Annotated in this window: 49 protein-coding genes (1 of these 49 running past the window's edge); 31 read left to right on the top strand and 18 right to left on the bottom strand. The window is 50.2% G+C overall.

Going from position 1 to position 57,671, the window contains the following annotated elements:
• Positions 1 to 1,746 carry the 3' portion of a potassium transporter TrkG gene (locus tag AACZ40_RS03470; protein WP_291166282.1) on the top strand. It extends 78 nt beyond the left edge of the window, so 1,746 of the gene's 1,824 nt are visible here — the last part of the coding sequence; its start codon lies off the left edge, out of view; it ends in the stop codon at positions 1,744 to 1,746.
• Between the two features lie 76 nt (positions 1,747 to 1,822).
• On the top strand, positions 1,823 to 2,512 hold the full coding sequence (locus AACZ40_RS03465; RefSeq protein WP_291166284.1) for a TrkA family potassium uptake protein: 690 nt from the start codon (positions 1,823 to 1,825) through the stop codon (positions 2,510 to 2,512).
• A 21-nt stretch (positions 2,513 to 2,533) separates the two neighbouring features.
• On the opposite strand, the gene glpK is transcribed toward AACZ40_RS03465, so the two are convergent.
• Both glpK and amt read right to left on the bottom strand, forming a co-directional pair.
• Positions 2,534 to 4,021: a glycerol kinase GlpK gene (gene glpK / locus AACZ40_RS03460; RefSeq protein ID WP_291166286.1), complete on the bottom strand. Its 1,488-nt coding sequence runs from the start codon at positions 4,019 to 4,021 to the stop codon at positions 2,534 to 2,536.
• Between the two features lie 277 nt (positions 4,022 to 4,298).
• Positions 4,299 to 5,672 (bottom strand): ammonium transporter, encoded by a 1,374-nt coding sequence (gene amt / locus AACZ40_RS03455; RefSeq protein WP_291166288.1) that lies wholly within the window; start codon positions 5,670 to 5,672, stop codon positions 4,299 to 4,301.
• Between the two features lie 729 nt (positions 5,673 to 6,401).
• Between amt and groL (AACZ40_RS03450) the strand changes: the two genes are divergently transcribed.
• The 12 genes from groL (AACZ40_RS03450) to AACZ40_RS03395 all read left to right on the top strand — a co-directional run bounded on the left by groL (AACZ40_RS03450) (position 6,402) and on the right by AACZ40_RS03395 (position 18,542).
• Positions 6,402 to 8,111 carry a chaperonin GroEL gene (gene groL / locus AACZ40_RS03450; RefSeq protein WP_291166290.1) on the top strand — a complete coding sequence of 570 codons (1,710 nt, stop codon included), beginning with the start codon at positions 6,402 to 6,404 and terminating at the stop codon, positions 8,109 to 8,111.
• Between the two features lie 152 nt (positions 8,112 to 8,263).
• Positions 8,264 to 8,554 (top strand): co-chaperone GroES, encoded by a 291-nt coding sequence (locus AACZ40_RS03445; RefSeq protein ID WP_002647162.1) that lies wholly within the window; start codon positions 8,264 to 8,266, stop codon positions 8,552 to 8,554.
• Between the two features lie 160 nt (positions 8,555 to 8,714).
• Positions 8,715 to 10,334 (top strand): chaperonin GroEL, encoded by a 1,620-nt coding sequence (gene groL, locus AACZ40_RS03440; RefSeq protein WP_291166297.1) that lies wholly within the window; start codon positions 8,715 to 8,717, stop codon positions 10,332 to 10,334.
• Between the two features lie 181 nt (positions 10,335 to 10,515).
• Positions 10,516 to 11,643 carry a molecular chaperone DnaJ gene (gene dnaJ, locus AACZ40_RS03435; RefSeq protein WP_291166299.1) on the top strand — a complete coding sequence of 376 codons (1,128 nt, stop codon included), beginning with the start codon at positions 10,516 to 10,518 and terminating at the stop codon, positions 11,641 to 11,643.
• 80 nt (positions 11,644 to 11,723) lie between these two features.
• A complete protein-coding gene (grpE, locus tag AACZ40_RS03430; protein ID WP_291166301.1) occupies positions 11,724 to 12,281 on the top strand; it encodes a nucleotide exchange factor GrpE in 558 nt (185 codons plus the stop codon).
• A 38-nt stretch (positions 12,282 to 12,319) separates the two neighbouring features.
• Positions 12,320 to 12,616, top strand: a complete 297-nt coding sequence (locus AACZ40_RS03425; RefSeq protein ID WP_291166302.1) for an FmdB family zinc ribbon protein — start codon at positions 12,320 to 12,322, stop codon at positions 12,614 to 12,616.
• Positions 12,617 to 12,695: 79 nt separating this feature from the next.
• Positions 12,696 to 12,902, top strand: coding sequence for a DNA gyrase inhibitor YacG (yacG, locus tag AACZ40_RS03420; RefSeq protein WP_291166305.1), 207 nt, complete (start codon positions 12,696 to 12,698; stop codon positions 12,900 to 12,902).
• Positions 12,889 to 13,977 carry a DMT family transporter gene (locus AACZ40_RS03415; protein WP_291166307.1) on the top strand — a complete coding sequence of 363 codons (1,089 nt, stop codon included), beginning with the start codon at positions 12,889 to 12,891 and terminating at the stop codon, positions 13,975 to 13,977. The genes yacG and AACZ40_RS03415 overlap by 14 nt, the downstream gene beginning before the upstream one ends.
• Positions 13,967 to 14,599 carry a gamma carbonic anhydrase family protein gene (locus AACZ40_RS03410; RefSeq protein ID WP_291166309.1) on the top strand — a complete coding sequence of 211 codons (633 nt, stop codon included), beginning with the start codon at positions 13,967 to 13,969 and terminating at the stop codon, positions 14,597 to 14,599. Before AACZ40_RS03415 ends, AACZ40_RS03410 begins: the two co-directional genes overlap by 11 nt.
• Positions 14,600 to 14,742: 143 nt before the next feature.
• Positions 14,743 to 16,074, top strand: a complete 1,332-nt coding sequence (locus tag AACZ40_RS03405; RefSeq protein ID WP_291166312.1) for a Gfo/Idh/MocA family oxidoreductase — start codon at positions 14,743 to 14,745, stop codon at positions 16,072 to 16,074.
• A 352-nt stretch (positions 16,075 to 16,426) separates the two neighbouring features.
• Complete coding sequence (locus tag AACZ40_RS03400; RefSeq protein WP_291166314.1) at positions 16,427 to 17,116, top strand: hypothetical protein; 690 nt, start codon at positions 16,427 to 16,429, stop codon at positions 17,114 to 17,116.
• Positions 17,117 to 17,183: 67 nt separating this feature from the next.
• Entirely contained in the window at positions 17,184 to 18,542 is a 1,359-nt protein-coding gene (locus AACZ40_RS03395; protein ID WP_291166316.1) for a PQQ-binding-like beta-propeller repeat protein, read from the top strand.
• 26 nt (positions 18,543 to 18,568) lie between these two features.
• Here AACZ40_RS03395 and AACZ40_RS03390 read toward each other — a convergent pair whose 3' ends face one another.
• Both AACZ40_RS03390 and aroC read right to left on the bottom strand, forming a co-directional pair.
• Positions 18,569 to 18,988: a secondary thiamine-phosphate synthase enzyme YjbQ gene (locus AACZ40_RS03390; protein WP_291166318.1), complete on the bottom strand. Its 420-nt coding sequence runs from the start codon at positions 18,986 to 18,988 to the stop codon at positions 18,569 to 18,571.
• A 14-nt stretch (positions 18,989 to 19,002) separates the two neighbouring features.
• Positions 19,003 to 20,151 (bottom strand): chorismate synthase, encoded by a 1,149-nt coding sequence (gene aroC / locus AACZ40_RS03385; RefSeq protein ID WP_291166320.1) that lies wholly within the window; start codon positions 20,149 to 20,151, stop codon positions 19,003 to 19,005.
• Positions 20,152 to 20,378: 227 nt separating this feature from the next.
• On the opposite strand from aroC, the gene AACZ40_RS03380 reads away from it, so the two are divergent.
• Entirely contained in the window at positions 20,379 to 21,131 is a 753-nt protein-coding gene (locus AACZ40_RS03380; protein WP_339673289.1) for a DUF1614 domain-containing protein, read from the top strand.
• Here AACZ40_RS03380 and AACZ40_RS03375 read toward each other — a convergent pair.
• Positions 21,121 to 21,759, bottom strand: coding sequence for a TlpA disulfide reductase family protein (locus AACZ40_RS03375; protein WP_291166323.1), 639 nt, complete (start codon positions 21,757 to 21,759; stop codon positions 21,121 to 21,123). The two genes, AACZ40_RS03380 and AACZ40_RS03375, sit on opposite strands and share 11 nt — an antisense overlap.
• Before the next feature lie 201 nt (positions 21,760 to 21,960).
• Here AACZ40_RS03375 and AACZ40_RS03370 point away from each other — a divergent pair, with 201 nt between their 5' ends.
• From AACZ40_RS03370 to AACZ40_RS03350, 5 genes are all read left to right on the top strand, one after another.
• The gene (locus tag AACZ40_RS03370; protein WP_291166325.1) at positions 21,961 to 22,764 is read left to right on the top strand and encodes a sulfite exporter TauE/SafE family protein; all 804 of its coding nucleotides are present in this window, start codon (positions 21,961 to 21,963) and stop codon (positions 22,762 to 22,764) included.
• A gap of 97 nt (positions 22,765 to 22,861) precedes the next feature.
• Positions 22,862 to 23,788, top strand: a complete 927-nt coding sequence (locus AACZ40_RS03365) for a M28 family peptidase (RefSeq protein ID WP_291166327.1) — start codon at positions 22,862 to 22,864, stop codon at positions 23,786 to 23,788.
• Between the two features lie 66 nt (positions 23,789 to 23,854).
• The gene (locus tag AACZ40_RS03360) at positions 23,855 to 25,210 is read left to right on the top strand and encodes a cytochrome ubiquinol oxidase subunit I (RefSeq protein WP_291166328.1); all 1,356 of its coding nucleotides are present in this window, start codon (positions 23,855 to 23,857) and stop codon (positions 25,208 to 25,210) included.
• 1 nt (position 25,211) lies between these two features.
• Complete coding sequence (gene cydB, locus AACZ40_RS03355; RefSeq protein WP_291166330.1) at positions 25,212 to 26,252, top strand: cytochrome d ubiquinol oxidase subunit II; 1,041 nt, start codon at positions 25,212 to 25,214, stop codon at positions 26,250 to 26,252.
• Between the two features lie 201 nt (positions 26,253 to 26,453).
• A complete protein-coding gene (locus AACZ40_RS03350) occupies positions 26,454 to 26,978 on the top strand; it encodes a hypothetical protein (protein ID WP_291166332.1) in 525 nt (174 codons plus the stop codon).
• 21 nt (positions 26,979 to 26,999) lie between these two features.
• Here AACZ40_RS03350 and AACZ40_RS03345 read toward each other — a convergent pair whose 3' ends face one another.
• From AACZ40_RS03345 to AACZ40_RS03325, 5 genes are all read right to left on the bottom strand, one after another.
• The gene (locus AACZ40_RS03345) at positions 27,000 to 28,163 is read right to left on the bottom strand and encodes a sulfotransferase (protein ID WP_291166334.1); all 1,164 of its coding nucleotides are present in this window, start codon (positions 28,161 to 28,163) and stop codon (positions 27,000 to 27,002) included.
• A 461-nt stretch (positions 28,164 to 28,624) separates the two neighbouring features.
• On the bottom strand, positions 28,625 to 30,157 hold the full coding sequence (gene xylB / locus AACZ40_RS03340) for a xylulokinase (protein ID WP_291166336.1): 1,533 nt from the start codon (positions 30,155 to 30,157) through the stop codon (positions 28,625 to 28,627).
• A 79-nt stretch (positions 30,158 to 30,236) separates the two neighbouring features.
• The gene (locus AACZ40_RS03335; RefSeq protein ID WP_291166338.1) at positions 30,237 to 30,998 is read right to left on the bottom strand and encodes a DUF1080 domain-containing protein; all 762 of its coding nucleotides are present in this window, start codon (positions 30,996 to 30,998) and stop codon (positions 30,237 to 30,239) included.
• Positions 30,999 to 31,073: 75 nt separating this feature from the next.
• Complete coding sequence (locus AACZ40_RS03330) at positions 31,074 to 31,841, bottom strand: glucose 1-dehydrogenase (RefSeq protein ID WP_291166340.1); 768 nt, start codon at positions 31,839 to 31,841, stop codon at positions 31,074 to 31,076.
• 286 nt (positions 31,842 to 32,127) lie between these two features.
• Positions 32,128 to 33,108 carry a threonine/serine dehydratase gene (locus tag AACZ40_RS03325; protein ID WP_291166342.1) on the bottom strand — a complete coding sequence of 327 codons (981 nt, stop codon included), beginning with the start codon at positions 33,106 to 33,108 and terminating at the stop codon, positions 32,128 to 32,130.
• A 382-nt stretch (positions 33,109 to 33,490) separates the two neighbouring features.
• Between AACZ40_RS03325 and AACZ40_RS03320 the strand changes: the two genes are divergently transcribed.
• Positions 33,491 to 35,872 carry a PSD1 and planctomycete cytochrome C domain-containing protein gene (locus AACZ40_RS03320; RefSeq protein WP_291166344.1) on the top strand — a complete coding sequence of 794 codons (2,382 nt, stop codon included), beginning with the start codon at positions 33,491 to 33,493 and terminating at the stop codon, positions 35,870 to 35,872.
• A gap of 4 nt (positions 35,873 to 35,876) precedes the next feature.
• Entirely contained in the window at positions 35,877 to 37,316 is a 1,440-nt protein-coding gene (locus AACZ40_RS03315) for a DUF1501 domain-containing protein (RefSeq protein ID WP_291166346.1), read from the top strand.
• 93 nt (positions 37,317 to 37,409) lie between these two features.
• Here the strand turns inward: AACZ40_RS03315 and purB are convergent, their stop codons facing one another.
• Positions 37,410 to 38,840 (bottom strand): adenylosuccinate lyase, encoded by a 1,431-nt coding sequence (gene purB / locus AACZ40_RS03310; protein ID WP_291166348.1) that lies wholly within the window; start codon positions 38,838 to 38,840, stop codon positions 37,410 to 37,412.
• Between the two features lie 77 nt (positions 38,841 to 38,917).
• Complete coding sequence (locus AACZ40_RS03305; RefSeq protein ID WP_291166351.1) at positions 38,918 to 39,598, bottom strand: metal-dependent transcriptional regulator; 681 nt, start codon at positions 39,596 to 39,598, stop codon at positions 38,918 to 38,920.
• A 489-nt stretch (positions 39,599 to 40,087) separates the two neighbouring features.
• Between AACZ40_RS03305 and AACZ40_RS03300 the strand changes: the two genes are divergently transcribed.
• On the top strand, positions 40,088 to 41,857 hold the full coding sequence (locus tag AACZ40_RS03300; RefSeq protein ID WP_291166353.1) for a hypothetical protein: 1,770 nt from the start codon (positions 40,088 to 40,090) through the stop codon (positions 41,855 to 41,857).
• On the top strand, positions 41,854 to 42,876 hold the full coding sequence (locus tag AACZ40_RS03295; RefSeq protein ID WP_291166355.1) for a hypothetical protein: 1,023 nt from the start codon (positions 41,854 to 41,856) through the stop codon (positions 42,874 to 42,876). The genes AACZ40_RS03300 and AACZ40_RS03295 overlap by 4 nt, the downstream gene beginning before the upstream one ends.
• Here the strand turns inward: AACZ40_RS03295 and AACZ40_RS03290 are convergent.
• Positions 42,873 to 44,051: a DUF1570 domain-containing protein gene (locus tag AACZ40_RS03290; protein WP_291166357.1), complete on the bottom strand. Its 1,179-nt coding sequence runs from the start codon at positions 44,049 to 44,051 to the stop codon at positions 42,873 to 42,875. The genes AACZ40_RS03295 and AACZ40_RS03290 overlap by 4 nt on opposite strands.
• Before the next feature lie 273 nt (positions 44,052 to 44,324).
• On the opposite strand from AACZ40_RS03290, the gene AACZ40_RS03285 reads away from it, so the two are divergent.
• On the top strand, positions 44,325 to 45,680 hold the full coding sequence (locus AACZ40_RS03285; protein ID WP_291166359.1) for a hypothetical protein: 1,356 nt from the start codon (positions 44,325 to 44,327) through the stop codon (positions 45,678 to 45,680).
• 25 nt (positions 45,681 to 45,705) lie between these two features.
• Here the strand turns inward: AACZ40_RS03285 and AACZ40_RS03280 are convergent, their stop codons facing one another.
• From AACZ40_RS03280 to AACZ40_RS03270, 3 genes are all read right to left on the bottom strand, one after another.
• Positions 45,706 to 46,176, bottom strand: a complete 471-nt coding sequence (locus AACZ40_RS03280) for a SufE family protein (protein WP_291166361.1) — start codon at positions 46,174 to 46,176, stop codon at positions 45,706 to 45,708.
• 70 nt (positions 46,177 to 46,246) lie between these two features.
• Positions 46,247 to 47,329 (bottom strand): Mrp/NBP35 family ATP-binding protein, encoded by a 1,083-nt coding sequence (locus AACZ40_RS03275; RefSeq protein ID WP_291166363.1) that lies wholly within the window; start codon positions 47,327 to 47,329, stop codon positions 46,247 to 46,249.
• A 136-nt stretch (positions 47,330 to 47,465) separates the two neighbouring features.
• Positions 47,466 to 47,873, bottom strand: a complete 408-nt coding sequence (locus AACZ40_RS03270; protein ID WP_291166365.1) for a hypothetical protein — start codon at positions 47,871 to 47,873, stop codon at positions 47,466 to 47,468.
• Positions 47,874 to 48,428: 555 nt separating this feature from the next.
• On the opposite strand from AACZ40_RS03270, the gene AACZ40_RS03265 reads away from it, so the two are divergent.
• From AACZ40_RS03265 to AACZ40_RS03255, 3 genes are all read left to right on the top strand, one after another.
• Positions 48,429 to 48,752, top strand: coding sequence for a hypothetical protein (locus AACZ40_RS03265; protein ID WP_291166367.1), 324 nt, complete (start codon positions 48,429 to 48,431; stop codon positions 48,750 to 48,752).
• 587 nt (positions 48,753 to 49,339) lie between these two features.
• Positions 49,340 to 49,675, top strand: coding sequence for a hypothetical protein (locus tag AACZ40_RS03260; RefSeq protein WP_291166369.1), 336 nt, complete (start codon positions 49,340 to 49,342; stop codon positions 49,673 to 49,675).
• A gap of 202 nt (positions 49,676 to 49,877) precedes the next feature.
• Complete coding sequence (locus AACZ40_RS03255) at positions 49,878 to 50,168, top strand: DUF427 domain-containing protein (protein WP_291166370.1); 291 nt, start codon at positions 49,878 to 49,880, stop codon at positions 50,166 to 50,168.
• Positions 50,169 to 50,190: 22 nt separating this feature from the next.
• On the opposite strand, the gene AACZ40_RS03250 is transcribed toward AACZ40_RS03255, so the two are convergent.
• Positions 50,191 to 51,465 carry a YkgJ family cysteine cluster protein gene (locus tag AACZ40_RS03250; protein ID WP_291166371.1) on the bottom strand — a complete coding sequence of 425 codons (1,275 nt, stop codon included), beginning with the start codon at positions 51,463 to 51,465 and terminating at the stop codon, positions 50,191 to 50,193.
• A gap of 367 nt (positions 51,466 to 51,832) precedes the next feature.
• Between AACZ40_RS03250 and AACZ40_RS03245 the strand changes: the two genes are divergently transcribed.
• Both AACZ40_RS03245 and AACZ40_RS03240 read left to right on the top strand, forming a co-directional pair.
• A complete protein-coding gene (locus tag AACZ40_RS03245; protein ID WP_291166373.1) occupies positions 51,833 to 53,221 on the top strand; it encodes a hypothetical protein in 1,389 nt (462 codons plus the stop codon).
• An 896-nt stretch (positions 53,222 to 54,117) separates the two neighbouring features.
• Complete coding sequence (locus tag AACZ40_RS03240) at positions 54,118 to 55,353, top strand: cysteine desulfurase (protein WP_291166375.1); 1,236 nt, start codon at positions 54,118 to 54,120, stop codon at positions 55,351 to 55,353.
• A gap of 115 nt (positions 55,354 to 55,468) precedes the next feature.
• On the opposite strand, the gene AACZ40_RS03235 is transcribed toward AACZ40_RS03240, so the two are convergent.
• On the bottom strand, positions 55,469 to 55,666 hold the full coding sequence (locus AACZ40_RS03235; RefSeq protein ID WP_002647116.1) for a cold shock domain-containing protein: 198 nt from the start codon (positions 55,664 to 55,666) through the stop codon (positions 55,469 to 55,471).
• 489 nt (positions 55,667 to 56,155) lie between these two features.
• Here AACZ40_RS03235 and AACZ40_RS03230 point away from each other — a divergent pair, with 489 nt between their 5' ends.
• Positions 56,156 to 57,463: a hypothetical protein gene (locus AACZ40_RS03230; RefSeq protein WP_339673261.1), complete on the top strand. Its 1,308-nt coding sequence runs from the start codon at positions 56,156 to 56,158 to the stop codon at positions 57,461 to 57,463.
• Positions 57,464 to 57,671: the final 208 nt, after the last annotated feature.

Below are 57,671 nucleotides of genomic sequence, written 5' to 3'. Positions count from 1 at the left end.
GAAATCATCGCCTTAATTGTGGCTCTGATAGCCACCATTATTCTACATGGCCTGCTGAAGATTACCACCATCGTGCATTGGGAGCTAGGGGTGATCATCTTCGGTACGATGTTGTACTTCACTTTGAGCCTGGCGTTTCGCTACTACTGGCACCTGTCGCGCAATGAGTTTCTTCGCAATCATGTCATCTATGTCTTTTTATCAGGTCTGTGGATCTGCAGCGTGGTGCTGATCGTTATTTTTCAGGACCTGCTGCCGGACTCTGCTCCGGATCGACTGCTCCTCATTCTGGGTGCCTCCGAACTCTGCGTGATCCTGCGAAGCCTGTACGAAGCGATTCTCCTGATCCGCCGCGTCTCCTCGCGCGGCTGGAACCCGGCTTTAATTGTTGTCTCTTCGTTTCTGGTTCTGATTTCCGTAGGAACGGCTCTGCTGATGTTTCCGACGGCCCGGGTCCAGGATCCCACTACTGTGAATACAGAGGGTGCTCCCTTTCTGACGGCCCTGTTCACCTCAACCAGCGCCAGTTGTGTGACAGGCCTGATCATTGTCCCCACGGGAACTTACTGGAGCCAGACCGGACAGACAATCATCCTGTTTCTATTCCAGATTGGTGGCCTGGGAATCCTGACCTTTGGGGCCTTCTTCGCCGCCGCTTTTGGACGGTCAATGCAAATTCGCGAGAGCGTCACGTTCGGTGAAATGCTGGAATCTCACCAGCGGGGCGACGTGAGGCGACTGCTGCTGGCGATTCTGGGTATTACGATTTTTACCGAACTGGCGGGGGCCGTCTGTCTTTCAGGATTATGGCCGGAACTCTCATGGGAAGATCGTATCTTCCACAGCCTGTTCCATTCGGTCAGTGCCTACTGTAATGCAGGTTTCAGCCTGATGGATGACAATCTGCTCGGCATGGGCCATCACTGGCAGGTCTGGGCCGTCATGCCGGCGCTGATCATCATTGGGGGACTGGGTTTTGCCGTCAACTATAATTTCATGCTGTATGGCATCACCCATTTTTCCAATCTGCGGGTTCGCAAACCTCTGTTCCACCACCCCACTCAGAAAGTCAGGCTGACAATTTCATCACGCCTGGTACTCTTTACCACTCTCTTTCTACTCGTGGGAGGAACCATCGGAATCTACTTCTTAGAGTCGGTTCATGGAAACTATGAAACCCCTTTCCGGGAACAGCTGAACCAGGCCTGGTTTCAGTCGGTGACAATGAGGACAGCCGGCTTTAATACTGTTGACCTGGGGGAATTCCAGCCGCAGTCCAAACTGTTTTCAGTACTGTTGATGTTTGTCGGTGCCTCCCCCGGTTCTACGGGAGGCGGAGTTAAAACAACGGTATTCGCTTTGGCGATTCTCTCTGTCTGGGCTTTACTGAAAGGCAGGGACCGTGTTGAAATTATGGGGCGCACCATCCCTCCAGCCCTGATTCACAGGTCACTTACCATCATTTCACTGGGAATCCTGGTGCTGATGACTTCCACGCTGCTGGTGGTATTATTTGAAAATCGTGAAGATATCTTTCTGGATCATCTGTTCGAAACGACCAGTGCCTTTGCAACAGTAGGCGTTTCGACCGGGATTACAGCCGAATTAACCACCCCCTCACACTGGGTGATTATTTTTACGATGCTGATTGGCAGAGTCGGACCGCTGACGGCGCTGATCGCTTTGTCAAATCGCGGCCCCTCCAACCGGTACCAATACCCGGAAGAAAGTGTGAACCTGGGTTAATCCCTGCTACAAAAACCGTTAGAATATAGATTCATCCCGCATCCAATAATTACCTCTCCCGGGGAGCATTGATCCTGTGATAAAAGTAGCCGTCATCGGTTTAGGACGATTCGGAACGGAACTGGCAAAACGTCTGGGGGCCAGCCACGTCGAAGTGATTGCCATCGATACATCCGACAAGCTGGTCAATGAAGTCAAAGACGACGTGGCGATCGCCGTCCGGCTGAATGCGACCGATGAGCAGGCATTAAAAAGCCAGGATATAGACAAAGTGGATGTCTGTGTGATCTCCATCGGCGAAAACTTTGAAGCGGCTCTGCTGACGACCGTCATACTCAAAAAACTGGGTGTACCTAAAATTATCTGTCGCGCACAAACCAGGTTCCACGCGGAGATTTTTACACAGGTCGGCGCGACAGATGTCATTCAGCCTGAGGTTCAGGCCGGCGCACACCTGGCACGCCTGCTCGCCAATCCTCACCTGGAAGACTACATTCAGGTGGGCGATGGTTACACCATGATCGAATTGATCACCCCTAAAGAATTCATTGGGAAAAACCTGACGGAACTTTCCCTGCGCTCTACCTACTCGGTGAACGTCGTCGCGATTCGCAAGCGGAACTCAGCTGAAGTGGAACAGAAAACAGGTAAGATCTACACCACCGACTGTGTTCCCCACCCGGATTACCAGATACAGGAATCAGATATCCTGTTAATCATCGGAACGGATCAGAACCTGCTCCGCCTGCCCACCAGCAATACGTGACAGACTCCCGCGTTTCACGGATCAGGCCCAGTCCCGGGATCGTTCAATGGCTTTTTTCCAGCGTTGATACAGATGCGTTCTCCGCTCTGCGTCCATCGCAGGCTGAAACTCCACGTCCAGTGCCCAGTTTTTTGTCACTTCATTCTGATCATGCCAGAATCCGACCGCGAGCCCTGCCAGATAGGCGGCTCCCAGTGCAGTCGTCTCGTGTACGACTGGTCGCTGCGCAGGAACATCCAGCATGTCCGCCTGGAACTGCATTAACAGCTGATTGGCGGCCGCGCCCCCATCCACCTTGAGGTTTTTCAGTTTGATTCCGGAATCCTGTTCCATGGCATGCAGTACATCACAACTCTGATAAGCCAGCGACTCCAGAACGGCACGCGCCACATGGGCTTTCGTAGAACCACGCGTAAGACCGATTAACGTTCCCCGCGCGTTCTGATTCCAGTAGGGAGCCCCCAGTCCCACAAAGGCAGGCACAAAGAAAACGTCTCCGGAATCTTCCACCTGTGCGGCCAGACCTTCTACTTCTTCTGATGATTTAATGATCTGCAGACCATCGCGCAGCCACTGAATCGCAGCGCCGGCAATAAAGACGGATCCTTCCAGGCAGTAAGTCACTTTACCATTAATGCTCCAGCCAATCGTGGTCAACAGGCCGGTGGTGGAGGGGACCGGCTTGTCTCCCGTATTCATCAGCATGAAGCAGCCTGTGCCATATGTATTCTTGGCAGAACCGGTTTCAAAACAGCCCTGCCCAAATGTGGCCGCCTGCTGATCGCCGGCGATTCCAGCTATTTTAAGCGGTGCGCCAAACAGTTCAGGCGACGTTTCACCATAGACTTCACTGGAACTTTTCACTTCGGGCAGCATCGCACGTGGAATGTCAAAAATCTTCAGCAGTTCCTCATCCCATTCATGGGTATGAATATTATACAGCAGGGTTCGACACGCATTCGTGGGATCAGTCACATGAACCTTGCCTCCTGTCAGCCGCCAGATCAGAAAGGAATCGATCGTACCGAACAGGACTTCCCCCTTCTCAGCCCTCTCCCTGAGTCCTTCAATCTCATTCAGCAGATATTCAATTTTTGTGCCGGAGAAATAAGCATCAAGGACCAGCCCTGTTTTCTCACGAAACAGTTTTTCGTATCCCTCCGCTTTCAGCTGATCACAGCGTGCGGCGGTTAAACGACTCTGCCAGACGATGGCATTCGAGACCGGTTTTCCGGTATCACGATCCCAGATTACGATTGTTTCCCGCTGGTTGGTAATACCGATGGCAGCGATCTCTGAAAGATCCACGCGCGACTGCTCGATCACACGCTGCGCAGTAGCCAGTTGCGAATCCCAGATGGCCTCCGGATCATGTTCTACCAGCCCGGGTGAAGGAAAGATCTGTTCAAATTCCTGCTGGGCCGTCGCCTCAATTTTTCCCTGATGATTAAATAATATAGAGCGACTGGACGTCGTTCCCTGATCTAATGCCAGAATATATTTAGCCATTACCATACTCCTTGAGGCGAACACAGACTTCAAAGCGAAAGACTTGAATGCTTACATTCTGTTTACATTAAGTAAGCCGAGCCGGGTTCACAAGGAATTCCTGAGAATTCTTGAAGAGAGCGATTCGGATCATCTGCTGAAACTGGTCAGAACCGACGATCTTGTCTGGCAGTGCGCGCATAAAAAAACTGATGGCGAGAGAATTCATTTCTCAAGCCATCAGTCAGTCACACTTAATAGTACCTCCTGCAAAGTACCAGTGTTTCAACAGTCTGTCCTAGTGGTATGCTTGCATTCCGTGCTCAGACAGGTCCAGACCTTTCAATTCATCTTCTTCGGAAACTCTCAATTGTCCGATCACTTTCAAGACAATGAAGAGAATGAACATTGTGACAAAGGCATAGACAGGAATCACAACTGATCCCAGAATCTGAACACCCAGGTCATAATCGCCAAAGATACCCGTAGCCACCCCACCCCAGATACCACACAGTCCGTGGACAGGGAAAGCACCGACGGGATCGTCGATTCTCAGTTTTTCCAGTGCGAGGATGCCGAAGACAACCAGGAGACCAGCAATTCCGCCGATAGCAAGCGACTCGAGATTGGTCACGCTGTCACAGTTGGCAGTGATACCAACCAGACCAGCCAGCACACCGTTCAGAGCCATGGAAATATCAGGCTTACCATACATAACCCAACCCAGGATCATGGCGGCGACACCACCGGTGGCTGCTGCCAGAGTTGTGTTGGTTGCAATTAACATCACAGCGTTCGTGTTACCAGTTCCAGCGAAAGCCAGCTGACTACCGGGATTGAACCCGTACCAGCCGACCCACAGAATGAAGACACCCAGTGTCGCTTGAGCAATATTATGCCCTGGAATGGGAACAGATTTGCCATCTTTGAAGCGACCGATACGGGGTCCGAGCACCAGAGCTCCAGCCAGGCCAGCAAAACCACCGACAGCGTGCACAACAATCGAACCGGCAAAGTCATAGAATCCCATGGCGTCTAACCAGCCACCGCCCCACTTCCAGTAACCACTGATAGGATAAATAAATCCAGTCAGGATCACGCTGTAGATCAGGTAAGAGCTGAATTTGAGACGACCGGCAACAGCACCAGATACGATGGTGGCAGCTGTCGCGGCGAATGCAACCTGGAACAGAAAGTCCACTTGAGGATGCAGTACAGCAGGACCGGCTTCTCCCGCTTCTCCGATTCCAAAACCAGCGTAGCCGAAGTAGCCATTTCCTGCATCACCCGGATACATGAGTCCGTAACCGACGGCGAAATAGATCAGAACGCCAACACAGACATCCATCAGGTTCTTAAAGAGAATATTGATTGTGTTTTTGGATGAGTTGAATCCTGACTCGACCATGGCGAAACCGGCCTGCATAAACAGAACCAGCACAGCACACAGCATTAACATGCTGTTATCGAGTGCGTAGTAAACTTCAGATAATGAAAGTGGGGGAGCTTCTTCAGCGGGAGCTTCCTCAGCAGGAGCCTGTGTCTCCATCGTTGCTTCCGCTGCGGGCTTTTCTGTCGGTTCAGCTTCATCAAAAGCCAACGTGGGTTGAGAGAACGCTAATACTACGACAAGGCTTGCCGTTAAGCCTGTGAGCGCATGTTTCCAATTCATTTTGTCGCAAACCTTTCCCGGAGTCTAATCAGTCGTTGTTTCTTCTACTGTCTGGACAATCGTTGAATCTGATTATGGCCCCTAAATACCAATCAATAATTTGAGCACTTTCTTTGGTAGAGGGGCGTAATGCAAACAGTGTGCCTCTAAGAAATTCCGGAAGTGGTTCTACGACCATATCGCTTTATCAACATGAGACTTACAGACGATCATAATAAATTCATATTTCCTGATTTTTACATTTTGTAACATTTTCAATGCGGGTAAATCGGGCATCGACTCGCGATGCTGCCCGCTGTTTAAGCAGAGCATCTGCAATCTGTCGGCTCAATTCGAACTCATCAGTTTTGACTGGACACTCTGACTGGTCTGCTGAGATCAACAAAGTCACTCTACCAGCGGTCGCGGAACTGGCGTTTCACAATTGCAGCTCTGCTGCCAACTTGGCAGTCTGAGAATAAAACCTGAATTCCACAATAGTCATAATCTACTATGCAGTATTGTCTTATAACTCATAATTCTGATTGGCATGATGATTGCATTTACTGTTTGCCATGGTCGGGGTCTACATGAATCCCTGCCAACTTTGTTTGTATTACACCTGGAACGTACTCACGCGTTCAAGACGGCATGACTACCAAGTCCGCTTATCTTTAACATTACGCGTGAGAGATCATCGTGGTCATGGACACATATTTATTGGCCATTATTGCTGGTTGAGGAGAGACTGTGGCAAAACTTTTAAGCTTTGACGAAGAGGCCAGGAAGAGTTTATTGGCAGGAGTCGCTAAATTGTCGCGGGCCGTTAAGAGTACGCTCGGGCCGCGAGGGCGAAATGCTGTCTTGGACAAAGGCTGGGGAACACCAAAAGTTACTAAGGACGGTGTCACTGTTGCAGAAGACATCGAACTGGAAGATCCCTTTGAAAACATGGGAGTCCAGCTGGTAAAAGAAGCAGCATCGAAAACTAACGATGTTGCGGGAGACGGAACTACGACGGCTACGGTTCTGGCAGAAGCCATTTTCCGGGAAGGCCTGAAGTATATTGCTTCAGGAGCAGACCCGATGGCACTGAGCCGTGGTGTCCAGAAAGCCGTAGAGGCAGTCGTTGAGCAGATCGGAAAGATCTCCAAGGAAGTCAAAGGGAAAGACAAAAAAGCGATCGAAACCGTGGCAACGATCGCCGGAAATAACGATCCGGAAATCGGTAAGATCCTGGCAGACGCACTCCTGAAAGTCGGCGCTGATGGCGTGATTACAGTTGAAGAAGGCCGCGGCGTTTCAACTGAAGTCGACCTGGTGGAAGGGATGCAGTTCGAACGCGGATTCCTGTCTCCTCACTTTGTCACCGATGAAGACAATCAGACCTGTGATATGGAACGGGCTCATATTCTGATCTACGAAGAAAAAATCAGCTCTGCCCAGACCCTGGTACCACTGCTGGAACAGGTTTCCAAAGATGGTTCACCGCTGTTGATCATCGCGGAAGATATTGAAGGGGAAGCACTGGCGACTCTGGTTGTCAACAAATTACGTGGCATCCTCAAGGTCTGTGCTGTCAAAGCTCCCGGTTACGGTGATCGTCGTAAAGCAATGCTGGAAGACCTCGCTGTACTCACCGGCGGCAAAGCCATTTTCAAAGACCTCGGCGTCAAACTGGAATCAGTCGAGCTGAAAGATCTGGGCCAGGCCAAGAAAATTCACATCAGTTCTGATAATACCACGATCGTCAGCGGCGGTGGAAACAAAGCTGCTGTTAACGGTCGTGCCGATCAGATTCGGGCTGAAATCGAAGTGACTGACAGCGAATACGATCGCGAGAAACTTCAGGAACGTCTGGCCAAACTGGCAGGCGGAGTAGCCCAGATCAATGTGGGTGCTGCCACCGAAACGGAAATGAAGGAACGGAAAGACCTGATCGACGATGCCCTCGCTGCAACGCGTGCTGCCATTGAAGAAGGTATCGTTCCCGGCGGTGGAATCGCGCTGCTGCGATCCAGCAAATCTCTCGACAGCCTCAAGCTGTCTGGCGACCAGGCACTGGGAGTTGCATTGATTCAGAAAATTCTGGAAATGCCTCTACGGGCTATTGCCGAGAATGCTGGCCAGGACGGATCAGTGGTTGCCAATCGCGTGAAAAAAGACAAGAGCACTTCCTTCGGTTACGATGCCCTGAACGATCGTTATGGCGATATGTTTGATTTTGGCGTTGTTGACCCGGCTAAAGTTGTTCGCTCCACCCTGCAGAATGCATCCAGCGTCGCTTGCCTGCTGATGACAACAGATTCCATTGTTGTCGAAGAACCCAAAGATGAAGAAGATGACCATCATCATGATGACCACCACGACATGGGTGGTATGGGCGGCATGGGAGGCATGCCCGGAATGGGTGGCGGAATGCCTGGAATGGGCGGCATGCCCGGCATGGGCGGCTTCTAAGCCATGATCGCCATCCGCTTCTGATAGAAGAGGATGGCAACAGGATCCCCAGCGGATCCTGGCTGTGACAACATGAGACATATTACTTCCGGGAAATGCTCCCGGATTCATACATACAACCAGATTAATTGGAATACTTGGGAGTTAACATAATGGAACTGAATCCTCTTGATGACCGTATCGTGATTGAACCCAATGTTGCAGAAGAAACAACTGCTGGTGGGATCGTTCTGCCTGACACAGCTCAGGAAAAACCACAGAGCGGTACTGTAATCGCTGTGGGTCCTGGCCGTCTTCTGGAAAGCGGTGAGCGTTGCCCGGTTGCCGTTGAAGTCGGTGATGAAGTTCTCTACGGTAAATACGGTGGAACTGATATCGAAGTCAGCGGTAAAGATGTCAAGATCCTGCGGGAAAGTGACATTCTTGCCAAAATCATCAAGTAAAGAACGTACTGAATCGGACCATTCGGGCAGAGATATGAATTGCAATACACAATTCCTTCTCTGCCTGCTTCGAGAATCTTAATCAATCACAAATCACGCAGGGGAGAACGGAGCAATCCGATCGAATGTTCGTTCCTGTTAAACAGAGGAGTTTATAAGCGTGGCAAAACAACTATTGTTTGAAGATCGCGCACGTGCCAAGCTGCAAAAAGGCGTGCAAACCATCAGCGACGCTGTAGCCATCACCATGGGTCCCACGGGGCGCAACGTGATCATCGACAAAAATTTTGGTAACCCCCTGGTGACCAAAGACGGTGTTACAGTCAGTAAAGAAGTTGAGCTCGAAGACCCGTTCGAAAACATGGGAGCGAAACTGGTTAATGAAGTCGCCACCAAAACCAGCGATATCGCCGGCGATGGAACAACAACGGCAACCGTTTTAGCCCGTTCGATTTACCAGGAAGGTCTGCGTGGCCTGTCCCTGGGAGCTAATCCCATGATGGTTCGTCGGGGCATCGACAAAGCTGTGGAAGCCGCTGTCGTTGCGATTGAGGCACTCGCGAAACCGGTCACCGAAAAATCAGAAATTGCCCAGGTTGGGGCGATCTCTGCGAACAACGACAATGTCATCGGAAACCTGATTGCCGACGCTGTTGAAAAAGTGGGCCGTGACGGCGTCATCACCGTGGAAGAAGGTAAGGGTAACGAAACGACCCTGACTTTCGCAGACGGGATGCAGTTCGACAAAGGTTATATTTCACCTTACTTTGTCACTGACACTGAAGGTATGAAATGCATTCTGGAAGACTGTTATATCCTGATTCACGAATCCAAAATCTCCGCTCTGCGAGATCTGGTACCTCTGCTGGAAAAAGTTTCGCAGACAGGGAAGCCACTGTTGATTATTGCCGAAGACGTTGAAGGCGAGCCCCTGACGGCTCTGGTCGTCAACAAACTGCGCGGCGTCCTCAACATTGCAGCTGTCAAAGCTCCCGGCTTTGGCGATCGCCGCAAAGCCATGCTGGCTGACATCGCTGTGCTGACAGGTGGTACTGTGATTTCTGAAGACCTGGGAATTAAACTGGAATCGGTCGAACTGGCCCAACTGGGTCAGGCCAAGCAGATTGAAATCACCAAAGATTCCTGTACGCTGATCGAAGGTGCCGGTAAAACAGATGCGTTGCAGGCACGTGTTGCTCAGATTCGCGGTCAACTTGAAAAAACAGACAGCGAATATGATCGTGAAAAATACCAGGAACGTCTGGCAAAACTGACGGGTGGTGTTGCCATTATTTCTGTCGGTGCAGCAACCGAAACAGAAATGAAGCAGACCAAAGCCCGCATGGAAGATGCCCTGCATGCCACGCGTGCTGCTGTGGAAGAAGGTATTCTCCCCGGCGGTGGCGTTGCCCTGCTGCGATCCATTGAAGCGGTCGAAAAGGTCAAAGGGAAAAATGACGACGAGAAGATCGGTATCAATATCGTCGCCCGTGCTCTCGAAGGTCCAATTCGTCAGATCGCAGAAAACTGTGGAACCGATGGTGCCGTTGTCGCTGATGAAGTCAAACAGCTGACAGGCTCCCAAGGTTATAATGCCAACAGTGGCGAATACGTCGACATGTTCAAAGCAGGAATTATTGATCCGGCCAAGGTTGTGAAAAACGCCCTGAAAAATGCCGCTTCGATTGCCGGCCTGATGCTGACCACCCAGGTACTTGTCACCCGCAGTGACAGCACCGAAGGCAAAAAGCTGGCTAACGTCGAAGGTAGCGTTCGATAGTTTCTGATACCAACTGTTTTCCATCACTGGAATTCAGCAGAAACATTGTGATAACAGACGGGCCGCCGTAAAATGGTGGCCCGTTTTTTTCAGTTCTGAATGGAATGACAATCGCGAGAACTTCACCAGGGCGAACAGGGTCAGGTTCTAAATTATTTAGATATACGACGAGTTGTGATTTATGGCATCGAAACGCGATTATTATGAAATTCTTGGCGTATCGCGCGAAGTGACCACTGTAGAAATCAAAAAAGCGTACAAGAAACTGGCGCTGGCAAATCATCCTGACCGGAATCCAGGCGATGAAGAAGCGGTCAAGCGCTTCAAGGAAGCTGCTGAAGCTTTCGAAGTTCTGGGTGATGATCAGAAACGTGCCCACTATGATCGCTATGGACACGCCGATTTTGGCGCAGGAGCCAGCCAGTTCCATGATGTTTCTGATATCTTCAGTGCGTTTGGCGATCTGTTTGAAGGCTTCGGTTTTCGAAATTCCTCGCAGCGAGGCGGTAATCGTCCGCGGCAGGGGGAAAGCCTGAGAACCAGCCTGCAAATCGATCTGCTGGATGCGGCAGCGGGCTGCGAACGTGAAATCCACATCAATCGCCAGGAAGTATGCGAGACCTGCCACGGATCGGGTGCCAGACCGGGAACGGAACCGGATGAGTGTGATTACTGTGGCGGTGCCGGTCAGGTTGTGCAATCCCAGGGATTCTTCCGGGTACAAACGACCTGCCCCCGTTGCCGTGGTGCGGGAAAAGTGATCGTCGATAAATGTTCGGACTGTCGTGGAGAAGGTCGCGTAGCCCGGGAAACCACACTGGAAATCAAAGTCCCTGCCGGCATCGACAACGGCATGCAGCTTTGTTTGAGAGGCGAAGGAAATCCGGGTGCCAATGGGGGACCACGGGGGGACCTGTACGTTGTCATCGGCGTGGATGAGCATCCGCTGTTCCGACGCCAGGAACAGGAACTGAGTTGCCATGTTCCGATTACCTACACACAGGCTGCCCTGGGTGCCAATATCGAAATCCCGACACTGGAAGGGCGACACGATCTGAAAATTCCTTCGGGAACGCAACCAGGTGAAGTCTTTCGATTGAAGGGGCTGGGTATGCCCAATCCGCATGGGGGCCGACGTGGTGACCTGCATGTGGTTGTCCAGATTGATGTTCCCAAGAAAATATCCGAGCGGGAAGAAGAGTTGCTGCGTGAACTGGCAGAAATTGAGCACGCGGAAGTCTCCTCCCACCGCAGTCCAAACCGTAATTCGTTTTTTGACAAATTGAAGGAATACTTCACACAGCTCTGATGAGAGCATGCATGTGTGAGCCCGTCGATTTGTTTCGTTTTTATACAGAACAGTTTGAGAGAGCGTAGCAGGTCAGAATCATGACAGACATGGAACAACCAGAAGAGATTCAAAACCAGACCGAAGAGGTTCCGGTTGAGGAGAATAAAGTGGCAGAGGAAACGCCGAGCGTCGAAGAACAGCTGCAGACCGCGATTTCTGAACGCGATGAAAATCAGGATCGCTTTCTGCGTTCCCAGGCAGAACTGGACAATGTCCGGAAACGCCATCAGAAAGAAATGGAACTGCTTCGCCAGTATGCGGCAGCTCCCTTTATCCAGGATCTGTTACCGGCTCTGGATAACTTGAAGCGGGCCGTCGATGCCGCGGAAAACGCCGATCAGGTCGCTGACCTCAAACAGGGCGTCGAAATGGTGGCCAAACAGCTGCTCGACGTTCTCTCCAAACATAATGTGACGCCCATTGATGCCCTCGGGAAACCCTTCGATCCGAATCTGCACGAAGCACTGCAGCAAATGCCTTCCGAAGAGCATCCGCCGATGACAGTCATCCACGAACTGGAACAGGGTTTTATTCTGAATGACCGGGTTGTCCGCCCGACGAAAGTGATTGTTTCATCTGGTCCCGCAGAAAGTTAATTACTTCTCATTGCCTTTTTAATTGTGAGTCTCGATCGATGCCAACTTATGATTATGAATGTTCCCAGTGTGGTCATAAATGGGAAGAATTTCAGTCCATTACTGCAAAACCCCTGAGAAAATGCCCCGAGTGCGGAAGGCTGAAAGCCAAACGCGTGATTGGAGCAGGTGGCGGAATCATCTTCAAAGGTTCTGGTTTTTACCAAACTGATTACCGAAGCAGCTCTTACAAAAAAGATGCCGCCGCTGATTCCAAAGCACAGACACCCAGTTCTGATACCAAAAGCAGCGGCGATTCCAGTACTTCCAGCAAGAGTGGCGCTTCCGATTCCTGATTACCTTTGATATTTCCACCGGAATGATCTATAAGTGAATCAGACTCCAATTTCGCCCCCCTTTTTGTCTGAGGATCCGATGATCCAACCACAAACATGCCCCATATGTCGAAAGGTCGTCACCTCCCAGGCGAGTGATAGCCAGTCACCTTTTCCATTCTGCAGCCAGAAGTGTCGCGACGTTGACTTCTTTCGCTGGTCAGAGGGCCGCTATGCGATTGTAGAAGAACTCGATCCGCGTATCATCGAGTTGCAGCAACTGGAGCAAGAAGGTGAAGAAGATTAAAGAGACTTCACCGGATGCTCCCGCTTTGCCTGAAAACGTTGACAGCCCACACTCTGCTGGCTTATCCCCGATCACCAAAGGCACAATATACGGCCTGATATCGGCGCTGGCGTACACCGCTGCCAATATCTCTTTGCGCGAAGCGGCTGTCGATAACAATGCAGACTGGGCCATCTGGATTTCTGCTTTAAAATCGGTGCCTGCCACCATCGTGGGCTGGGCACTGGTTGCTTACCGCGGATCCCAGGGACTACCTGCACTGCCCCCACGCCGACTGGTTCTCCCCTTGATTCTAACGGGGCTGGTAATGCAGTTTGGTGGTAACGTCATGTTTCAATGGTCGCTCAGTCTGGGAGGACTGGCTTTTACGGTGCCCCTCTGTTTTGCGACCCTGCTGACGACAGGCGCCCTGCTGGGAAGAATTTTCCTGGAAGAAGCTATTACCCCGCGCATGTTTGCTTCCATGGTTATTCTCACAGCGGCGATTGTTCTGCTCAGCCTGGGGGCTAATCAGGCGGAGGAATCCGTTTTTGAAAGCATGGAACATCATTCCAACGCCATGGCGACCGTGGCACTGACCATTTTTGTTGCTGGATTTGCCGGTTGCTCTTATGGCGCTGGAGGTGCCGTCATCCGTGGAACGGTTCGCGGAGAAACGTCCATCTCTGCCACCCTGGTTTTGATCAGTACCACAGGGCTGATCTGCCTGACTGGTGTCGCCGTTTATCGACTGGGAATCTCTATTTTCTGGATCACAACTCCCTGGCAATATCTGGTCATGCTGGTAGGCGGCATTATGAATGCGATTGCGTTTTTCGCCATTGGTGCCTCCATGAAATACCTGACGGTCACCCGGGTCAACCTGCTGAATGCATCTCAAACGGCAATGGCGGCTTTCGCGGGCGTACTCTGCTTTGGCGAAGACCTTACCGTCTGGCTGTTAAGCGGGACCGCACTGACAATCGGTGGTTTATTTCTGATGGAAAGGAAACGTCCCACCATTCCCAACAGCAGCCTGACTCAGGCAACCAGCATCCCACCCGAGCAGGAAAAAGGTCCTTCTGATGAATCATGATCCTACCTCACCCGACTGGCCACGCGTGCAAGCGGAGATACCCGCGCCTCCGGAATTACCCTATCCGGAAGTGGACTGCGACTGGCAGGCACTTCATTCTTCACCGATCATTGATCCTACAGCCTGGATCACACCGGACGCGATTGTGACCGGACGCGTTCGCCTCAAAGCAAGAAGCACGGTCTGGCATCAGTGTGTCCTGCGCGGGGATCTGGAATATATCGAAGTGGGAGAAGAGACCAACGTGCAGGATGGATCGATCCTGCATACCGATTACCAGCATCCCTGTATTCTCGGTGATCGCGTCACACTGGGACACGCTGCCATCGTGCATGGTTCGATTGTGGAAGATGACGCCATGATCGCCATCGGTGCCACCGTACTCAGCCGATGTGTGATTGGAAAAGGAGCGTTGATCGCAGCCGGGGCTCTGGTACGGGAAGGCATCCACGTTCCCCCGGGTACGCTCTGGGCCGGCTGCCCCGCGCGGCAGATCAAAGTGCTTACCGAACAGCAGCAGGAACGACTCAAGGCCACCTGGCAACACTATGTCAATCTGGGCGCAGCCAGTCTGCAGCGATTTGGTAGAGATCACATCGACGCGATAATTACAGGCAGATAGCAGACAAACAACCTGTTCACAGGTCCAATCACTCTTGTAAAAACCTGTTATCAGAATTGCTTTTTGCCTCGAAAACCCTATGTGGTGTATGGTATCCTGAGATTTCAGTTTTTCAACGAAACTAATTAATTCAGGATTATCTAATGAATGCCAAGCAACCTCAGACTACCCCCGCAACGACGCGGCGTGAATTTATCAAAAACGGTACAGCAGCAGTGGCAGCCGCCTCTACGTTTTCCAGTGCCGCATTCGCTGGTTCAAATCAGTTGACTGCCTTGCAAACCAGTCTGTTTGCCGGCGGCAGCGATGTGATTCGTGTGGGTCTGGTGGGATGTGGCGGACGGGGTACCGGTGCTGCAGCGCAGGCACTCGCAGCTGACCCCAATGCAAAACTGGTTGCCATGGGTGATACTTTCTACGACCATCTGGATAAGAGTTTTCAGAACCTGAAAAAAAATCCGGTAGCGGAACAGGTTCAGGTCGACGCCGATCATAAGTTTGTCGGCTTTGATTCCTATCAGAAAGTGATTGACTGTGTCGACGTCGTTCTGCTGACGACACCACCTCACTTCCGCCCCATGCAGCTGCGGGCTGCCATCGAAGCAGGCAAACATGTATTCGCAGAAAAGCCTGTTGCCGTAGATGCGCCCGGCGTACGATCCGTTCTGGAAACCTGTAAGCTGGCAAAACAAAAGAATCTCTCAATCGTCTCCGGCCTCTGCTGGCGCTATCATGAAGGCATGCGGGAAACGTTCAAGCAGATCCACGAAGGAGCGGTCGGCGATGTCATGGCCATTCAATGCAGTTACAACACTCGTGGATTATGGATGTTTGAACGGCAACCCGAATGGAGTGATATGGAATGGCAGATGCGTAACTGGCTGTATTTCACCTGGCTTTCCGGAGATTTCAATACTGAGCAACATGTCCATAGCCTTGATAAAATGGCGTGGGCCATGAAGGATCAAACTCCACTGGAGTGCAGTGGAACCGGCGGTCGACAGACAAGAACCGGAAAAGAGTACGGTAATATCTTCGACCACTTTGCCGTCGTTTATGAATACCCGAATGGCGTCAAAGGTTTCAGCCGTTGTCGCCAGCAGGATGGATGTGCCGTCGACGTCTCGGATCATGTCTTTGGAACGAAAGGACGTGTGGATGTCTTTAAACATCGCATTTACGATCCTAAAGGCGAAAAGACCTGGCAGTTCCGAGGTAAAAGCAAAAACATGTATCAGGTCGAGCATGATGAATTCTTCGAAAGCATTCGCTCAGGCGAACCAATCAATAATGGCGATTACATGACGAAGAGCACCATGCTGGCCATTATGGGGCGGATGGCTGCTTATACGGGGAAATCAATCACCTGGGACGAAGCCATGAATTCCAAAGAAGACCTCACACCTGCCAGTTACGAGTGGGGGCCCATACCGGTTCCTCCCGTCGCGATGCCCGGCATCACTGCATTCAAATAATAAGTATTTGATCGTAGTGATCCATCAACTAATCTCCAAACGTCTGCAGTTTACCTGCAGGCGTTTTTTTTCGGACAAACTGTCGCTACATCAATTTTTCATGTTCTTAGAAATTCTGGGAGTTTATTGAGTTTTCCGAAACATTTTCTCGTCACCCGGGTTTGATTTTTGTAGCTTAAATATGATCGAGGAACACGGCCACTTTCCGGAACACATCCATACTTCCTAAGTGATGTCGATTCCAGTGAAAACGGACTTTGAAACCTCATTTCAGTTTAACAGACAGCCAGTGCTGTAAACCCACTGGTTTAAGACACTTAACATTTCTAAATACATTTCTGGAGATCTTCAAATGCGTATGTCACGTTTATTCTCAACTGGTGCTGCTTTGCTTGCGATCAGCGCCACCACACTCGTATCAGCACAACCTCCGGAAGGCGGGGATCGTCCCGAAAAAGGCGATCGTCCTGAAAGACGCGAACGCGGTGAACGCGACCGTGGTCCCCGGGAGGGAGGCCCGCGTGATGGCAGAGGAGGTCCTGGTGGCCGTCCTAATTTTATGTTGATGTTACCCATCTTCATTACACTCGATGTCAACAAAGATGGCGAACTCTCCAAAGAAGAGATCGAAAACGCTACCGTAGCGCTTCAGAAACTGGACAAAGACAAAAACGGTAAACTGACCGAAGAAGAACTGCGTCCTGATTTTGGCAGCTTTGGTCGTCGTGGACCTGGAGGACCTGGTGGATTTGGTCGTGGTGATGGAGATCGTGGCGACCGAGGCGGTGACTTTGTCGAACGCATGCTGCAAAATGATAAAAATAAAGACGGCAAACTCACCAAGGAAGAACTGCCGGAAAGAATGCAGGGACTGTTTGATCGAATCGATACCAACAAAGACAAGGAAATCGATAAAGCCGAACTGACAAAAATGTCAGAACAGTTCAATTCACGCAACCGGTCAGGTGGCCGGGATCGTGGTGACCGCGGTGATCGTGATTCAGACGGGGATCGCCCCAAGCGTCCAGAATCAGATAACTAATCGGCATCCTGAATAACCACTGTTATCCGTTTGGTTCATTAACATACCCAGCCCCAGGGAACATGCCATGCAGCCCCAAATTGCTGTCTTCGCTTTGTTGATACTTTTTTCCTCGAGCGTTCAGGCAGACTGGATGCGGTTTCGGGGACCAAACGGGTCAGGGGTTTCAGATGAAAAACAGGCGACGCCTGAAAAATGGAGTCCTCAGCAGAACCTCAAGTGGAAAGTCGCTCTGCCAGGACACGGCTCATCCAGTCCGATCATTGCAGGTGATAAAGTTTTTATCACCTGCTGGTCGGGCTACGGGTTGTCCCGTAATGATCCCGGCGATCAAAAAGACCTGCGCAGGCACCTGGTCTGTCTGGATCGAAAAACGGGAAAGATCCTCTGGGACAGAACCATAGAACCGGTACTGCCGGAAGACGTGTATACCGGCATGTTCGCTGAGCACGGATATGCATCACATACTCCCGTTTCTGATGGTAAAAATGTCTATGCTTATTTTGGTAAATCGGGAGCGGTTGCCTACGACCTGGATGGAAACAAGCTTTGGCAGACCATCGTCGGGGATGAGTTGGATCCTCGCCGGTGGGGTTCTTCATCGAGTCCGATTCTCTATAAAGACCTGTTGATTGTCACTGCGACTGCGGAAAGCGAAGCCCTGGTCGGTCTCGATAAAAAGACCGGCAAAGAAGTCTGGCGTCAGGAATCATCAGGTTTTAACGCAACCTGGGGCACTCCCGTGCTGGTCAAGGGGAGTGAAGATGAAACCGATCTGGTTCTGGGTGTCCCGTATGAGATCTGGGGAATGAATCCAGAAAATGGGAAACTGCGCTGGTATTGCGAAGCCATGGACACCGACACTTATTGTTCCAGCGTGATTACAGAGAACGGCGTTGTCTACGGGATCGAAGGTCGGGGCGGCGGCTCCATTGCCGTCAAAGCAGGGGGCAAAGGAGACGTTACCAAAACAAATATTCTCTGGACGGGACGTGATGCCAACCGGATTGAAACACCAGTGATGTACCAGGGACGAATTTATTTCTTCTCGCGCGGCATCGTCAACTGTATTGACGCCAAAACCGGAGAACGGATCTTCCGTGGTCGACTGGACTCAGGAGATTCAGTCGCCACGGATGACCGGGACGAGGAAGCAGACGGCAATCGCTCTGGTGGACGATCTGGTCGAGGCGGCGGCGGTGGCTTTCGAGGCAGCGATTATTCTTCACCGGTCATCGCAGACGGCAAAGTCTATTTCACATCCCGTTCGGGTGAAACCTATGTCATCAAGGCCAGCGATCAACTGGAACAGATCTCTGTGAATCGTCTGACGAATGACAATGAAGACTTCAGTGCTTCACCTGCGATCAGCAATGGTGATCTCTTTATCCGTTCGGACAAGCATTTATACTGCGTGGGTAAATAGAGAACGTGCAAGCAGAAATACGCAGACTATTCCCCTTGAATCGTCACGATCAATCTGCGACTGCCACCTTGGTTACGATGCTCACATAGATAAATCCCCTGCCACGTTCCCAGGCAGAGGCGTCCTTCGCTGATCGGAATCGACAGCGAATTTCCGATCAGAGACGCTTTGACGTGCGCGGGCATGTCATCAGGTCCCTCGCAGGTATGCACGTAGGGAAATGATTCCGGTGCGATCCTGTTGAACGACATTTCCAGATCGACGGGGACATCCGGATCCGCATTTTCGTTGATCGAAAGTGAAGCGGAAGTATGCATAATAAAGACATGCATCAGCCCGACCTTGATACTCGAGAGTTCCGGGATTTCACTGAGAACTTCTTGAGTAATGATATGAAACCCACGTCGAAACGCAGGCAGACGAATCTGCTTTTGTATCCAGGCCATGATGGATTTCTCTTTCAACCGTGATGAGTTCGATCCGGCGCCGCCGCACACTGAGCGCGCCAGCGTAGCCAGTGGTCGGCCAGCGTGATGGCAATCATTGCTTCCGCGATCGGCACGAAGCGAGGCAGCAGACAGGGATCATGCCGCCCTTTTGTGCGGATCGTTGTTGCCTCTCCCTGACTGGTGACCGTGGGTTGTTCGATCAACAGACTGCTCGTCGGTTTAACGGCTGCACGAAAAACAAGGGGTTGCCCTGTCGAGATTCCACCCAGGTTGCCTCCATGGCGATTCGTATCTGTGGAAATCACAGGCGATTCATTATCATCGCTCTCTTCAGCAACAAAGTGATCGTTATTTTCACTGCCACGCATGGTCGCACATCCGAATCCGGAGCCATATTCCACTCCCAGGACGGCAGGAATGCTGAACAGGGCTTTGGCAATGTCTGCTTTCAGTTTGTCAAACACAGGCTCACCCAGGCCGGCAGGAACATTGATCGCGGCGATTTCGGCAACGCCTCCAATTGAATCTCCGTCTTTTCTGACTGTATCGATGAAGTCAAACATCTGCCGCGCCAGCTCATGATCGGGACAGCGGACCGGATTCAGAGTTCCATCCGGAAACGTCTCGACCTGCTCTGCGGTGATCGATGTCGGATCGGAGATTTTCGCTTTGAGATGCCCGACCTGTGTTACATACCCGATGATGCGTCCGCCGAAGGCAGCGTCCAGAATTTTTTTGGCAACAACACCTGCAGCGACACGGACATTCGTTTCCCGTGCACTGGAACGCCCGCCACCCCGATAATCACGGAAGCCGTATTTTGCATCGTAAGTGTAGTCGGCATGGCCGGGACGATATTTGTCCTTGATATCGCTGTAGTCTTTGCTGCGCTGGTCTTCATTGCGGATGAGAATTGCCAGGCTGGTTCCTGTCGTAATTCCCTCAAAGACACCTGAGAGTATTTCAGGATGATCGGCTTCTTTACGCTGGGTGACAATCTTGCTTTGCCCCGGCTTGCGCCGATTGAGATCAATCAGCAGATCTTCCACGCTGATCGGAATTCCCGGCGGAACGCCATCAATAATCACTACGTTGCCCGGACCGTGGCTTTCGCCCGCTGTTGTGATCCGAAACGCTTGTCCAAAACTGTTTCCTGCCATACCCTGATTGTAACGGGACGTCGGGGAATTTCATCCTTCCCGGCTGTCTCCACCGTATGAATTCAATGAGAAGGTAGGAATTGTTCCGAATATTCCCGCTTCCAACCTGCAGGAATCGGGGATGCCCGCTAAAATACCCGGGCAAAACAGGCTTCCGATAGCGGTTGCTGTTTATATGTATCAATCCAGCCGCCTCGCATTCGATCAGATTAGAAAGACGATTTACCGTGTCGACACAGCCACCACAGCAATTTCAGACGCCTCCCGTCTCCGGCTGTATGATCCTGAGCCTGATGATTTTTATGGGCTGCATGTTGCCTCTGATCTTTGTAGATCTGGCAGAGACGGCTTTAAGAAACCTGCACCTCAGCCCACAGGCTGCCATCCTTGTTCTGATTGGAATGATCTTCGGCTCCCTGATTAACTTCCCCATCTCGCGGTTTCCCCTTGACCGGGAAGTGAATGTCCCTGTGTTCGAGTCCCTCGCTGGAATGCAGCTGATGCCCAAAATGCAGCGTTTGCGCCAGGAGGCAATTATCGCCGTTAACCTGGGTGGCTGTGTGATTCCTGTTTTACTGGCAATCTGGCTCTCTCGTTTTATTATTGGAGGGGGGATCACTCCTGTCCTCGTGACGCTGGTGGGCATCGCTCTGAATACGGTGGTCTGCTATCGTACTCCGCGACTGGTTCCGGGAATGGGAATCGCGATGCCGGTCTTTATTCCTCCCCTGGTAGCAGTGATCGCAACCATTCTCGGCTTTGGGATCTTCGGACCGATGACCGGCAATGCGGATATGAATTATCAGGCATTGTATGCCCCGATTGCCTTTGTGATTGGAATTTCAGGCCCGCTGATCGGAGCCGACCTGCTACATTGGAATGACTTCAAAAAACTGGATTCCCCGTCCATCAGCATCGGCGGTGCAGGAACCTGGGATGGCATTGTTCTCTCAGGCATGATCGCTGCCCTTATTGTTTGAGGGGATCTGTTCTCAGCAGACTTTTCACAAAGGGGATTACATCCCGCTGGTAAGTATAACCTTCTTTACCATACTCACGACGCTCATTGTCAAACCGTTTTGCCAGTTTCCCCTGCCGGTCATAGACGTAAGTGGCCGGCATTGCAGCCAGATCCAATGTGGGAAACAATTCCTCCGCGGGCACATTACTGATGAGATTCGTCATAAAGGCTTTGTGTTTCGTAAGAAATTTTTCGACAGGCTCTCGATAATATTCGGGCGGATAATTCTTGCCTCCGAAGTAATCACAATTGAAGGAAACACAAACGACTTTTTTCGGGAACTGGTTCTGTAAAGAAACGAGGTCCGGAAATTCACGCAGGCAGGGAGGACAGGAAGTGGACCAGAGATCAACGACCACGATTTTTCCCTGCTGGTCTGTAATGAGCTGCTCGACATATCGCCAGTCAGCGATTTTCAGTGAGGGCTTCTCACCCGGCACACTGCTTACGCTGTCGGTCCCCGGTGATGCTGATCGATCCGACTCACAACCTGCACACAGAATTAATAGTGTCGCACCAATCAGCGGAAGCAGGATTCGCTTTTTTTGAAAAAAGATTGTGAATGTTTGTCGTAATTTGAACTTCATTCTCTTGGTACTCTATCAAGGAAAGCTTTACACTCTAATCTATATCCCAGTTTAATATACTGCGATGCAAACGAATAGATTAGAAATAAACACCTGAGATTCAGACAGAATTTATCTGCCAATCCTCAATCGAAATTGATTCTCCCCCCTGTGGGAACTGCTCAGAACATCCGCATCCAATCCTGAAGAAAGTAGAACCCGTTGGTCTGGTGGCATTATCTATTACTGGCAGGTGTCGGCTGTCTCGCCGGCATCCTGAATGTACTGGCAGGCGGGGGGTCACTGATCCTGATGCCCATCATGGTATTTCTGAATATTCCCGGTGCCGTCACGAATGGCACAGTACGGATTGCCATTTTAGGTCAGAACCTGACTGCAATCGCTGGATTTAAACAAAAGGGGTTCTCCGATTACCGTCTCAGCCTGACCCTGGCTCTGTGCGCCCTGCCTGGTACTGTAATTGGTGCTTTTTTAGGCACGAAACTCAGCAATGCCTGGTTTAATCGCATTCTGGCAATTGTCATGCTGGGAGTGCTGGTGACAATGATTCTGGGCAATCGTAAAAAGAAGAAGCCGGAACAGAAAGGGGACGGTTCCTCAACTGGTTCAACAGACATTGAAGATCTCTCCGCGAGTCCGCCTGCTGAACCTCGCGTTGCATTCAGCGGTTATCTGCTGATGGTTCTGGCGGGATTTTATGGTGGATTTATTCAGGCTGGTGTCGGCTTCATCCTGATTGCCATCCTGCACAACGTAATGAATATCGATTTATTGCGGACGAATATGCATAAAGTATTTATCGTAGCCGTCTATACGATAGCAGCGATCGGGATTTTTGCATGGCAAGGTCAAATCCTGTGGGGAACCGGTCTGATCCTGATGTTAGGGATGTCGCTGGGGGGCTGGATCGGATCTAACCTGGCAGTCAAAAAAGGGGATGCTTTCATCCGCACAGTTTTATATATTGCACTTGTCTGCATGTCGATCAGGCTACTCTTAATGTAACAGCAATTGTTCGATTGTGGATGATCTATTTTCAGATCCGAGAGCGTAACGAATAACCATGGAATGGATTGCTATGTTGAGGCGACTGAAACGAACAATGGTTTACCTGTCCCTGCTGATCCTGATGGGAATATTTCCTCTGGCCGGCAGCAAAGCGGACGACACCGACCCAGGTCCAAAATTTGATGCGAAACGCTCATTTGAATATCTGACCAGCGTCTGTCGCCTCAAATCACGCATCAGTGGATCCCCTGGCATGGCGGCTCAACAGAAACTCATCCTGGAACATTTCAAGGAACTCAAAGCGAAAGTCCAGTTTCAGTCCTTCGATGCACCGCACCCCATTACCGGGAATCCAGTGCGGATGAACAATATGATTGTCAGCTGGAATCCTGAAGCCAAAAAACGCATCTTGCTGGCCTGTCACTACGATACCAGGCCTTTTCCCGACCGTGACCGCAACCAGCCCCAGGGCTTATTCATTGGAGCAAACGATGGCGGAAGTGGCGTCGCCTTTCTCATGGAACTCGGTAATGTGATGTCGTCTCTTAAAGTCAGTCACGGCTACGGAGTCGACTTCGTGTTCTTTGATGGCGAAGAGCTGGTCTACCGTCAGAATGATCCTTATTTTCTGGGTTCAAAATATTTTGCCAGCCAGTACAAGAATGAACCGCGTGAATTCGAATATGTATACGGGGTTCTGCTGGACATGATCGCCGACAAAAACCTGGGAATTTATATGGAAAAAAACAGCCTGAAGTATGCCCCCCAGCTCACGCGCAGCATCTGGGAAGCTGCCCGCAAAACCGGGGTCCGGGAGTTTATTCCCCAGGCCAAGTATGAAATCCGGGATGACCATCTTCCCCTGAATGAGATTGCCGGCATCCCGACCTGCGATATTATCGATTTTGATTATCCCGTCTGGCATACAACCCGCGATATCCCCCGTTACTGTTCTGGAAACAGTCTGGAAAAAGTAGGGACCGTGCTCATTTACTGGCTGCAGAATCTACCGGAAGGATAGAACAGCTCCCATGTGTGCATTGCCTGATTCAACTATTAACAACCACTCCAGACTGGAATCAGAGGCATGATTGATTCACTGCTGTTACACCGCGTGCAGTTTGCTTTTACGGTTTCCTTTCATTATCTGTTTCCCCAGTTGACGATGGGGCTGGCACTTTTAATCTTTATTCTGAAATGTATCGGGTTAAGAGGCAATCCCTGGGCTGATGCTGCCGCACGATTCTGGTTAAAGATCTTTGGTCTTACTTTTCTGATGGGGGTCGTCACGGGTATTCCCCTTGAGTTTCAGTTTGGAACCAACTGGGCCCAACTTGTGAAATCCACTGGTTCGATCCTGGGACAGACCCTGGCAATGGAAGGCATTTTCGCGTTTTTCCTGGAGTCCGCGTTTCTCTATCTGCTGATCTTCGGTGAGAAGAAAATGGGAAAGCGTTTGCATTGCCTGGTTTCTTTCCTCCTGTTAGCTGGAACCTGGTTAAGCGGCTATTTCATCATTTGTACAAATGCTTTTCTTCAACACCCGGTCGGTTATCGGATTGGAGAGGATGGTATCTATCATCTGACAAGTATCTGGGCATTACTCAGCAATCCCTGGGCGATCAAACAATACCTGCATACCATGACAGGCGCCGTGATTACGGGCAGTTTCACGATGGCATCGATTGCCGCCTTTCATCTGCTGAAACAGCAGCATCAGGATATTTCCCGCCGCTATCTGAAAGTTGCGGTGCTGGTCGGTTTTCCCGCCAGTCTGCTTGCCGCCATGCCTACCGGTGACTGGGAAGCAAAACAGGTTCTGCAACATCAGCCTGTCAAATTCGCGGCGATGGAAGGTCACTTCCATACAGAAGATGGTGCCGGACTGATTATCCTGGGCCAGCCCAATCTCCAGGAACTGAAAATCGATAACCCGATCATTATCCCCAAAGCACTTTCATTTCTGACTCACGCCAGCTGGGATGCCCGGGTAAAAGGGTTGACGGAATATGATCGTGATCTCTGGCCCGACAACATCGAACTGCTGTATTTTTCTTATCACATCATGGCGGGTCTGGGGACGCTGTTTATCGCTTTAATGGGAATCAGCCTGGTGCTGGTATTGAAAGGAAAGCTGCATACCAGCCGTTTCATTCTCTGGCTGTTAATGCTTTCGCTCCCGTTCCCGTTTATTGCGAATACCGCCGGCTGGTTTACTACCGAAATCGGGCGTCAGCCCTGGTTGATCTATGGTCTGATGAAAACAGCCGATGGTGCATCAAACAATATTTCGCAGGGAAATGTCATGTTCACACTCCTCGGATTTATGGGACTTTATCTGTTGCTGTCGGTTCTGTATTTCTTTCTGGCAACACGCATCATCGGCCAGGGACCTGAACTGCTCAACTCCACAGAGTCAGTGAGTAAGGGAGGAGAAGTATAACATGGAAACGGTCTGGTTGATTCTGCTGGTTTGGATGATCGCGACTTATATTGTCCTCGACGGATTTGATCTGGGGGTAGGGGTGCTGCATCTGCTGATTGCCCGAGATCGTCCGGAGCAGAAACAGATTCTGCAGTCGATCGCTCCGGTCTGGGACGGGAATGAAGTCTGGCTGATAGCCGCCGGCGGCACGATGATGATGGCGTTTCCCGGTTTTCTCAGTGCCATGTTCAGCGGATTTTATCTGCCCTTAACCATGGTTGTCTGGCTGCTGATATTCCGGGCCATCAGTATCGAACTGCCCCATTACCTCTCAGATTCATTATGGATCCATTTCTGGAATCTGATGCTGTTTGTTGCCAGTGGATTACTGATCGTCATCCTCGGAGCAGCAATGGCAAATATCTATCGCGGTGTCCCTCTGGATGCGAATGGTTCTTTCTTTGAACCACTGTGGACGAATTTCCGCATTGGACCACCGACGGGTATTCTGGACTGGTATACGATCTTGAGTGGTATCACCTCAGCGACGTTTCTCCTGCATCACGGTGCACTCTGGCTCTCGGCGAAAACAGATGGCCGCGTCCTGCAACACTCACGACAGGCAGCCACTTGGCTCTGGTGGGGCTCGTGCAGCCTGACCCTGGTCATTTACATCGCCAGTTGGTTCGTCCAACCCCTCACACGCACTGCTTTTTCAGAAACTCCCTGGAAAATCATCCTACCTGTGATGGCGGTCCTGTCTCTATTCGCTTCAGGTTATTTCCGCTGGAGTAATAAAAACATGCTGGCATTTTTGAGTTCGGGATTGTTTATCTACCTTTTCATATTTACAGGCGCAGCGGCAATCTACCCCAATATCCTGCCTGGCTTGAATCCCGATCATCATCTCACAATCTATAACACTTCCCCTGGCCCGGAAAAACTGACCACAACTTTATACTGGTGGATTCCCGGCATTCTGCTGGTGGGCGTCTATTTTACCATCCTGTTCCGATCCCTGCCCGCCGTGATTTCAGCCGGTTCTGATGATGATCATTAAACCCGGCCCCCGGTGAATGTTGAAAAAAAACACCATTTCCGCTCATTCATTCCAGTATGCCTCTATATGAAGGAATTCTGAAAACAGTCGGAAAACGCTCTGTTCCAGCCTCTTAGTCTGTCTGCAAAATAAATTCCGTCACACACGTTTCATCTGAAACTGAATTTGTTAGACTGAAAACGAGAGGACTGGAAGTTTGAAATGTTAACATTTCAGCAGGCACCGGGATTTCCCCCACCATCACTCAAGGACGCAGTAATAGTGACAGATACGATCCCAGGCATAATCGTTGGTACACTTCTTGTGCTGTTTGGCGCAGGACTGATTCAATTGCACCGTACGTCCTGGTTCCATCGACAACACGACGCTGATCTGGGTGACGATGATTATCAGTTTTACTCAAAGCAATATCGCCGACGCATGCAGACTTCGAGTCTGCTGACGATAATCGGGTTTCTGATCGTGATCGGCGATTCACCTTATATGCCGTGGAAATCTTATCCCGGGCTGTTTGCAGCGTATTGGGGGGGCATCCTGCTGATCGCCTTCTGGGTGATCCTGTGTGCGATTGGTGACATGAGTGCCTCCCGCATTCGATCCACACATCTTATTTCACGAGTTCACGATCAACAGCGACTTCTGGAAAAACAGCTGTTGGAACTGCGTAAAAATCAAAAGAAGTCAGTCGACGAGGATTCAAAAACGTCCTCTGATCAGGAAAACTGAAGCTTCAAAGGAACAGCCAGTTCAGGAAGCCACGCGAGCTTTCTGGACCAGAGCTTCTGAGGGGAGTCTGTCGTAACCGAACATCTCGAATGCTTTCTGCCAGCGCTCGTAGATTTTCTTCTCCTGTGCAGCGTCCATTTCGTATTTGTTTTTCTTATAGGACTTCTGATCCTTCAAATACGGCTGCATATTCTGTTCAAGACCTTCGAAGCCCGAGAGATTCAAACGCTCATAAACTTTTCTGAGTTCACCAACCGGATCTTCTTCCAGGTCTTCAAACCGGACCTCATGTAACTGGCCTTCGGGTACAGTCTGGCGATCACGCTCATAAACATTCAGGTGATTCAGATAAATATTAGACATGTCCTCTTCCAGCTTCTCCATATCCAATGGAGCAAAACCGTTATCGCCAAACATCGTTTTCCGCAGATGCAATGTCGAATTGTAGACTTTATAGGGATCCCGATAGATATAAACAAACCTCGCATCGGGAAACATTTCCAGCAGGAACGGTATCCGAAACGTATGCGTGGGTGACTTCAACAGAACGTGTTTATTAGCACCAGCTTTGAAAGTCAGCTTCTTCATGAAATACAGAAACGTCTTTTTCCAGACCGACGTTTCCCGGGGAGTCAGCTGATCCAGTTCATAATAACGGTCATAGACTTCCGGCTGATCGCTGAAAGAGATCGCCAGGTAAGGTGACATCAGATGCAGCAGCAGAATAGATGTCTCATCTTCCTGGGGCAGATCCCAGGTCACAGGCATGTTATCCATGGGCCGCTGTTTGGGCAGCAGATGTTTGACCACATGTTTGAGGACCCGCTCGGTCAACAGAAAATGCGAGGGAAACAGCATCGCTCCCATATTAGGATAAATAAACTGATCGTCCTTGGACATCAGATTATGCAGCAAGGTTGTCCCGCTCCGCCAGTGGCCAATAATAAATACGGGAGGCTCCAGTTGCGTCTTTTTGACTTTGCGGCTGTAGATCAGATTTTCCAGCATGCTGAAAAACGAATTGGACACACTCAATATGCCCGAAGAAATGAGCCGTCCCAATCCCGACCAGCGAATCGTAGGACGGAGTCTCATCAGTTTGACAAAATTAGTGAATCCAATTCCAGACCATACACAAAAAGGGCCTTGAGTCGATCCACTGTTCTTTTCCTGGAGTTTAGTCATCTGGGGAGACTGTCCTGCTTTTTATCAACACACTTCATAGCCCGGCTAGCAAACGAATGCCCGTTTTCAGCATCGTTGATCAGTTCAACTCTGCTGGAAGATCAAGATTATACTCGATTTATATGAAATTGTCTTCAGGCAGGCAGAGTAGAATAGCGGCTATGGGATTGTTTTTCTACCACAATATCCAAATTTGAACTGATCCGATTCACCGGACCTATAATGATTTTATTTCGGCATCCCGTGAATCAGACTTCGATGAACTCTTTCCCGTTACACTGGATTAATCAATACAATGCGCCTGACGCAGTATAATACATGCGTTTTTACCACATTTAAATTAACTGTTTACCCCCACTTACACAATTGACAGAAAAAAATAGTTTCACTCCCAGATGACTCTCATTTATAGTGAAATATTGTATCCATCGTTTTGGCAGGGGCAGCAGAGGAGCTTAACTCTAATCCAGCAGGCCACATATCTGCTGGAAATCAGGCTTTAAAGAAGAGTAAAGTTTTTGATAGAGGGGAAATGCCTGATTGTAGACTTTTTTGTCTTTTGAATTGACACTGGTACTTTCCACAACTCGAATCGTAGCAGAACAGGCTTCTACCACATCTTTATAAGCACCGGTTCCTGCAGCTGCCAGCAATGCAACTCCGTATGCAGGGCCTTCTTCTGCGTTGATGGTCACCACTTTTTGGCCATAAATATCTGCCTGGACCTGACGCCAGAACGGACTCCGGGCACCACCACCAGACAGGCGGATTTCTTTCACAGGAATCTGCAACTCCTGAATGATTTCCAGAGAATCCCGCATGGCATAAGTTGCACCTTCGATCACCGCTCGACTCAGGTGAGCACGCCCATGCCTCAAACTCAAACCAATCCAGGCTGCCCGTGCATAAGGATCTGCATGCGGTGTTCGCTCACCAGTCAGATAGGGCAGAAAGAACAGCCCCTCGCTGCCTGCTGGCGCTTCTGCTGCCTGAGCAGTAATCAGTTGATACGGATCCACTTTCTGTTTTTTCGCAGCAGCGACCTGCAGTTCACAAAGTTGATCACGATACCACTGCAAACTTCCTCCGGCTGAAAGCACGACTCCCATCACATGCCACTTATCGCGCACGGCATGGCAGAAGGTATGTACGCGCCCCTCCGGATCGATCTGCACTTCATCACTGTGTGCGAAGACGACTCCACTGGTGCCCATGGTGGCAGAAATCACACCTCTTTTCACAATCCCGTTTCCAATTGCTCCCGCTGCCTGATCGCCGCCTCCCCCCACAACGGCCACCCCGGCTGACAAACCCAGTTGACGCGCAGAATCTGCAGTTAAATGACCACTGACATCCTCCGACTCATAAACTTCGGGTAACAATGATTCGTCCAGTTCCAGTTTACTCAACAGCGGACGACTCCACTTGCGCTGTTTCACATCCAGCAATAAAGTACCAGAGGCATCACTGACTTCCGTGGCGAATTCTCCTGTCAGGCGAAAGCGAACGTAGTCTTTAGGTAAGAGGACCTGAACGGTTTTAGCAAAATTTCTCGGTTCATTATTTCGCAACCAGAGAATTTTGGGAGCCGTAAAACCGGTCAATGCGGGATTGGCAACCATACCAATCAGTTTTTTACGACCGCCGGCCCGTTGTTCGATCTCGACGCATTCCGCGGCCGTCCGCTGATCGTTCCAGAGTAGAGCGGGACGAATGACTTCATGATTCTTATTCAGAAACACGCTGCCATGCATCTGCCCGCTCAATCCAATACCTTTGACATCCGCTGGTTTGATTTTTCCTGACTTCAAGACTTTGCGAATACTCTTAATCGTTGCCTGCCACCAGTCTTCAGGATCCTGTTCCGACCAGCCGGGATGCGGGCTGTAAAGAGGATACTCCACGGTGGCGGAAGACAGAATTGCGCCGTCTTCCTGCATCGCCAGGGTTTTGGTTCCACTGGTTCCCACATCAACGCCCAGAAATACGGCCATGTCTCAGCTCCTTCTCTCAAAGTCAGTTACTCAATTGCAGTAAACAGAAACCAGACAGGAATTCAGATCCTGAAATCTTTCAGGGGCAGACACAACCAATCGGCTGGATTTCAGAAAGTTCACGCACCCAGATATTTCGAAACTGAGTATCGTTTTTATGGAACTGAAGTTGAATCGGCAGCTTTTCTTCATGGGCCGTATAGAACGGTGGCTGATGATAAAATGTCGCTCCCTGCAATTCGGTATGGTTCTGAACGACCACCCCATTTTGAATCACGGTGATGTAGGCAGGTTTGACCAGCTGATCGTATTCGTTAAAGCGAGGTGCGGTAAAAATAATATCATAAGTCTGCCATTCACCCGGTTTACGGCAGGCATTCACCAGGGGGGGATACTGCTTGTAGATGGATCCGGCCTGGCCGTCGAAGTACGTTTTGTTTTCGTAAGAGTCCAGAATCTGAACTTCATACTTGCCCATCAGAAAGACGCCACTGTTGCCACGTCCCTGGCCTTTTCCTTCGATCTTTTTGGGAGTCGCCCATTCGATATGCAGCTGGCAGTCTCCGAATGACTGTTTGGTTTCAATACTTTTACCGGCGGTAATCGCATACCCGTCTTTGATTTTCCACTGATCACCGTCTTTCCACTTGTCGAGATTTTTTCCATCAAACAGGACAATGGCATCGGAAGGGGGCTGATGAGGAGGCGTCTGTACGACCTCAGGCTCTTTCCAGATCAGACCATTCTTGTATTCCTCAACCAGATTCCCATAGGTGTGATAAGCGGTTCCCAGAAAAACTGTGATTACCAGAATCCGAAACGCCTTATGCAAACCTGTCATAACATTCTCCCGTTTATAATTATCTTTGATTGAAATACAAATTTAAAATGCTTCAGCAGAAATCAGCCAGCAGTCTCAATAATCGAGGCTGGCGCCTCCTTCCGCTTCAATAGCCTGACCAGTCAGAAAACTGGAATCTTCAGTGGCGAGAAACAGCGCCAGTTTTCCCATTTCTTCAATCGTGCCCATGCGTTTGAAGACCTGCAGATCAGCAACGTTCTTCAGTGCATTTTCAGCATCCGGTAATGTTGCTGCCCAGTCACGCATGAGTGGAGTATCGATATTGCTCGGCAGGATCGCATTCACCCGCACTCCGGCTTCTCCGAGTTCAATTGCCAGAGACTTGGTAAAACTGACCTGCGCCCCTTTGGTCGAACAGTAAGCAGTGGAATGATGCTGTCCCAGAACGGCTGTCATCGACGACATGTTTATGATCGTCCCTTTGGTTTTTCGCAGATGAGGCAGGGCATATTTGGCGCCGGCAAACGTACTCAGAAAGTTGACTCGCATCAACTGTTCCATTTCCTCAATACTGGTTTCTTCCAGAGACATTGCGGGGGGATGCACGCCGGCATTATTGATGATGCAGTCCAGTCTGCCGAACTGTTCTACTACCAGGTCAATTGCAGAGCGAATCTGTTCGTGCTCACCAACATCGCATTGTACGAACATGGCTTTGCCCGGACCTGTTTCATTGAGTTCACGGGCCAGAGCCTGTCCGGCATGCAGGCCCCGTGCCAGGATTGCCACCTGGCCTCCCTCTGCACAAAATACGCGCGAGCAGCCTTCACCGATGCCTTTGCTGCCGCCGGTGACAATCACGACACGATCTTGAAATCTCATATTTCCCTCAACCGATTTGTCTTGCAGGATCAAACACAGAACTGAAAACCGTACGTTTCAGTTCGCCATTTACGGTAACAATTACCGGGAGGGAATTCCAATCCAACGCAGATTTCAATACAGGGCGCACGACTAAATAAATGAGCTTTACTTTTTCCGGGTGCTGATTATAACGATTCCAGACAGTGGCCCGTTTTTTCTGTCGCGTGTCCCTGGGCATATGGAGCGAAGATGTTAAATCGAATCTACAAAAACAGGGAGTCGCTATCGTTGAATGCGAGGCACTCTATAAAGAAGCCTGTTCAGAGCCGATTCGTAAGATTGCGGGTAATTCAGCCAGATTCAAATTACCACCACTGAGCACAGCGACCACTTTCTTACCTGCAAACCGGGCGGGATGCTTCAAGACCGCCGCCAGTGCGGCCGCACCAGCGCCTTCTGCCAGATTATGGGTCTGTTTGAGAATATGGTAGGCGGCAATTCGCATGTCATCTTCGCTGACGAGAAGAAAATCATCTAATACAGACCGCATGATTTGCTGTGTCAATTCGGCACCAGCTCGAGTCGCAACACCTTCTGCCCAGGTTGCTGCGGTCGGTGTCGTCTGTGCGGTTCCCGCTTTCCAGGAGAGTTGATTCGCGGGCGCATTTTCTGCCTGTACTCCGATCACTTCTGTCTGAGGACGCATGTACCTGGCAACAATTCCCGTTCCACAGACGCCGCTCCCCATGCCTACGGGGACCAGAATTACATCCGGATTGGGAAGCACATCGAATATTTCGATTCCCTGGGTACCCACGCCGGCGATCAGCTGCGGTTCATTGGCAGAATGGACATAGCGCCGTTTGCCATCTACCAGTTGCTCTTCGAGAAACTGCTTGGCTTCATTGAAATCTTCCCCCGCTTCAATGATCTCGGCCCCCAGCATGCGAATCGCTTCGACTTTATCCGGATTATTATTTCGGGGAACTACGATCGTACACTTCACTCCATACTTCCGTGCGGCAAATGCCAGCGACTGTCCATGGTTGCCTGTTGAGCATCCCATGATTCCCGCTTGCCGTTCTGCTTCAGTAAGCGAACTCACCAGGTTGATACCGCCACGCACTTTGAATGCGCCCACGGGCTGGTGATTCTCATGCTTCAGAAACAGCTTCGCCCCAGTCAGTCGGCTCAAACCGGGCCATTCAATCAGCGGAGTCGGGGGCAAAATGCTGTGAACACGCGGCAGTGCATCCTGAATATCCTGATATGTCGGGGCTTGCATTCTGATTACCTGAAGCTGGAGTGGGACGAACATCACATTTCACGATAAGTGTGACACATTCCTGCCTTTGAAGTTCGTAAGATAAGCCCGTATTGTCAAGTTTGTATAGCACCAATTTCAGGTTCTGCCCGGATCGGGGGTTCTTGCAACTGCTCTATACGCCTGATATGATTTTATTAGAGACTGCTGGTGCTGAAACGAATATCAGCCAGCATGAATGATCCTACCTGCTGAACTTTGGATGTTCAGCTACCGTTAACACCAGGCGTTACGGACCGGTATCACCAAACAGTTTTCAACGCGTTTGATGTGCCAGGAAATCCGGGCAGAGATCCACTCCTCCCGGCGCTTCTCACGTGTCCTCAACTGAGGGCGACTTAACATGCCTTGGATAATTCTGAAAATCTGCTGCTTTACCTTTTTATGCCTGGTTATCCCAGTCGATGTGGTTGCCGGGAAAGTCGATTTTAACCGTGATATCAGACCGATTCTCTCCCGAAACTGTTTTCACTGTCACGGCCCAGATGCCACACATCGCGAAGCAGACCTGCGGCTTGACATTGTACAGGGACTGAAAACAACAGACGCAGCAGCGCTGATTCACCCTGGTCAACCGAGTCAAAGTGTGCTGTTTGAACGTGTTTCCAGCAAGGATCCCGATCTGGTCATGCCCCCGGTTGATTCCGGGAAAAAGTTGAAGCCAGCTGAGATCGATCTGATCAGACAATGGATTTCAGAGGGTGCCCCCTGGTCTCAACACTGGTCTTATATCAAGCCACAACCGGTGAAAACTCCGACTGTCAAAAATCAGAGTTGGCCCGTCAACTGGATCGACAACTTTATCCTGTCACGACTGGAATCAGAAAACCTTCAACCGGCTGAAGAAGCAGATAAAATTACGCTCATCCGTCGACTGAGTTTCGATTTGACAGGACTGCCCCCTACACCAGCCGACGTAAAACGATTTGTCGATGATACCGATCCCCGAGCGTATGAAAAACTCGTGGATCGACTGCTGGCCTCTCCCCACTTTGGAGAGCGGATGGCGATCTATTGGCTGGACCTGGTCCGTTTTGCCGATACGGTCGGCTATCACGGAGACCAGGACCACCACATTTCTCCCTACCGGGATTATGTTATAGACGCCTTTAATCAAAATTTACCCTTTGATCAATTCGTCAGGGAACAACTTGCAGGGGATTTATTACCGGAACCCACCCTGCAGCAGAAAATTGCAACTGGCTACAATCGCGTATTACAGACCTCTCATGAAGGGGGCGTCCAGCGCAAGGAATATCTGGCGATCTACGCCGCCGACCGGATACGCAATTTTTCGGGAGTTTTCATGGGTGCCACCATGGGCTGTTGTCAGTGCCACGATCACAAGTACGATCCCTATACTATCAAAGACTTCTATTCGATGGTCGCCTTTTTTGCAGATATAGATGAGGACCAGCACTTAAAACGGGGCGCGGATCGTATTCCCACGATCCGTGAACCGGAAATTTTTCTCTACACGGACCAGGAAAAAGAGCAGCTCGCTGAACTTGAATCGAGGATCAAGGCCATAGAAATCGAATCGAAGTCGGCAGAACAAAAGGAAGAAAAACAGCAACTCAAACAGCAACTGGAGAAGCTGAAAAAGTCACGTGAAGCCATTAATCGCAGCGCCTTAAAAACGATGATTACTGTTTCCATCAAACCCAGGGAAATACGGGTTCTGCCCCGTGGCAACTGGCTGGATGAAACAGGCCCCGTCGTTCAGCCGGCGATTCCGGAATTTCTGGGAACGCTGGAAAGCGACCAGGACCGACCGAGCCGACTGGATCTGGCAAACTGGCTCTCCGATAAAGAAGGCTACGGTCCTCTGATGGCGCGGGTGATGGCGAACCGTTTCTGGTATCTGTTCTTTGGTAGAGGTATTGCTCCGGTTCTCGATGATTTTGGAGGGCAGGGTGGCCCCCCGCATTATCCCGAGTTGCTCGATCAGCTGGCGATCAAATTCCTGAATGACCAGTGGGACATGAAGCAGATGGTCAAGTTCATCGTCATGAGTCGTGCGTATCGTCAGTCCTCCATTGAATCGACTGAACAGCGAACTGCAGACCCTTTTAACCACTGGCTCAATCGACAGGCCCGGTTTCGCCTGCCTGCCGAAATGATTCGCGACAATGCACTCGCCGTGAGCGGATTACTGGTTAAAGAGATTGGCGGCCCCAGTGTGAAACCATACCAACCCGAGGGATACTACCGTCATCTGAATTTTCCCAAACGTAAATACGTCGCAGATACTGATGAGAGCCAATGGAGACGCGGACTGTATGTGCATTGGCAGCGTCAATTCCTGCATCCGATGCTGAAAGCATTTGATGCTCCCAGCCGTGAGGAGTGTACGGCTCAACGTCCTCGCTCCAACACACCGATTGCGGCAATGGCACTATTGAATGACCCGACTTTCGTAGAAGCATCTCGAAAATTCGCTGAAGACGTTCTTCGGAATGGCGGAAAATCAGATTCTGCAAAAATTGAATATGCGTTCTCAATAGCAACTTCTCGCCAGCCAGAGAAAATGGAGTCGGAGGTACTGCTGACATTATTGGATTCCAATCGGACTGCATTTTCCCAGAAACCCCAGGCGGCTGATGCACTGTCTCATACGGGTCTGGCGAAGACGAACTCAAAACTGGACCTGATTGAACTGGCAGCCTGGACTGAAGTCGCGCGAGCCCTGTTAAATCTGAATGAAGTAGTGACGAGGAACTGAGAATATGCGGAACTGGAATCAATTTCAAACCGGTTTGAATCGTCGTACCTTCCTGAATAATACCGGCGTCGGCCTGGGTGCGGCTGCGCTGGGCAGCCTGCTGAACGGTGAGCAACTGGCCGCAGCGAAAAAAACAACTGCAATGGGGGGGCTCCCGGGGCTCCCCCATATCGCACCGAAAGCAAAGCGGGTTATCTTTCTCTGTATGGCCGGCGGCCCCACGCATCTGGAAACGTTCGACTATAAACCCAAACTGGCGGAGATGGATGGGAAACCGTTTCCTGAAAGTTTTACCAAAGGACAGCCTATCGCACAGTTGCAGGGGAAAGAACTCAAATGTCAGGGTCCGTTAACCAGATTTCGTAAGTATGGACGCAACGGCCAGGAGATCAGTGATTTCCTGCCCTGGACTGCAAAAATTGCGGATGACATCTGCATTATCCGTTCAATGGTCACCGAGCAGATTAACCATGACCCGGCCCATACCTTTATGAATACAGGAACCGTGATCAGCGGCCGCCCCTCAATGGGTTCCTGGATCACATACGGCCTGGGAAGCGAAACAGAAGAACTGCCTGGCTTCGTCGTGCTCACCAGTGTCGGCGGACGAAACCCTCAACCGATCGCATCGCGACAGTGGGGGACAGGCTTCCTCCCCACGCGCTATCAGGGAGTGCAGTTCAACTCAACCGGCGATCCGGTAAATTATCTCAAAAACCCGGCAGGCATCAGCGATTCCCAACAGAAACAATTAATTGAAACCGTCCAGAAGCTGGACCGCTATCGCAATACACGTGTCACGAATCCGGAAATCGAGACGCGAATCGCTGCTTATGAAATGGCCTTCAAGATGCAGACCTCGGTCCCCGAACTGATGGACCTGTCCGGCGAAACCAGGCAGACACTGGAAATGTACGGTGCCGAACCCGGTGCGGGCAGCTATGCAAATAACTGCCTGCTGGCAAGGCGTCTGGCGGAGCGGGGCTCCCGATTCATTCACCTGTATCATCGTGGCTGGGACCATCATGGAGACCTGGTTCGTTACATGAATACCTGTTGTGGCTTAACTGATAAACCGACCTGGGCGTTAATCAATGATCTCAAGCAACGAGGAATGCTGGATGAAACGCTCGTGATCTGGGGAGGCGAATTCGGCAGAACCCCCATGTTTCAGGGCAAAGGAGGGGCTGGCCGAGACCATCATATTAAGGGTTTTTCCATGTGGATGGCGGGAGGAGGAATAAAAGGAGGAATTACCTATGGTGAAACAGATGAGCTGGGCTATAATTCAGTAGAGAACATTGTACACGTACGTGATCTGCATGCGACAATGCTGCATTTACTGGGAATCAACCACCGGCAATTCAGTTTTGAATTTCAGGGTCTGGATACCAGACTCACGGGTGTCGAGGAAGCACACATCGTCGATCAAATACTGACGTAGCATGGCACTAGAAGTCCCTGAGAAACGCCCCGATGACTTTCATCGGGGCGTTTTCTTTTCTGGTGTCTCTTAAAGTTAAAGCGACGTAGACAGTTACACTTTCAGATCTTCAACAGACTGCTGCAGATCTGCCTGGTACTTCTGCCTGACAGGCTCAATGATTTCGGTAATAAAGGCATCTACCTGTTCGGGTGCGCGACCGATGTACTTGCGGGCATCGAGGGCACTCGTTAGATCGCAATCCTTGAACGCGGGATCTTGCTGCAGGCGTTCGATCAGATCATTCTTCCCGCCATGGACTTTGACTTCTGCTCCTGCTGCCTGACTGTGAACGCGAATCAGTTCATGCAGTTCCTGACGATCGCCGCCTGCTTCCACTCCCGCCATCAGAAACTCTTCGGTCGCCATGAAGGGCAACTCTTCATTCAAATGTTTCTCAATGACCTTCGGGTAAACGACCATGCCGTCCACGATATTACGATACAGAATCAGGACTGCATCGATTGCCAGGAATGACTGCGGCAATGACAAACGACGGTTGGCACTGTCATCCAGTGTCCGTTCCATCCATTGAGTCGCGGCAGTATCTTCTGCATTCGCAGTCAGGCTGATCGCAAACCGGGCCAGGGAACACATTCGCTCAGATCGCATCGGATTACGTTTGTAAGCCATCGCAGAAGAACCAATCTGATTCTTTTCGAACGGCTCTTCCAGTTCCTTACGACTTTGTAATATGCGAATATCATTCCCTGCTTTATGAGCAGACTGACCAATGCCGCTCAATGCAGACAAAACCTGTGCATCTACCTTGCGCGAATAAGTCTGCCCGGTGACCGCGTAACGATCAGCGAACCCCAACTTCTCAGTCACACGTCGATCCAGTTCATCCACTTTCGCATGATCACCTTGAAACAGTTGCAGAAAGGTCGCCTGCGTGCCTGTCGTTCCTTTGACACCGCGGAACCGAAGTTTTTCCAGACGGTATTCAATTTCTTCGAGATCCAGGATCAGATCGTAACACCAGAGAGTGGCCCGTTTTCCGACTGTCGTCGGTTGGGCTGGCTGAAGGTGTGTGAATCCCAGACAGGGTAAATCGCGATACTCATTCGCAAATTTCGCCAGATGATCGATTACGGAAACCAGTCTCGTTCGTACACGTTCCAGACTCTCGCGTATCATCACCAGTTCACTGTTATCAGTCACAAAACAGCTGGTCGCCCCCAGATGGATAATCGCTTTGGCATCAGGGCATCGCTCACCGTATGTATGCACGTGTGCCATCACGTCATGTCGTAGATCTTTTTCAGCTTTCGCAGCCAGTTCAAAATCAATGTCATCGACGGCTGATCTTAATGATTCCACTTGAGCGGCTGTGACAGGTAATCCCATTTCATGTTGCGATTCTGCCAGGGCCACCCACAATCGACGCCAGGTGGAATGTTTCTTCTGTGCCGACCAGATCTGGCTCATTTCCTGAGAGGCATATCGACTGATCAGCGGATTTTCATAGGTAAGATGACTCAATTTCTTCTCTTTCTTCAACACAATCTGGTAAGACGCAATTCACACAGTTTCAATGACAGTATCTTTGTTCGGAGATACTAAGTATCGGGGATCGGAACCACTTTCATGTTCTCTGCGACATGGATGCCCATGGAGATCTGCTGGCCACTCCATTCCGAGATGACAATTCCTGCTTCGATATTTTTTTCTGTAACCCTGCCCACTGAACCAATCTCCAGACCGGTGCGGGAAAGGAACCGTAAAAATTCCGGTTCCTGATCGGTGACCTGGACGATCCGCAGTTTGACTCCGGTTGGACAGGCAGCGAGAGTCGTCAGGTTGGGATAAGCCCGCCGCATCTGTCCATCGATCGAAGGAATCGGATCGCCGTGCGGATCTGTCTCAGGAAATCCCAGGTACTCATCTATATGGTCCACCAGGAAATCGCTCACCGCATGTTCCATATTTTCTGCTTCTGCGTGGATCTGATCCCAGGTGAGTTTCAATGTCTGAAACAGGAACAATTCAATCAGGCGATGCCTTCGTAAAACGCGAATGGCAGACTGCTTTCCGGCATCGGTCAGACTGGCTCCTTCATACGGGCGATACTCTACAAGTTTCGACTGTTTCAGGGTTTTCAACATACTGGTGACTGTGCCGGGAGCCACATTCATATATCTGGCTAATTCCCCTGTGCTGATCCATTCTGAACCTGACTGCAGGCTGATCTGCAAAATAGCCTTCAGATAATTCTCGACAGTCAAACTGGTTACGTTCACGAAATTTCCTGCTTCTTCAGATAGACAACTCTGACCAGAACGGGGTTACCTGGAGCACGAGGCACGGAACCCTGCGCAGGGACTACAAACTCAGCAGGCACATGCCTGCTTATCCTGGAGCACATCACATTTAATCATAGCGTCTCTCAATCTAATATACTCGGGCCAAAATAGCCCTGGAGACGCTACAGTAAAACTGGACACAGTCTAGCAACATCGTAATTCACTTGGAATCAATACTACACTCGAATTCAATGGCATTTCGAGATCGCAACGAGTCCCTCCTTTCAGACGCAAACTTACTCAAGTGATCTTGAGATAAACACTTACCAATATTTAATTCACCCGCATTGAATCATTCCTTTTTCCAAAAAACCGACAGTTTGAATCATGTTGAATGTTAGAATCTGCCGATTTTAAGGATTATACGGTTTCCTCTTCTCCACTCACATTAACTCTTTTCTATTTCATAGTTGTAAGGAAGGCCGGATGGACTGCTGGCGCCAGACTGGTATCAGGTTGCTGATCGTGCTCCTGTTCACAGGAACATTTCAGAATGCCCGTGCGCAGACGGTCGTCCGTGAAATCGGCTTACCGCAGGAACATGTCAGGCAAACCGCTGTTGTCGGGCTGCTGGGCGAATTCAATCGATGCGCCGCCTACGAACTGTCAAATCAGGAATTGCAACTCAATCATGTTGTCTCCGGAGCAGGCGGGCTGACCTCAGATTCTTCCGGCGTGATCCGCGTTATTCGTGGTGGTCGCAGCAGTCAGGATCTGTTTTTCAATCCTGATGTCGATTTTCCACTCATGCATGGTGATGTTCTGATTGCCCTGAAATCATCATCCAATGTAATGAATGTCTCATTCAGCACACCAGCCCAGACTGCACAACTCCAACAGCAGCAAAACTCCGAGTTGGTTCAGATCGCAATCCTCAACCTTCAGGATCGACCTGTTGTATTTGGGGTGCGCCCGGAAATCGCAGATCTGGCAGGAATCCTGAAATGCCTGCGTCAGCCACTCGAGCAATATGCACAACTGGCAGAGTCAATAAAAATCATTCCCCCCTATCGCAGTCGTGGTAATTCTGATTTCAAATCGAGAAAACTGACTTCCAGATTCGACTCGGGAACGGTGATCGTCTTAAATTCTCCGCAGGTCCTGAACCTGTCGATGATTCCACACTCCCTGCCGGTACCACGTCGATTGGCTTCAACACAAAGTTCGCGTGCCAATCCATTCCAGGAAACTTCCACAGCGGGAACAGTGGGGAAAGCAGCTTCTCCGCTTGAAGAAGATACTCCTGAATTACAGAAAGTAACTCATCCGGAGGCAACTTTACCAAACCCTGAAGATGCTTCCCTGAAAACAGAAACGAATCCGCCGCTGCTGCGTGGACCGCTGCTGCAACAGACAGCCGCCAGTTTAACTGAGGTTCCCAATCCGGTGAATCATCAAGCTGAGGTGGATAATACAAGTATGCTGAATGACAAAACTGATGAGCAGACACAACTTCTGGCTGACTCATCCTCTTCTTCATCAGTGCCAGACCTGGATCTGCAAGCGGCTCCAGCACCTCCAGTGGAATCAAAGGACAGCCACTTCGACGACGAACTGTCTAAGCTAGCTGAGACAGACGAGCCTGCGGAATCAGCATTCTGGCCGCCGGGAACCGCTTATATTCTGCTGGCTGGAATCGCATTTCTACTCTGGAAGTATCTGCACAGAAAACCTCGCCAGCAGCAGGTTAGCACTCCTCTGGAACAGTCCCGTCGTAATCAAAACGGCGCCATCATTACTCAGTGGGAGAAGCTGCCACCGCTTCCGGAAAAATCACTGCTGGAACAGATTCTCGAAAATCAGATTCCCGTAATTGATGAAACACCTCAAATACCAACTCAGGCATTCATTTATGGACGTCATCAGTCACGTTCACAACGAATCGATAAAACAGAACCAACGTTGAAAGGGCCTCACTTTAACCAGAGGGCCAACCGTGATGCAGGAACTCTGAATCAAACAGAATTTTCGAGTACGGGAACAGTCGCGGCTCCTGAGAAGCCACCTCTAAAGAATCTGAAGCCACCAGCTTTCCGCTTTGACCGTTCACACAGGGACTCCTCAAAGTCGGGTAAAGAAAAGCAGCCCCCTACCGATTCAACACGTCTGGGACATACCGGCCAGTCAGAGAAGAAGGGGCATTACACCATCCTCGATCGTGTGCTGCAGGCAATGCAGGGAGTATTACCTAAATGAGCAGCGCATTGCAGATTGATTCAACCTGTCTCCGAACATTACAGAACGATGCGAGTCATAAACTGACGCGACGTTCCATTGAGGCATTCTATACGATCCTGGAAGATAACAGTGAAAACAGGGCAATGCTCCACAGGCTTGGTGTCCCGTTTCTCAATTCCGAAGAAACACTGATCATCCCTGGCGAAAATGCCGCTCAGATTTCACGTTTTTCAAACGTACCCCTTTATCCCCTGTTTGCGAATGGGGAGCTCGGATTGAACGATCCGGTTCACCGCCAGTTGCTTTCCACTTTAATTCAATCCGTTCTCCCCAAAGCCAGAACCAGTGGGGAATATTGTGCCTTTATTGCTCCCGGCAATGACCCTCACTCTCCGCTGAACAGGCTGACGGCACAACTGATCTCTTTACAGGGATTCACTCCTTTTGCCACCACGATCACACTGGCAGCGGGTCTGTCAGCCCTGCCTGCAGCAGCTCGCTTTTCCGGCTATGTAGTCTACCTGGGACATTCGCATTCCGAAATAGGACTTGTTCACCAGAGCCGGGTCGTCGCGCGACATTCGGTCCCATTTGGATGTGAGTGGATGGACGAACAACTGGCCCACGCCTGGAAATTATTCAAGACTGATGGTGCAGGAAATCAGCTACCTGACTCAAAACAGGCAAAACAGAAACGTCTCAGTCCGCAAATCAGCCTGAGTCCTTATCTGTCTCATCACTCGGTGGTCACTTCATGGTACGAATCACTGCTGGACAGCCTGCTGGAGGAGTTCGCGTCTCAGCTGGAAGCAATTCAATCCTACATTGCCACGCTGGAACGGTTACCAGTCGTCTGCCTGGGGGACCTCGCACAGACAGCTGGCTTCAATGAACTGCTCAGCCAGAATCTGGTGAATCATAAAATCCACTTCAATCAAAATGAAGTGAAACTGGTTCCGGATGAACTGTCAGTCATTACCCGAGGCACGCTGGTCGTCGCCGCCATGGAAGAGGAAGCCGCAACACGGGCAGCTTAATTCTGCTGAACCAGTTCCGCGGTCAGTTGATCCACGAATTTCAGATAATCCACTTCAAGAGTCCGTATATTGGTTTTGAAGGCCTTCTTGAAATCATCCTCTCGAGCATCGGCCGAGTATTCCTGCAGAGGATCGCGCTCTGAGATCGATTGCAAATAGCGGGAATATCGGGCGGGCTGAGTCTCCACCAGAAAAAACGTGAGTGCCCAGGCTTCTGCATAAGCATCCAGAGTGGAAGAACGAAACAGTGCATCACTGCGGATGAAGTTTCGTAAAGACGCTTTCTCCCGGCGGGTCCGAGAATAGTTCACAAACCAGATTAATCGATTTCGATTAATCCGGGAGAGAGAATTAGTGCTGCCTCCCGTATGAGACCGTAGTTCGTCTGATTCGAAAGTGGTCGCCAGTCCCTCAACTACCCAGCGGGGATTCTCACCAATCCGAGTATGCAGCCCCGTATTGAAGGCAACCTGATGTGTTGCTTCGTGAATCATGGTATCCCGCAACGCTTCAGCCATGTCCTTACCTTCGGCGGAAACACGCGAATAGACCAGTTGTGTTTCATTCTGATCAGAATCTTCTTGCGCGGTGGCAGTTGCCTGATCAAATAGAGCAGTTCGATTGGTATGTGGGTGATAGTACCCCAATAACCCCTGGCCGGCTCGAACACCATCTTTTTTACAATAATCGAAGAACTGTGACTGGTCGGGGAAGATCACTGCCACCATCAGAAATTCCGGGGCTTTGACCTGATAGCCACGCAAGGCAAAATAGTGGGAGAACGATTCATACAGATCTTCGAAAACACCGCCATAGGCCTTGGCTTTCCCGCGGGGTGCGCAGATCACGTAGTGTCGAGTCGAGATAATTTCGTACAACGGACCGAATTCATTCTGAAGCTGCATCTTCATTTTGTTCAAAGGCAGCTTCTGAAATTCAGAGGCCACCCTTCGAAAAGATGTGACCTTCTTCAATGCGACCTCCGACAGCATCCCCGACTGATCCATCATCCAGCTGACATCAGCGTTGTGCGCGATCGATTTCCCCACGAAGACCGTTTCTTCGGTTTTCATCTCGATCAGTGATGGTGGTTTTGCGCAAGCAATCTCTGTCGACAGCCAGAACAGACTGGCCCCCAGCAGGGAGAGTAACATCAGGCGCAGGCAGGTCAGCATCAGGTCGACCTCCAATTGTATGGGGGGAATCTCTGGTTTGGTGAGAAGTTTATCTCTATAGACAGTCTAACCGCCAATTCAGTGCTCGGCTGTCGATTTCAGAAACAGGGTCTGATCCAGACGTCAGGTAACAGGAAATATAACGGTTATAATCAATAGAATAATTGATGCAGCGAAACACCAGGGTGTTTTCGTATTATGTAGAACAGCTACAATATAAATGCGAGCCGTTTTATACCATCAAGTCATACTGAATCTGAACAGGATCCTATTGTGTCACGACTGTTACTTCTCGCAGCAAATACGATACTGACTCTGACAATTGGGAACGTGCAGGCAACTGCAGCTGATCCGAATACAGTGCAGAAACAGGAAGACCTGAAACAGCAGGTGGCAACGCTGATCACGCAACTCGACGACAACCAGCGACAGGTAAGAGAGCAGGCGGAAAGTAAACTGATTGGACTGGGAAAACCGGTCCTCTCGCTGCTCCCTCCCCCCGAACTTGCGACAACAGCATCGGTACGGGAAGCAATTCAGCGTGTGAAACTTCAGATTGAAAAACAGGCAGCTCGAGATTCTCTGCAGGCCTCTCGGATTACCCTGAAAGGCAGCTACACTCTCAAAACAGTCCTGCAGCAAATTTCCAGGCAGTCCGGGAATCAGCTTGATCTGCAGAGTTTATCTGATGACATTCTGAACAGAAATATTCAGATCAAATTTGAGAAGTCTCCCTTCTGGCAGTCCATTGATGAGTTAAAACAGATTCTGCCTCTCCGCTATCAGATTAATGGCTCCAACGACTCACTGCAGTTCCTGCAGAAGGCTGACAGCGATACATCCCACTCCAGCAAAGCGCCTGGTGTCCATTACGACGGCCCATTCCGGATTACCGTTCTGGATCTCAAAAGCCGCCCCTTGCGAGGAAGCCCGGACAAAGATCTGCTGGCTGTCAAATTTCATGTCGAAGTAGAACCCCGCCTGCGTCCCCTGTTCCTCAGCTATGCAGCCAGTGACATTCATTGCAGCACCAGTCAATCCAATAAACTGTCTGCATTCACTCCCCAGGCAAAACTGGAACTCCCCCTGGGAGAAGGAGGAAAGAACGTCAATTTTACGACTACCTGGATTCTCAACCACAATCAGCAGAAATCGATGTTCGATATCCAGGGAACATTACAGATGGAACTGGCAGCAGAAACTCTACCGATTACGTTCGATAACCTGGATCAGTCAGAAGGTGCCGTCCGACGAAGGGGAAATGTTTCCGTTGAACTCGTCAATGTCGAGCAGGCAAAACTTCCCAGCAGTCAGTCTTTGAATGTGAGAATTGCCTTGAGTTACGATTACGGCGGCCCGGCGTTTGAATCTCACCGAACCTGGATTTACCACAACCGGGCGTACCTGGAAAATTCGGCTGGTCAGAAGTTCTGGCTAAACGGTGCTTCCCATACGACTCTGGAAAGTGCAGGGAAAATCGGGGTCTCGTATCAATTTAAAGAACTGCCCCTGCAAGAGAACAGATTGCAGTTCACTTATCTTGCCCCTACTTTGATCACCGCTGCGCCGATCAAATTTCACTTCGAAAACCTCAAACTCCCGGCGGACGGCGAGAAGAGCAAGCCCTGATTCTAATGAAGTCTGCGACCTCGGATCAGATTCCTTCAGCAACATGTCTCGCTTCTCTCTGGACACGTTCCACCATTCCGAACAGTCCATTTTTGCGTTGAGAACTCAAATACTTATCCAGTTGCAACTGCGAGAAATACTGCCTGACGTCTGTCTTCAAGATCTCTTTTGGCGTTTTATCATTATAAATTGCCAGCAGGACCGCAATCAGCCCTTTCACAATCAACGCATCACTGTCTGCATTGATATGTAGTACATTCTCACCTTCTCTATTTTTCAATTCGGTTGTCAGCCAGACCATACTCTGACACCCGTGCACCCGATTTGCTTCGGTCTTATCAGACTCGGGCATGTCAGGCAGTTCGAATCCCAGGTCGATCAGAAAGTCACAACGTTCTTCCCAGTCGTGAAGAAATTCAAACTCCTCTATCAGTTCGTTAATGGTAATCATAGTCTGAGTTGTGTCTGCTGTTGTTGAGTTCTGTTTCGAGGACATATCAGTTTCAGTATTCATATCAGAAAATCAGATTAGTGAGGCCGAACAGATTTTTCAGTCTCAGGCTTTATTATAATATTTCTAAAGGAGGCCGTGAAGGTTTTTCAATCAGAGTGCGGGCAATTTCAATGGCAGTATTTTCAGCAACTTTCATGAGATACTGTTGAGATTCGAGCCCTTCGGTCAGCAATTCTGAGATATTACCCGAATCGGATTTTTCGCGAATCTCTGCATTCATGGGAATTTCGCCTAAACAGGGAATCTGCAGTTCTTTTCCCTTTTCCTGTGCTCCCCCGCGTCCAAAAATATCCCCTGACATATTTTCGACAATGCCCAGTACGGGAATCTTGACCTGCCGAAACATCTGGACGGCTTTCACCGCATCCAGTAAGGCAACCTGCTGAGGAGAACAGACCACAACGGCACCTGCCAGATCAATCAGCTGGGAGAGTGTCAGGGAAACATCTCCCGTTCCCGGCGGCATGTCAATAATCAGATAATCCAGTTCACCCCACTCGGTATCCTGCAGGAACTGTGTTATTGCTTTATGCAACATCGGCCCGCGCCAGATGACAGCCTGATCCGGTTCGACAAAGAAAGCCATCGACATTACTTTGAGCCCCCCGGCTTCGACGGGTACGATGCGGGTGACTGCCTGTCCGTCTTTATTCTGGAATTCCTGAGCCACTGGCTTTTCTCTGGTCCCCACCAGGTGGGGAATACTGGGACCGTACACGTCAGCATCAACAAGTCCCACTCGGGCTCCCAGCTTTTGCAAAGCATAAGCCAGACAGGCCGCGACGGTACTCTTGCCCACACCACCTTTGCCGGCTCCCACAGCGATAATATTTTTGACATTCAGCCCGATTCGTCCCCCGGACTGCTTGCCGCGAATATTAATACTGTAGTTGACGCTGATATCCTGACATTCGGGAAATTTCTGCTGTATCGTCGCTTGAATTAACTCCGACAGTTCAGATTCCTTCGGATACGAAGGGACCGGCAGCTCAATTTCAACCGAAACCCGCGACGAATCGGCTACGGTGACTGATTTTATAAAACCGGATGCAGAGAGTGTCTTTTCAAACACAGGATCTGCAATGGAAGAGAGACAGTCCTTAAGATTTGTGTCGTTCAGCTCAGCATTCGCCATCAGCTTATTCTGCTTTCAAAGTATCTAATCAAAATCTGTTAAATCAGGTGTAAGGAACGCTTCGACAGACGGCCGGTCTCTGCTCAGACTACGCGAAACGCCACGATATTCGGTCGCTCTCAGGTTTTTATCCGGATCACTGATCCATCTGCAAATGGGATGACTGTTCCGGCGTCTGCAGATCAAAATGCCAGCGACAGATTTTCGCGATCCGCTCCGGTTCCAGGCTTCCCAGTTGCAAATGAAAGACTCCCAGTTCCCTCAAAGCCCATTCGAGATTTAACTTTGGATCCTCCGAGAATACAATCACCGGAAATGAACCTCGAGATCTCATGAATCTCTGTAAAAACTGCAGACAGACCTGCTTGCCAGCATTCAAATCAAGAATGACCAGAAACTCATCTGAATTCTCTCGCAGTACATGCTGAAACAAATCAAGCTCAGCAGAGAACCCGCGGATCTGCCAGTCAACTTCACCTTCAAACTGCCATTGAAGCTCAGATACAATACGTGCCCGCTCCTCTAGAACAAACACTTTTCTCATATAGCTCCCACCACATTGAACATAAAGCCAGGTCAACTGTCGCAGTTGATCGCAAACCGCCAGTCTGTAACACAATCGTATACATCGCCGCTTTGATTACAACTGATAGACAGCCTCCGGATTCGCAGGCTCAAGTATTTTTTCCAGAAATCAGGACACACAGTCCAGGAGATTCCCTGGCCCGACAGACCCTCTATACATAAAACCCCCTTTTCGGGTGAATACTCAAATGAAACCCGCGCTCCCTTCTCAATGACACTTAAACCATGGCCGTCATAATCGATACAAGCGATTCTTCAGGACCCACTTTGAGTGCGGAACGGACAATTTCATGTTTCTTCAAGGACTCGCTGAGAAATCTGGCCGAAAAAATAATCAGGTTTACCTTTTTAATTACGTGAGGCTATGGACTCTCAGGTTGATCAGAAAACCTCATCTGAATCAACCGCGAATGAGTACCTCACTACCGTCCACGAAGCGAATCCTTGGAGATTGCCTAAATGAAACTGTTAAGTTATGTTGCCGCTTTAGCGGTTGTTTGTTGTGCTGGTGTTAATGCTGAAGCTGCTGGCTTCCTGGGTAAAGGATGCTGTGCTCCTGCCCCTAAACCAACATGCTGTGCCCCAGCTCCTAAAACCTGCTGTGCTCCAGCCCCTAAGTGCTGTGCTCCAGCTCCTAAAACTTGCTGTGCTCCAGCTCCTAAGACCTGCTGTGCTCCAGCTCCTAAGACCTGCTGTGCTCCAGCTCCTCAGTCTTGCTGCAACACTGCTGATTCCTGCTGCGGTCATCGTAAGCTCTTCAAAGGAAACTTCCTGCGAGGATGCAAAGATCGTTGCGGTAAAATGTTCAATCGTTGCAAAGACCGTTGCTGCAAAGTAAAGGTTAAGTGCTGCAAAGTTAAGAATAACTGCTGTGCACCAGCTCCTACCTGCTGTGCTCCAGCTCCAAAACCAACTTGCTGTGCTCCATCTCCCAAGTCTTGCTGCAACTAGTCAGATTTGAGGATTTCTGTAATCCCGGCACTACGGGATTGGCCTGTCAGGTCCGAAGGGCAGCTTCAAAAATCGTGAACGTCAAGTCCGAGGGAAATTCTTCCCTCGGACGGACTTCACAAAGCGATTTAACTTTGAAGCCTGTTATCGAAGTTCAGAAGTCTGAATATCTGATCATTTGAGCGAACAATCGAGATTATTTAAAAATGGTGTCTCTCTTTTTGAGAAACATCATTTTTTTTTGTAGACAGTCAATTCTGCTGGCCCTCTGGCATTTCCTGCCCCCTTTTAATTTCCGCCACAATTCTTTAGACTCGTGATTCCCCGGATTCATTAGATTCCTGTACTGAATTAACTCTCCAGCCAGCTGCTGGAGCGAATCACATTTAACCAAAGCGTCTCTCCATCTGTTCGACCAGATCCAGATGGCCTGGAAGACGCTACAGTAAAACTGAACCCAGTCTAATAATCAGAATGAAAATCGAAGACCTGCTGAAACGCTTCCAATGGGAGCAGATTCCAAATACCAATGGACGTTTTACACTCAACCGGGCCGAACCTCCCCGCTCCATCGCTGAACTGGTTGATTCGCAAGAAGCTGAAATCAAACAGTACCCTTCCGCACATCAGCAGGAACTGATATTCGTGGTGGAACTCGAAGATGGCGGACTGATCTCCTACCAGCGAAAAGATGGCTCCTTTATCCATACGTTGAACTCGCAAAATATGTTCAAACGCAAGCAATGGGAACTCGGAATCATTTCCTACAGTCCTCGTGGAGTTCCTGACGACACCAGTCACGAATCCTGATTTTCATACATCCCCTCCATTAGTCAGACAGATCAAATCGAACCTGACGGAATTGATTTCTGCAAAGAGATCACTTTTTTCATAAATTTTAATAGCTTTCATATAAAACTTGTCTAGGATGTTTGTGGGCAACCTCATTCTGAACCATTCTCATTTCGTTGATAAGTTCCTTTATTAAGCACTTAGCGATGAGGAGTACGGTGTGCCTAAAGCGATCTGGAATGAGGCGATACTGGTAGATTCAGACGACACTGTCGTTATTGATGGCGACGTGTATTTTCCACTTGATTCTGTGAACAGTCATTTTCTTAAAAAGAGCTCATCCACTTCTACGAGCCCCCAGAAAGGCAAAGCATTCTTTTACGACGTGGTGGTTGAAGATAAAGTGAATCGCGATGCCGCCTGGTACTATCTCGATCCCCAAAAAGAATATGGAGAGCTCAAAAATCGTATCGCCTTCTGGAAAGGCGTAGAACTCCGCAGAGAGTCCTGAAGAGACAGACTGGCTGGTCTGTTTACAGACTATACCAGCTGATCAGTTTTTTGATATCTTGAGAACGGGACAGGTTTTTTACCCGACTCCTGAAATGAGGCAGCCCAAAGACAGGAGAGTAGCCGTGATGATGATCGGCTATCGCCATTGCTTCATTCACGTCTTCCGGCTTCAGTTGCGTTCTCCCATCTCCCGCAGCAATCCACCGCGCAATCCACAGAATCGCGGGAAACATTAATGCCAGATGATGAAACCCTTCCGCAAATGGGATGTCGTAATAAGCGGCTCCCAGAAAATGCAAGCCTTCAATTTTTACCCGATAGTACCGTAAAAACAGTTTCTCACTCTCGGAAGGTAATCCACCAAAAGCTGCTTCCACCCGCGAGAAATCGACGGGAGCAAATCGTTCCTGCAGGCAGGGAATCTGCCCCTTACCAATCGCGAATTTCATCGCCGACTGCAGCAAGGCAATGCGGTGACCCAGACCACGCGAAGATTCCGCATGTGTATCTTTACGGGCGTATTGCGCTGCCAGAAGTCGAAACTGGATCCCTCCCAGTCGACTGGGTGCGACTGGATCCAACTCCAGGTCGGCTGGCAATTCCTGTACGGTTGCCTCGAATATCAAATCCAGAAACTCTTCCAGCCGCTCACCCCGAATGGTCTCGAACCGAGAATTTTCAATCAGTTCCACAAAACTGATCGCGCGTAACAGTCTGATTTGAATTGGCGTCTCATCAGATTGAAAAAACTGACTTAATTTTGCAACCGCTTTGAGGGTATCCGGCCAGCTCACCGATTCCCGGGAAGTCAGCCGCGGTGCAGGCGGAGTCTTACGACGCCGGGGAAGTACCTGCTCGACAATCTTCCGGATGGCAGGCTCCTGACGATCAATTCGCTCCCCCAGATTGGAAACAACCGAAGGACAACTGAACCGCAGGCTGACGGCCACATCATTGCCCGCCGGATGAAATGCATAGGGATAAACCTGGCAGGCCAGAGGCTTGGCTGGTTCCCCGAACTTCGCATGGATGCGACACAATCCCTGCTCATTCAGAAAGACACAGGAACCATCTTCCTGGTGAGTTAGTCGATACCGCTTGCTCGTCGGCGAGAGACCCAGTTTTTCGATCACAGGCTTGCCCGCCGGTATGGAATCGTCCAGGTCCCAGCGCTGCTTTTCAATTCGTTCTTTCTCTTCCACTGTGATCTCAATTTCATGCTGTTTGCAGCAACCGCCACAATTATGGCAGTTCCAGTTCTGAATCACAGGAAGTTTCAAGCGGGGTGACGACATACGGACTCTTTAATCATGGCAAAATCTGTTCAAATACTCGGTTATCTATTGTAAAGGTTACAAAAACCAAACGCAAAGTAAGCTGGAAGACCGATTTTCTTGCCAACTTTTACCGAGGAAGAATCAGAATCGCTGTTTCGGTATAGACACATATTCAAGATTCCCTAAAATCCCGCTCGCCTACTGGAATTCAGACCGTTTTTGTAGCTGTCTCCCCGCAGAGACAATTCACATCAATCCCCGCTGCATGTGATACAGAAACTCCCGAAATCCTGTTTTCAGCAGGCATCCCGTCCATAGATTTTTCCCTTATCTGCAGATGACCAGTCTCGTCCGGGAAAGTATTTGGAACTTTAAGGACCCAATCATGTCGATACGATATCTCTTCAATATGAGCTGGTGCGCTCTGTTGAGCTGCGCCCTCACTGGCTGCTATTCCCATCATCAATATCCGTATGGTGCTACTTACCCGGGCCCTTATGGAGCTCCCGGTCCTTACGAGATGGCTCCTGGAACCGTCATGCCCGGCAATATGCCACCTGGCAGTTACCCCGTGCAACCGGATCTCGGACAGCCGGTTCCTCCACCACAGGGATCACTGCCTTCCCCCAACTCACACGCCTATAGCGACGCATTTCCCAATAATACGAATAACACAAACTACGATGGCGTCGATACCCAGTGGAAACAGCCCCTGAACAGTAACCCCGGAGCAGCAACACCCTTTGATGCCAACTCCACCGCTTCTGGACGAAACCTCAATCCCGGCAGTGGCGTCAACAATAACCTTCCCGGCAACCAGGCGGTTCCCAGCTACCAGGATCCCAATCAGATTCAACCCAACTCTCAACCCTTGAATAACGAATTCCCGGGCAACAGTAATCCTGCTCCCGGCAATAACGCATTCCCGGGAGATTCCGGAGATACCTTCGAAAGTAATTCGAGATCAACCCCCTCCGCAGGCACTTCCACTCAGATGAATGACCAGTTTGCCCCCAGTGGCGGCGATCAGTTTCAGAACAAACAACCTGACCAGTTCGAACAGCCAGACCAGTTCCAGCAACCAAAAGATGAATTCGAATCAAATCAGGGCTTCAGCGTCCCCCAGCAGCAGAACCCGGTTCAGCAGCAGAGCTTTGAGAGCGACGACGATGTCTTCGGTGCGAATCCGAAAAAATTCGAAGCCAATTCAGTACCCGCCGACAACACCTTCAAACAGAACACTTTTGACAGCAGCCAGGAATTCGAAGTACCAGTCAGTCCGTTCCCGGGCAATCCCGGCAACAACGGTGATGATGAAACTTTCGGCCCCAATAACAGTTCGACGATGAAACCTGCCACCGGTCAAGTCAGTCACGCCGATCATCAGAAAGCCGCCTCAGGGCCGCAGCTGGTCAGAGACGACTCTTTCGTTCAACCAGCCAAATTTCAGCCCGCTGCATTCGATCTGCCTGTCGGCTCCAGTCAGCAATCACCCTCCCCTTTTAATTATGACAAACAAAACTACCGCTGGTTACGGGGAATCATCGAGTTTGATGAACAGGAAAAATCCTGGAACATCACCTACAATGCCACTCCCGACAAATCCGATAAATTTGGCGGCAACATCGTACTCGTCGATCAGGGTAAACTGAACCGCTTTACCAACGGCGATGTCGTACTCCTCGATGGCGCTATCGATGGCTCAAAACAGGACCGGATGGGAAAACCCTGTTATCGCATCTCGAAAGCACAACGACTCGTCCCCAAAAAATAAATCTCTGAACGGGACACTACAGAAGTCCCGGCTTGATCATGAAGTTTACCAGCCCTGTTCGCAGGGCTTTTTTCATGTCTATGCGTGAAAGCCCGAGAATAGCCTTTTTTTTATTCACTGCCGGTATTATCACCTGTCGAAACCAGCAGCATCAAAACCGCTGATGCCAGACGAATCTGAAAATAATTCCCTGAATCACTTCCGGATAAGCAGTCAACACTAAGCGTGAAATGCGCCATTTTGCGACAATCATTCGCCATAGTCCGCCTCTTCTCCGCCATACTGGACCTCTACCCCACCCATTTCCCGCCTTAAATTTTCCTGCCATCCAGATGCGAAAGGGAAAATAACCTTTTGCAATCCGCTCACTTTAGAACGCAACACATTGCACCAGAACGTCTCCCGATCAAAGACGCTCGGTCCGAATGTCCCCGGTGACGTTACAGCAAAACGGCATCTCTATCGCATCACATTTAACCATAGCGTCTCTCAATCTATTATATTCGCTCCAAATGGGCCTGGAGACGCTACAGTAAAACTGGACACAGTCTAGTGCTTTGTCAAGCTAAATATTGAGGGTTGTGGGTGTTGTTTACGTGCTCCGTTGTCGCACTCTTGTGATATCTATCAACCCAAAATTTAAAAATGACACTCCACTAGTTTAATGGAAAACCACCAGATTGATTAGATGAACAGTCAACAGTCCTGCTGAACATCACTCCGAACTTCGCCTCCCGCCCAGGTGTCTTGCCTGAAACAAAGTGTTTACGAGCCAGCGGTGATTGGATCTCGGAGTTAAACCGCTTTTACATGACTCCCTTTTCATTAGTTGATTTCATGTTAAAATTCCTGATGAACTATCTCTTTAAATATTTAACAGTCTGAAGCAGGCAGCAATGGTCGCCAATCTCGCATCCGTTCGGGACGATTTCCCGATACTGAATCAGAAATTCCCCAATGGACAACCGCTTGTCTATCTGGACAGTGGCGCGTCTGCACAGCGCCCCCGCGCCGTGATTGATAAAATCACGGAAGTCTACGAGCAATATTATTCCAACGTGCATCGCGGCGTCCATCAGCTGGGCGACCGCGTCACCACGGAAATGGAAGCCGCCCGCACCCGAATTCAGTCATTCATCGGGGCTGCTTCCACTGAAGAAATCATCTTCACATCAGGCACCACCATGTCGGTCAATATGGTGGCCCAGACCTGGGGTCGTCATTTCCTAAAAGGCGGTGATGAGATCATCCTCAATGAAATGGAACACCATGCCAACTTCGTCCCCTGGCAGGCAATCGCCAGGGAACGCGGTGCCATTCTCAAATTTATTCGTCTGACTCCAGAGGGACGCCTCGATCTCGACCATTATCAGAGCCTGCTTTCTTCCAGAACAAAACTCGTCGCCGTCACAGGCATGTCGAATGTGCTGGGCACAATCAATCCCATCGCCGAAATGGCGCACCGGGCACATGAAGTCGGTGCCCTGATTTTTGTCGATGGCGCACAAAGCGTGCCGCATCAGCCGATTGATGTCGTCGACAGCGAGATTGATTTCCTTGCATTTTCAGGCCATAAAGTGTTTGGCCCGTCTGGCATCGGCGTGTTGTATGGTCGCAGACAACTTCTGGAAAATCTCCCGCCGTTCATGTACGGCGGAAATATGATTTCGGAAGTTCATCTCGAAGAATCGCACTGGGCCGGTCTGCCTGCTCGCTTTGAAGCCGGAACGCCTCCCATCGCCGAAGCAGTCGCACTGGGAACCGCGATCGAGTATGTCACAGATCTCGGCTTTGACGCGATCCAGGAACAGGAACATATCCTCGGCGAATACGCCCTGCAGAAACTGGGCGAAGTTCCCGGCCTCCAGATTTACGGGCCCCAGGAACTCAAACAGCGGGGCACCATCTTCAGCTTCAACATCGATGGGGCTCATCCCGAAGATCTTGCCACACTGCTGGACCGAAAGGGCATCGCAGTCCGACACGGTCATCATTGCACCATGCCCCTGCATCAGCATCTGAATATCGCTGCCAGCGTGAGAGCCAGCCTGACCTTCTATAACACCACAGAAGAGATCGACGCCCTGGTCGACGCGATTCACTTTGCGCGACAGCGTCTGCGACTGGTTTGAAGCAGCCAGTCTTCTGACTGGAATCGGGGTTTTGAATTCGGGGTATAAAAAAAGAAGCCAACGTTTTTGCGCCGGCTTCTCTGAGTTTCTGAATGTTACCATTCTCTAGTTATGACTAGATAGGTTTAACATTTTCTGCTCTTGGTCCTTTTTCCCCACGTCCTTCTGTGAAAGAAACGCGTTGCCCTTCGTAGAGCTGCTCAAATGACACACCTTCGAGGTTAGACGAGTGGAAGAACAAGTCTTTTCCACTTTCTGTGTCGATAAACCCAAATCCCTTTTGTGTCACTTTTTTAATAGTACCTTCAGCCATCTTCTTTTCCGATTCCTAAAAAATAAAAAATGCGGCGTCTCCCGAAACAACTGGTTACAGGTAGCTCAGCCGCACAAATCGATTCTAACCGGACCCGATAATAATACAAGCTGAGTGAACAGGAATCTCCTGTTCTACCACCACAGAATCGGGCAACTTTGATTAGAAGTGCCTGTTTTCCAGTTCCACAAGCCCAAAAAAAACTTTTTAGTGTTTTCTCAAATCCATCCCTTTTCGGACGATTCTGCATACTTCACATGGCAGCTCCTCAACCAACCAAATCCACCTGCCCTATGCATTCTACCGTATCTACCAAAACCGTTCTGACGCTGAATGAGCTGGTATTAACCTGTCCGGACTCATTACGGGTTTCTCGCCCCACTTCAGAGAGATACTACTTGACAATTGTATCAGATCGGCAGACGATAACAGGAGTTATCCGCGTTTCAAACTTCACTTCCAGCTTTACATCTCAGAAAGCGAGCACTCATGATGGTTCCTCGCCCTGTTTCAACCCTTTATCGCGCCCTGGCCAGCGGATTGCTGGCACTGCTGCTGGCGCTCACTCTGCTCACAAACCAGGCCGATGCCCAGCGACGCTCGACCCGTTTCAATGCCAGCCCTTCCAGGATGCTGGAAGCGGCCGTATCGGAATTTGCACTCAATGCAGACGAAGTCGAACAGCTCATCGGCAAGACCGCCGACATCACTGCCTCTAACGGGAAAGAAGAGCAGGGGGTCGAGATCACCCGTTTCCTGACCGGCCGTGATAAAAGCCAGATCAAATCGATAGAAGTCAAAGCCCCCAATGCAACGCGCAGCAAACGACTGCTGGTAACGCGGCTGGACGAAATGAAAATTGACGACAAACTCTATCAGTTCCAGTATCTCCCCTCGATCAAAGCCGCCCTGCTCGAAGATCTCAACAAAAAGAATGCGGCAATCTCTGAAAAGCTGAGAGCCTCCAATGAAGAGTTCTGGGAAGAAATCCCCGCAGAGGAACAACGGAAATATGTCGATGAGTATAAAGAGTTCCTCGATAAAGTCGGCAAACATTTTGCAGCCTTCAATATGAAACTCTACGAAACGAAATACTTCCTGTTTTATACCGACATGCCCGCCAACCAGGTCGCCCCCTATCTGGTTCAACTCGACAAAATGAACGAACTGCTCGGCCAGTCATTCGGATTCAAACCGGGGCACAACATCTGGCGCGGCAAAGCAGTGATCGTAGCGTTCCTCGCCAGGCCGGCGTTTCTCGAATTTGAAGAGCAGTTTTACAACCGCACGGAAACCGGTAACGCGATCGGCCTCTGTCATTCACACGGCGATGGAAAAGTCATCGTCTCCTGTTATCGCGGCAATGACCCTAACTTCTTCGGAGCCGTTCTTGTCCACGAAACCGCACACGGCTACATTCACCGTTACAAATCGACCGTGAACATTCCCACGTGGATCAACGAAGGCATCGCCGACTGGATCGCCATGATGGTCGTTCCCAGTTCCAAAGAAGTCCGTTTCCGCCAGACCGAAGCCGCCGCCCGCCTGAAGCAGGTGCAGACGTTTGGCGGACAGTTCTTCAATAACGAGCGCCTCGACAGCTGGCAGTACGGCTCCGCGAGTGCGATCATTCAGCTCATGCTCAAAGCCAGCCCGGAACAGTTCAAACTCTTCTTCAACGGCATCAAGGAAGGCCTCACCTGGCAGGACAGCCTGCAACGCGCCTACGGCTTAACCGTCGACCAACTCAGCCAGGCCTACGGCCGCACCATCGGCATCCCGGCACTGACTCCGTAGGAAACTGAATCAGACAAGAGCCCGCTGGTATGTAAGCAACGGAGAATAGACTGATCCTGATTTACCGGCAATTCATGGTCTACCCTGGGAATTCTTTGGTTAATTACAACAACAGTGATAGACGATAGGAGCCCGGCAGCAAACACTGTCGGACAAGCCCAATACTGTTCGGCTCACCGTTTGCTGTTGCTCTTAAATTTATAGATTC

This window comes from uncultured Gimesia sp. (assembly GCF_963972345.1).
Classification (GTDB): Bacteria; Planctomycetota; Planctomycetia; order Planctomycetales; family Planctomycetaceae; genus Gimesia.
Note: the sequence above shows the minus strand (reverse complement) of the source record. Positions and strands in the feature narration are given on the sequence as shown.

Bases quoted from the DNA above. Each gene is read 5' to 3' on its own strand.
- xylB (WP_291166336.1), bottom strand. From the start codon at position 30,157: ATGGCCGTATTTCTGGGCGTTGATGTGGGAACCAGTGGAACCAAAACC.
- AACZ40_RS03365 (WP_291166327.1), top strand. From the start codon at position 22,862: ATGGTTTACCTGTCCCTGCTGATCCTGATGGGAATATTTCCTCTGGCC.
- aroC (WP_291166320.1), bottom strand. From the start codon at position 20,151: ATGGCAGGAAACAGTTTTGGACAAGCGTTTCGGATCACAACAGCGGGC.
- AACZ40_RS03335 (WP_291166338.1), bottom strand. From the start codon at position 30,998: ATGACAGGTTTGCATAAGGCGTTTCGGATTCTGGTAATCACAGTTTTT.
- AACZ40_RS03295 (WP_291166355.1), top strand. From the start codon at position 41,854: ATGAGCAGCGCATTGCAGATTGATTCAACCTGTCTCCGAACATTACAG.
- AACZ40_RS03275 (WP_291166363.1), bottom strand. From the start codon at position 47,329: ATGGCGAATGCTGAGCTGAACGACACAAATCTTAAGGACTGTCTCTCT.
- AACZ40_RS03265 (WP_291166367.1), top strand. From the start codon at position 48,429: ATGCTGAAGCTGCTGGCTTCCTGGGTAAAGGATGCTGTGCTCCTGCCC.
- AACZ40_RS03230 (WP_339673261.1), top strand. From the start codon at position 56,156: ATGATGGTTCCTCGCCCTGTTTCAACCCTTTATCGCGCCCTGGCCAGC.
- AACZ40_RS03390 (WP_291166318.1), bottom strand. From the start codon at position 18,988: ATGGCCTGGATACAAAAGCAGATTCGTCTGCCTGCGTTTCGACGTGGG.
- AACZ40_RS03350 (WP_291166332.1), top strand. From the start codon at position 26,454: ATGTTAACATTTCAGCAGGCACCGGGATTTCCCCCACCATCACTCAAG.
- AACZ40_RS03360 (WP_291166328.1), top strand. From the start codon at position 23,855: ATGATTGATTCACTGCTGTTACACCGCGTGCAGTTTGCTTTTACGGTT.
- AACZ40_RS03400 (WP_291166314.1), top strand. From the start codon at position 16,427: ATGCGTATGTCACGTTTATTCTCAACTGGTGCTGCTTTGCTTGCGATC.
- yacG (WP_291166305.1), top strand. From the start codon at position 12,696: ATGATCCAACCACAAACATGCCCCATATGTCGAAAGGTCGTCACCTCC.
- AACZ40_RS03270 (WP_291166365.1), bottom strand. From the start codon at position 47,873: ATGAGAAAAGTGTTTGTTCTAGAGGAGCGGGCACGTATTGTATCTGAG.
- AACZ40_RS03245 (WP_291166373.1), top strand. From the start codon at position 51,833: ATGTCGATACGATATCTCTTCAATATGAGCTGGTGCGCTCTGTTGAGC.
- AACZ40_RS03315 (WP_291166346.1), top strand. From the start codon at position 35,877: ATGCGGAACTGGAATCAATTTCAAACCGGTTTGAATCGTCGTACCTTC.
- AACZ40_RS03405 (WP_291166312.1), top strand. From the start codon at position 14,743: ATGAATGCCAAGCAACCTCAGACTACCCCCGCAACGACGCGGCGTGAA.
- glpK (WP_291166286.1), bottom strand. From the start codon at position 4,021: ATGGCTAAATATATTCTGGCATTAGATCAGGGAACGACGTCCAGTCGC.
- grpE (WP_291166301.1), top strand. From the start codon at position 11,724: ATGACAGACATGGAACAACCAGAAGAGATTCAAAACCAGACCGAAGAG.
- cydB (WP_291166330.1), top strand. From the start codon at position 25,212: ATGGAAACGGTCTGGTTGATTCTGCTGGTTTGGATGATCGCGACTTAT.
- AACZ40_RS03395 (WP_291166316.1), top strand. From the start codon at position 17,184: ATGCAGCCCCAAATTGCTGTCTTCGCTTTGTTGATACTTTTTTCCTCG.
- amt (WP_291166288.1), bottom strand. From the start codon at position 5,672: ATGAATTGGAAACATGCGCTCACAGGCTTAACGGCAAGCCTTGTCGTA.
- AACZ40_RS03280 (WP_291166361.1), bottom strand. From the start codon at position 46,176: ATGTCCTCGAAACAGAACTCAACAACAGCAGACACAACTCAGACTATG.
- AACZ40_RS03375 (WP_291166323.1), bottom strand. From the start codon at position 21,759: ATGAAGTTCAAATTACGACAAACATTCACAATCTTTTTTCAAAAAAAG.
- AACZ40_RS03300 (WP_291166353.1), top strand. From the start codon at position 40,088: ATGGACTGCTGGCGCCAGACTGGTATCAGGTTGCTGATCGTGCTCCTG.
- AACZ40_RS03250 (WP_291166371.1), bottom strand. From the start codon at position 51,465: ATGTCGTCACCCCGCTTGAAACTTCCTGTGATTCAGAACTGGAACTGC.
- dnaJ (WP_291166299.1), top strand. From the start codon at position 10,516: ATGGCATCGAAACGCGATTATTATGAAATTCTTGGCGTATCGCGCGAA.
- AACZ40_RS03330 (WP_291166340.1), bottom strand. From the start codon at position 31,841: ATGAGATTTCAAGATCGTGTCGTGATTGTCACCGGCGGCAGCAAAGGC.
- AACZ40_RS03260 (WP_291166369.1), top strand. From the start codon at position 49,340: ATGAAAATCGAAGACCTGCTGAAACGCTTCCAATGGGAGCAGATTCCA.
- AACZ40_RS03240 (WP_291166375.1), top strand. From the start codon at position 54,118: ATGGTCGCCAATCTCGCATCCGTTCGGGACGATTTCCCGATACTGAAT.
- AACZ40_RS03425 (WP_291166302.1), top strand. From the start codon at position 12,320: ATGCCAACTTATGATTATGAATGTTCCCAGTGTGGTCATAAATGGGAA.
- AACZ40_RS03325 (WP_291166342.1), bottom strand. From the start codon at position 33,108: ATGCAAGCCCCGACATATCAGGATATTCAGGATGCACTGCCGCGTGTT.
- AACZ40_RS03345 (WP_291166334.1), bottom strand. From the start codon at position 28,163: ATGACTAAACTCCAGGAAAAGAACAGTGGATCGACTCAAGGCCCTTTT.
- AACZ40_RS03445 (WP_002647162.1), top strand. From the start codon at position 8,264: ATGGAACTGAATCCTCTTGATGACCGTATCGTGATTGAACCCAATGTT.
- AACZ40_RS03320 (WP_291166344.1), top strand. From the start codon at position 33,491: ATGCCTTGGATAATTCTGAAAATCTGCTGCTTTACCTTTTTATGCCTG.
- AACZ40_RS03410 (WP_291166309.1), top strand. From the start codon at position 13,967: ATGAATCATGATCCTACCTCACCCGACTGGCCACGCGTGCAAGCGGAG.
- AACZ40_RS03235 (WP_002647116.1), bottom strand. From the start codon at position 55,666: ATGGCTGAAGGTACTATTAAAAAAGTGACACAAAAGGGATTTGGGTTT.
- AACZ40_RS03290 (WP_291166357.1), bottom strand. From the start codon at position 44,051: ATGCTGACCTGCCTGCGCCTGATGTTACTCTCCCTGCTGGGGGCCAGT.